Source organism: Streptomyces sp. NPDC002573, from assembly GCF_042889625.1.
In the GTDB taxonomy this organism is placed as follows: Bacteria; Actinomycetota; Actinomycetes; order Streptomycetales; family Streptomycetaceae; genus Streptomyces; species Streptomyces gibsoniae.
The window spans coordinates 225,431-281,638 of record NZ_JBIARC010000003.1 but is presented as its reverse complement, the minus strand read 5'-3'; the positions used below and the strand labels follow the sequence as shown (position 1 = coordinate 281,638).

Below are 56,208 nucleotides of genomic sequence, written 5' to 3'. Positions count from 1 at the left end.
CCGGGCTTTGAACGTGCGACCCCTTCGTCCCGGAAACAGAGGTCGTCAGCCGCGCCCCGTCTCCAGGGTCGGGGTCTGACCGAACCACCTGTCGCGGCTGGTACTCCGGCTGTAGATCGGGATCTTGCTTGTTGCGCTTGTCGCTTCGGCTGACCCGTCAGGCGCGCAAGGCATTGCCGCCCTCCTCAAGGCGCCCTCAATGCCTTCGGAGGGTCGGGCGGCACAGGGGGGCGGCCAGGGAGGGGCGGGCGCCGAACCGGGTGGTGAAGGCGATGCCGGCCGCGTACTTGGTGGGCAGGCACTGACCCTTGGCAGTGGGCGCCGCCGGTCGCACCGACCGGCCGACTTCACATCCTGTCGCACCGACTCTGCTTTCAGCAGGTCGGAGTCCGGCCTCTCATCCGTGAGAGGGATACTTTCCGTGCGTCCGCGGCTGCAGCAGCCGGGCCGCGAGCTCCCCCGGCAGGACATCCCGGTTTGCCGGAGTGAGCTGAACGACCTCGATGTCGGCGCGCCGCTTGAGGGCATCGGTGAACGGATCGCGGTGCGTGTGGACCGTGGCGACGACGTCGACCTCTGCGACGAACAGCGCGTCGACCGCGTGCCGAAACGCTGTGCACGCCAGTTCCATCCGCCCCAGCTCGTCGATGAGCACCAGCCGCCCTGTTGCCTCCTCGGTTGCCGCCGGCCGAAGCGACGGCAGCGCCAGTCGTTCCATGACGCCCGGGTCGACGCCGTATTTCCCCACCCGTGGCGGACCGGGCAGGTCGACATGGGCGAGCACTTCCCGTCGGCCTGCCAGGGTCTCCAGAGCGAAACCGACGCGGGCGCCGGATTGCCGGATCTCCTCCGTGGTGAAGCCGGTGGCCGCGTGGGTGGGCAGCAGCGCGGCCAGCCGGCGCAGGGCGGTCGTCTTGCCCGCGCCAGGGCGGCCCTCGAGCAGGATCCTTGTCGGCACACTGCCATCTTCACCCCGCTCCCGGAGGCGGCCCGGGTGGGCTCGGCCGAACGGGGGTTTTGGGGTGTGGACCGGTGCCGGTGCCGCTGTTGCGGGTATGGCGGCGCGCATGAGCGGAATTGAACTCAGCAGCACCGCGTTCGACGACAAAACGGTGATCCCCCGTCGGTACAGCGGGGAGGGTGAGAACGTCTCACCGCCCCTGACCTGGTCGGGGGTGCCCCACGAGGCCACGGAGCTGGTGCTCCTGTGCGAGGACCCGGACGCGCCGGGGACGACGTTCCTGCATTGGCTGGTGACCGGCATCGATCCGCGGACCACCGGGGCGGCGGAGGGCCAGAAGCCACAGGGGGGCCTGCCGTGGCCCAACGGCTTCGGCCGCGTGGGCTGGGGAGGGCCGATGCCTCCACCGGGGCACGGGCCGCACCGCTACTTCTTCCGCCTGTACGCCGTGTCCGAGCCGCTGCCGCTGCACGACCACCCGGGCGTCGAGGATGTGCACCGTGCCCTGAAGGGCAGGGAGCTGGCCTCCGGCACCCTGGTCGGGACCTATCAGCGCTGAGCGCGTCACCGCTGGTCGTAGCCGTGGGCGCCGTACAGCCGTACAGCCGTACAGCCGGACGAACCGGGCCGCGGTGACCGTCCTGCGGTGCACCAGGTTGTGGGCCCGCCGCTCGTGCAGTTCCACGCGCTCCTGCCCGCCCTGCCCGATCGGCTGGACGAGCCGGCCACCGTGCGGAGCTGATCCACGAGCGGCTCAGGCACTTGCGGGAAGGCCGCGCAGACGATTAAGGCGTCGTACGGGGCACGGTCGGTATCCCGAGGGTTTCGTCGCCGAGTACGACCTCAGCACTGCCGACGTCCTGCCCGGCCGGCCGCAGGCCGGCCTCGTCGACCAGGCCGGGCCGGCGCTCGACGCTGACGACTTACGCGACCAAGCGGGGCAGCAGCGAGGTCTGCCAGCCGTATCCGGTCCTGAGCTCCAGGACCTGTGTGTCTCCGGTGAGGCCGAGAGCGGAGACCATCATGGCGATCAGCGAGGGCTGGGTGTTCACGCCCGTGGGGGAGCGGAACGGGCGTGTCCTCGTACGCGGATGCCACCTCGTCCGCGGGGACGAACTCTGCCCGGCGGCCCAGTGTCGGCATGTTCCGCGCGCGGCGCGATCCGGGACGGTCGGGCGCAAGGGGCGACCCGTGATCCGGGAGGCGCAGCGCGTCGGCGTCAGGACGGGGTCCCCGGGTCGGTGTACCGCAGCAGGGCGCCCACGCCCTCGCACAGCCTCAGCTCGCTCTCCGGTACGAAGACCAGCTCGGCACCGGTGCCGACGAGGGCCCGGACGAGGGCCTCGTCGGCGCGTTCCTCGCGCGGGGCCCGCACGCCGAAGGACATCAGCTCCGCCTCGGTCAGGGCGAGCTGGGCGGGCTGGGAGCCCGCCCAGAGCCGCAGCGAAGATCCTGGCGGCCGGTTCAGTAGCACTGCCGCGACCTGGCCGCGCTGGAGGGCGGCGACGGTGGAGGCCAGCCCCTCCGTCATGGGTCCGTCCAGGGCACGCCGACCGATGAAGCTGTCCACGAGTTCCCGGTCGTGCGCGGACATGCGACCGCGGAAGACGCCGTCGAGCTGCGACTCCAACAGGGCGCGTCCGGTGTCGGTGGGGGTTTGGCCGCCCACGCGTACGACCTTGCCCCGCAGGGTGTGCGGCAGGCGGCGGATCAGTACGTTGCACGCCCACTCGTCCCCGCCCACGACGACGGCGTCGGCATGGGCGTGTCGCGCCCGTTCGTCCAGCCGGTGACCCAGCCGGAGGGAGGTGCGGTGCCAGGTCGCCACCGCGACCCTGCGGTGCAGCCTCTCACCCGGGGTGACGGTGGACACGGGCCAGGTGCCGGTTTCCGCCTCCAGAGTTACCCAGCCGTGGGTCTCGGCGGTCGGAAGGCCGCGGTAGTGGACGACTACGGCCATGTAGGGGATCTCCGGAACGTGCTGGGTGACCAGGGGCATCGCGTCCGGCAGGGTGCTGTAGCGCGCGGAGTCGTGCTCGGGCGGCCTGGGCAGCTCCCCGTCCAGGACGAGTGTGCCGTGGGCGGCGAAGATGGCCTGACCGTGCCTTCCCGGCACCTCTGTGTCGGCGCCGACCACTTCCTCCAGTACGTTCAGCAGCGCCCGGTCCGAGCCCTGACGGGACAGACTCTCGCGCAGCCGCCGCCAGCGCAGCGCGATCGCCTGCTCGGGATGCTCGACGTCTCGGGAGGTGTCCAGATACACGGAGGCGAACGGGCCCGGCTCCGCGTAGAGGGGTTCAAGGAACGACAACCTCATCGCCACTCCTCGTCGATAGTCTTCCCTCCCTTGATGATGCGCGCCCCGGGGGCGATGGAGCTCGACGAGCGCAAAGCGGTGCGGAACGCGGGGCGGTCAGGCGCCGGCCGGCAGCAGCCGCCCCATCGTGAGCATGGTGGCGGCGATCAGGCCGTCCAGCACCGCGGAGCCGCGGGCCAGCACAGCAGGCCGCTGAGCAGCTGGCTGCAACACCTCGGTTGACACTGCCCCAGGACCGCAGTCTCCCATCGGTGCCATGGATCACCCATCGGAGCTGCGGCAGGCCTATCGGTAGGGTCGGGGTTGCCTTGGCGGAGTTCGGCGGACACGAACAGGGACGATCCTCACCGCCAGGTGCGGCTGAGCCTCCTGGGCTGATGTTCGCCTGCGTTGTCACGCGGTTGGACACACACTCGGAACGCCAACCACCTGGAAGGCGCTGCGCGGGTTCGAGGGGGAGCCTGCTGCTTGTGCCAGATGGCAGTGCCATCAGTGCACGAGAAACCGTGCTGCTCACGGGCGGTCGTGGGCGTACCGTCCGCCTGAGCCATGGGGGTGGAGATCTGTGTTGTACGCACACGAGGTGATCCTGAACGAACTCGCACAGGGGCTCAGACCGGTGGCCGAGGGCGTCGAGTGGTTCGAGGGCCTCTCAGAGGATGACCAACGCAAGGTCCTGCACGCATTGGTGCTGTTCTGCGGGCAGGCCCGCGCCTGCGAAGGGGACGTGCCGGAGAGCATCGCGCGTTCCGGTATCCGCCCCACTCACACGCCGGCGGTGATGCTGACGAAGTGGCGCTTCGGAATGGGAGCACTTCCGGCCCACGAACTCACCAAGTCCTTCCGCCTGCTCGTCGCCCTCTTCAGCATCGCCGACACCCGTAGGCGGACGCTGTACTGCGCCGGGGGATGTGGTCACGCGTGGCACAACCTGCCGGATCCGCCACGTGACGCAACCTAAGGTGACTTCTTGCCCTGGGGCTTGTCGGCTCGGCGGACGGCGGGTCCCTTCCACGTGTGCGCCTGAACCTCAGTCAGCAACAGTTGGCCACGACGGCGAGCCGGTGAGCGGTAGTCATTGAACGGCCGTGAGTGCGGCTGAATGAGACGGAAACTGAGACGGCTCAACTGACCGCGAGGGGGCTCCGTAGCTCGCCATGGCGCTGCCGCTACATGGAAATATGTGGGCGTGAAGACCATGGCGGACATGCGAGTGTTGCTTGAGTCGTTGGCCAAGGAGGACGGCGTCTTCAGGCGGGTCGCGAGCGGGGATGCTGGCTCCGTCGAAGAGCACGTGTACGGCTTGGTCCTTGAAGCGCAGGAAGCCTGGGCGCACTACGCGGTCGAAGGTTCGCAGGGGCCGGCCTGCCCCGCTGACATCGCCGATGCCCTGACGGTCATCGACAGGGAAGAGGCGGGAACCGTCATGACCTACTTGTCTGCGGGTGGCCTGTCTTCCCCGGCCGGCTGCGTCGTGACCGTGAGCACGCCCTTCGAGCGGCAGAAGGAGTGGTGAAGCTGCTGGGATGTGACTCCACGTGGTGGACGAACATCGAGCCATCGGATGCGGGCCATGGGCGGAACCCCGTCTCTCGGTCGTGGCGAGAAGCGCCCCAGCCTGCCAGCCGCCCGCCCCTGGGCGGAATCCGGTACCCGAGCGACGTCACTCACGTCTCTGACTTGGGCTGGGATATCGCGCGACCTGTCGTCCGTGGTCGTCGTAGATCAACGCGGGGTGACCTCGCACGGCCCAGAGACGGCCCGATGGTCGCTGTTTCGTACACGTATTCGATAATGGCTTTCTTTGCCGCCTACGAAGAGAGATCACTCTCACGCCACCCCCGGGTGCCCGTCGCTACAGGCGCGACGTCATCTCCAGAGGCAGGCCACCGCCTATCGCACGGCAAGGGGCCCCCGACTCCCGGCGGAGGCGGCGGGCGGCTGGCAGTGAGGGCTCGGGCGGGTGAGGGGGCGACCTCGCCGCCCAGCCGGCCGTCTCCGCGAGAGCGAGGTCGCCGCTACAGGCGCCGGCACTCAGCGATCGTGTCACCGAACTGCCTCCGCCGAGTTCCTGCCGTCGTCACTCGACGCAGATGGTCAGACACCCCCTTCATTGAGACATCACAGCAAAATGCGCCAATATGGCTGAAGAGGCTGTTTTGGTATGCGCCAGGGAGCCGTAGATGGACGCCTTGGACGAACTTCATCGAAGCGCGTGCCCGTCGGCTCTTCTGACGCTGGACGGTGCCGTGCGTGACCTCAACGCTGCTATGGCCACCGCGCTGGGCAGGCCGGCGCCCCAGTGCCTGGGGCGTGACCTCGGTGATCTGTGGCCTGCCAGCCAGCGGATGTCGGCCGAAAATCTGGTGGCCCACGCCGCCAGGGCGGATGCGGTCGCGATGCGGGAGCTGGAGTTTCCCGGGCGAGACGGAGTACCCATCGCCTGTTTGCTCGAGGCGCGACAAGTGAAGGATCCCGCCGGTGACAAGCAGCTGATATGGGTGCGCGTCCTGGATGCACGAAACGACCTGACCAGCCTGCTGATACCGTTCCGGCTGGCCACCGCGGCCGCCGGCCTTGGCCTGTGGATGTATTCAGCCCAGAAGGACCAGCTGGAGTGGCTCGGTGGCCTACCCAGCCTGGTCGCGCTCATCCCGGATCCAACTGCGCCGATGTCCAGAGTGATCTCGGCAGTGCACCCCGACGACAGGGAGGCCTTCTGGCGGGTCCTTCGCTCGGCCTCCTGCCAGCAGTCCCCCTGGGTGAGGCTGCGGTACCACACCTCGCACGACGGCTGGCACCGGCTGGCCGTTCAAGTCCGTCGGCTCCAGCTGGGCTTTCACGGCCCCGAACGGATCTTCGTGGTGGTCCGCGACGACACCACGCAGGAGAAGCGCAAGCAGAAGGCGCAGGCCGCGTTGACTGCCGAGCGACAGCGCGCCAAGGACACCGCCGACTTCTCCTCCGCCTTGATCACCGCAGCCACGGAGCAGGAACTGCAGCAGGTCGTCCTGACCCGGCTCGCCGCGACCTTCGGCGCCAGCGGCGCCGTGCTCGCACTTGTCGACGACAGCCGCCTGTGCATCTCCACCGATGCGAGGATAGACATGCGCGAGGTCGAGGCCCTGCACGGCCTGCGGCTGGACCAGCCGACCCCGCTGTCCGAGGCGATCCTTACCGGCAAGCCCCAGTTCATCACCGACCGGGCGGACTTCACCCGCCGCTGGCCGCACGCCCCACTTCTGAGGTTCCTCCGGCTCGGCTCCGACTACGCCATCTCGATCACCCCCCTCAGCGAGCCCGGCGATCAGCCACTCGGAGCCTGGTCGATGCTCTACCGCCGCGGATACCTGTCGCCCCTGGATGAGCGGACCCTCGTGGGCACGCTGGCCGACCTGGCCGGCCAGGCCCTCAAGCGGATCAGGTTGCAGCAGGCACGCGTCGAGCTGGCCACGGCGCTGCAGCAGACCATGCTCCCCTCGCTGCCCGAGCACCTCCCGGGCCTGGAGGTCGCCGCCCGCTACCGCCCCAGCCGGGTCGGGCTGGACATCGGCGGAGACTGGTACGACGCCTTCATGATGCCCGACGGCGCGATCGCACTGGAGATCGGCGACGTACAGGGTCACGACGTCGACGCCGCCGCCTTCATGGGACAGGTCCGCTTGTCCATGCGCGCGATCGCCGCCCAGGAACCGGATCCGGGAACCGTGCTGACCCGCACCAACGAGCTGCTCGTCACGACCTCCCCCGCACGATTCGCCAGCTGCACCATGCTGCACATCGACCCGCACGATGGACAGGTCACCGGCACCAGCGCCGGCCATGTCCCGCTGCTGTGCGTACACAGAGACGGCAGCCACGAGGTCCGCGAGCTGCCGGGCGGGCCGGTCCTGGGCATCCTGCCCGGCACCGAATACCGCAAGGAGGTCTTCACCCTGGACGACGACAGCGCGCTGGTCATGGTCACCGACGGCGTGGTCGAAGGACCAGGCCTGACGCTGGATGCCGGACTGGAACGAGCCGGAACACTAGCCGCCCAAGCCGTCCACGACGGACTGAACGCCGAAGAGACCGCTGACCGCATCCTCGACGCCGCGATCGCGGTCGACCACCTCGACGACGTGGCCGTGCTGGTCATTCGACGCGCATAACGACGTCCCTGTCCAAGTCAAGGGTGGTCGTAACCCGCTCACGAGCGTGTACCTGCGAGACATCGTTCGACGGGTCGCGTATGGGCGGGCGGATCCTGCCGGCCCTGGCGTTGACGGTGTTCTGGTGGTCACGAACATGCCCCTCAAGCTCACGCCGACTCGGCGTGTGAGGGGCGTGAGCTCGATCAGGCCCACGACTGTCGTGCGTTGGGTGGATGCGTCCTTCTCTCGCTCGGGCAGGGAGGCGATGAGCGCGGTGAGATCCGTCTTGTGGTCCTGGTTGGTTCCTCCGGTCGCCGCCCTCGTCCTCGCTGGTCATCTCGAGCAGGACGTGGGTGGGGGTGGTCCAGGCGGTGACGCGCTCGGTCCACAGCACGCCCGTGTGGTGGGCGCGTCCTCACCGGCGGTGCCTTCTTCGAGGACAAGCTGCTCAGGGCGTTGCCTGGCCGATGCAGCTCCAGGCGAATGGTCTGGCTGAACTATCCAACTGCCGATCGGAGTTGACTGTGCGGCGTACAAAGGCCGGCTGCACGTTCCCACCAGGGTGCCCGTCAGGACTACAGGGCTGACCATCAGCCGTTGCGGCTCCGAGTCCGAGGCCGTTACCACCGTCGCATGGCCTGGCGATTCTGCCGCCCCGTATCCATCTGCCCGCCGTCGTCCCGGCTGATCTTGTCAGAGATGGCCGATACGTTGTTCCCGAGCTGATCAAAGATGCACACCGTTCGGGCCTCTCCGAGGCTGGGCCGGCGGGAGGGGTTGATGGACATGGCCGAGGTGGAGGTTTCGTACGCGGAGGGCTGGGATGCCGACCGTCGTTGCGAGTTCGGGACGCTGTCAGCCGATGAGGCGGAGGAGCGGGACAGGAGCGGGGAGCCGTATGTGGTGGTCCGTCGTGTGCCCGGGTGCGCGGCGCCGATGGAGGTGCACCTCGTGTCGTGGGGCGACCACTACGTCGGGGTGTGGGCCTACGACGAGCTGGGGCGGCGGATCCACGAGGTGGATCTGAGACTGCTCGAACCGGACCGCCTGTTCGCAAGGCAGTACCTGGAACGGAGGTATTCCCCTGACCAGTCCGACCGTGCGCGCGACGCCTGGTGTCTCACGGTGGAGCTCCTTCCCGGTGAGAGGGGAACGGTAGTGCTCGAGGAACGCGGTGAGAGCCGCGGATCGTTCCACACGCTCGCCGACGTGTCGGAGTCGCAGCGGTGGCATCCGCGGTCGGGGTTCGGCGTCCATGCGGCCGGAAGTCCGAACTTTTTCGGGGTGGCCGAGCAGGAACGGCCCAAGGTTCTGGACGCCGCCGCCCTGCCGTCTCCGGCAGTCGCCGGGAATGTCGACGTAGAAGTGGGGAAGCCTGAATCCCCATGGCGGCCTCCCCGGCCGGGGCAGCCAGGACTGATTCTGAACGAACTCTTCCGGTCGGGCACCCGGTTCATTTCGGAGGCCTGGGGCGAGATGACGGTCGCTGAGACCCGGCATATCGCCACTCTCCGAATCCCCAGCGGCCGACTGGTTGTCGCAGACGCCATGCGGCACAGCCCCAGGGAACTGATCGAGCGGATCCCACCCGGTGAGTATCCCCTGCAGGCCGCCGTACTCATTGGTGAGGGCGACTACGGCGGCGAACGGTTCCCGGTCACGGAGGAGCCTGTCGTACGGCTGCTGATCGCCGACGAACCGCCGGTCACCTGGGAGATGGGCCTCAGCGAGGGTGACGATCCCCGGCTGCTGCTGGACGGCCACGCCTACGGCTTTGGTACCGACGGCGCGGCCGGCAGCTTTGCGGACGCTTCCGGCTGGGAGACGCTGTCCGAGAAGTACCGGAGTTTCCTGATGGACAGCGACGGAAGCGCGGCCGACAACATCGCTGACGGCTGTATACATGCAACCGACGAGGAGACGGGCAGCGACCTGCTGTCCTTCTACACCGGCGGGGATGGAACCTATCCGGTCTGGCTGGGCCGCTCAGACTCAGGCGAGTTGGTCGCCGTCGCCGTGATCACATCATGGCCGGCGGATCTGCGGCCGGCATGATCCCGCACGATGCCGGCTGGTCCGACGAGAAGGCGAGAAGGGCCGTACCCCCGCGTCGTCATGGACGGAGCCCAGGACCAGCACGCCGGCCGTAAGCCAACAGGCAACGCTCGCCCCGCGCGAGCGCATGGCACGCTCGCCCAAGCCCTTCGAGCAGGGGTACCCCTAGAGCACGCAACGGACGCCGCTGCTTGACCGGTAAACGTTGCCTGCCGGGTCGCCAGGCGTGCGGCCGGGACATCTGCGGCGCCGACAGCTCACAGTCAGTGGTCCTTGCCAGGATGGTCGGCGTCTTCGACAGAACGGGAGCAGGAGCACATGGTTGAGCAGGCGGCCCGCCGTATGGCCGAACAGATCGTCACAAGCGCGCCGAACGGATGGACACGGGCGGTGCTCTCGGGTCGTGCAGGCCGGGGCGGAAGCGGAATGACCGGCGGCTACACCGTTTCCGGTACCCGCGCGCACCCGGGGCTGCCCGAGATGCACTCCCTGCTGATGGAACTTGCGGAGGGGATACGCAACGACCGTGGCTGGGAGCCCGTCAGCTGGGAGATGGACTGCCGGCCCTCCGGCGAGTACCGGCTCGTCACGTTCACGGAAGCTGTCGGCCGTGTGACCGGACGGGGCGGCGGGTACGAGGTCGTCTTGGACCCCGACTACCGTCTGCCGCAGCCAGGCCTGCGGCAGACGGCCGGCACCGCCGCCCCGGCCGGCGATCCGGAGCTGGCCGCGACGAGGTTTCGTACTTACCTCGAGCGGCGCGCCGCCATCCTCGGATCCCGGGAGGAACTGCCCCCGCCCGTCACCGCCGCCGCGCTCGACGACGCCGAACGCCGCATCGGGCGCCCGCTGCCCGCCGACCTGCGGGCGCTGTACCTGATCGCCGACGGGGACGGTATCGGGTACCGGAACCTCTGCCTGATCGAGAACAACGCATGGCTGTCCCTGAAGAGCCTGGTCGCCGAGTACACCGACTGGCGTGAGTGGCAGGAGCGTCCCTGGTTCGGCTGGGACCTGGAGTGGGACGCCGTGGTCTTCGACACCACCCCCGCCGACACCGTCCGCCGCTGCGGAGGCCATCCCGCATGGATCCGCTTCGCCACCAGCGAGGACGGCAACTACCTGGCCGTCGACATGGACCCCGCCCGCGACGGGCGACCCGGCCAGGTCATCGCCACAGGCCGCGACTACGACGACGGCCCTGTGTACGTCGCCGACTCCATCACCTCCCTGCTGGAGCAGCACCTGGAGCTGCTTGAGCAGGGCTCCTACGAGAAGTACGACGACCACATCTCCCTGTGCCGGCCTGCCTGCGGCGTCGGCACCCAGCAGATCATCGGCGGCATTCCCGAAGAGGTTCCGCCCACCCTCCAGGCCATCCACATAAACGACGCCACCGGCATCGTCGACCTCAGCCCGCTCACCGCGGCGCCCAGCCTCCGCAGACTGCACCTCAACCGCTCCACCACCGCCGATCTGACGCCCGTACGCGACCTGCCCGTCGAGTCCCTCCGCGTCGCCCTCGACGACGGCGACCTCACCCCGCTCGCAGGCCACCCCCACCTTGCCTCCCTCCGCCTGAACACCACCGCCCCGGCCGACCTAAACCCGCTGGCCACCGTCCCCAACCTGCATGGCCTCGACCTCTCCGGCGCCCACATCCCCGACTTGACCGTCCTCTCCGGCCTCTCGACCCTGCGCTACCTCGCCCTTGACCGGCAGCAGTGGGCCACGCTGCTCGACCACGGCAAGGTCCCGCCCGCCCTGGCCGCCGTCCGTCTGGCCGGGGACGACGTCACCTTCGACGACGCCCTCGCTCTGGCCTCCCGTATCGGCCTGGCCACCGAGGACGCGCTCCGCGTCGTCGGCAGCCTCTGAGCCGCGCGGAGGCAGACCGGGGACGCCGAGACAGCACTGCCGGCTTACGCGGTCGGCTCGGTGCCTCACCTGCTGCCGGGCGGGGCACCGCCCAACCTCCACGGCTGTAGGCCGCGCTGAGGAGCATGGCGGGGATCGCGGAGGCTGTTGCCCTGCTGTGGGAGGCCGCCGAAACGGGAGTCCCCATCCTGCGTTCGACCTCGCGTGGCTTCTCGCACGTCACGGCCGCCACGACGAGGCGGCGGAGGTGCTGCGCCCGCGGGGAGGAACGGCGGAGACGCCGATTGGATCACGAGTCTGCTCTGCCGCATCCTTGTCGACTCCGGACGAGCCGACAAAGCCCTGGCGTACGTTGACGACCAGTTCGCCCGCCACGGCGGCAACCGCCACGAACAGGCCCTTGCGCGAGCCGACGTCGCGAAGCGCTGCTGTCGCACGGTGGAGGCAGATGCGGAACTCGTCCCATTTGCCACACCAGTGGAGGTACTGGCCTACAGCGGAATGGTGGGTGTCGCCATTGCGGTGGCCGAACGCCTCGTCCGCCAAGGCGAGTCGGAGAAGGCCGTCAACCACCCGGTTGAAGCGCTCGGCCTTGCCGTTGCGAACGTCCTCGCGCACCGAGCCCGTCACCACAGCCTCGTAGTTCGGCTGAGCGAATGCTGAACTACGCGAGGAGTTCGAGGCCTGATGGCGGGATGAATTCGAACAGTTCGACGCCGAGGGGTTCCGGCCTGTTCTTTCGTGGAAATAAATCGGGATAATCCGAGCCGAGGTGTGTCATTGACTTTCCTCGGGTAGCTGGTCGCACCTTGTGTGATCTGGAAGTTCACCTTCCGTATGCATTCGCGGTGGCACCCGCCGGCGTGCTGGTCCGGTGCTCCCGCGAGGTCGCGGCCTCGCGTCACGGGTGCAACTAGTGCAGTTGTGCGTACCGTGCTAAACTTGCTGGCAGTTGCAGTTGTGGTTCCCGAAACTTCAAGTGCTTCGGCGACCGTATGTCGTCGGGCATTTTTGTATCTCCGGTGCTTATCCGGACGGGGTTCATTGTCGCAACGCAGGGGTTCACACGGTGTGGGCCCGCGGGCACTGCCCCCAAGGGGATTTGAAATGGCTACTGGCACCGTCAAGTGGTTCAACGCGGAAAAGGGCTTCGGCTTCATCGAGCAGGACGGCGGCGGCCCGGACGTCTTCGCCCACTACTCGAACATCGCCACCCAGGGCTACCGTGAGCTCCAGGAAGGCCAGAAGGTGAACTTCGACATCACGCAGGGCCAGAAGGGCCCGCAGGCGGAGAACATCACCCCCGCCTGACGTCGAAGCGTATGAAATATCTGGGACCCCGCCTTACGGTGGGGTCCCAGATATTTGTTTTTGTATTCCGGCGCAATTCTTTTGGTCTCACATTCGGCTCGTTCCTGCAATTCATCCGGCTCGTTCCTGTCGGGAATTCCTCGATGCGTGCCCAGTCGAGGAAGGTTCTCCATGAGCCGTTCAGCTCGCACGAACGACCGTTTCCGCCCACAGGGTCAGCGCCGCCCCGGCGCCGGGCCGGGCGACACCGGGCGCCGTCCCTCCGCACCACAGGGGGAGTTCGCGCTGCCGGTCACCCTCACCCCGGCCCTCCCCGCGGTCGCGACCTTCGGTGAACTGGACATGCCCGTCGAGTTGCTGAAGATGCTCACCAGCCTCGGACTGAACGAGCCGTTCCCGATCCAGGCCGCCACATTGCCGAACTCCCTCGCGGGGCGCGACGTCCTGGGCCGCGGGCGCACCGGATCGGGCAAGACTCTCGCCTTCGGCCTGGCACTGCTCGTGCGCACGAGCGGGCAGCGTGCCGAGGCGCGGAAGCCGCTGGCCCTGATCCTCGTCCCCACGCGCGAGCTGGCCCAGCAGGTCACCGATGCGCTCGCCCCGTACGCCCGGTTGCTGAAGCTGCGGCTGGCCACTGTGGTGGGCGGCATGTCGATCGGCCGGCAGGCCGGGGCACTGCGTGCCGGGGCCGAGGTGGTCGTCGCGACTCCCGGCCGCCTCGTGGATCTCATCGAGCGCAAGGACTGCCGCCTGGACCGAGTGAACATCACCGTCCTGGACGAGGCCGACCAGATGGCGGACATGGGCTTCATGCCGCAGGTCACCGAACTGCTGGACCAGGTGCGTCCCGACGGCCAGCGCATGCTGTTCTCGGCCACGCTGGACCGCAACATCGACCTCCTGGTCCGTCGTTACCTCCATGACCCGGTGGTCCATTCGGTCGACCCGTCGGCGGGCGCGGTCACCACGATGGAGCATCACGTGCTGCACGTGCACGGTGCCGACAAGTACGCCACCGCCACGGAAATCGCCGCCCGCGAGGGACGCGTGATCATGTTCCTGGACACCAAGCATGCTGTCGACCAGTTCACCAGGCACCTGCTGAACAGCGGCGTCAAGGCCGCGGCGCTGCATGGCGGCAAGTCGCAGCCCCAGCGCACTCGCACCCTGGCGCAGTTCAAGACCGGTGACGTCACGACGCTGGTGGCCACCAATGTCGCGGCTCGGGGCATTCACGTCGACGACCTCGATCTCGTCGTCAACGTCGATCCGCCCAGCGACCACAAGGACTACCTGCACCGCGGCGGCCGTACTGCCCGCGCCGGCGAGTCCGGCAGTGTCGTCACGCTCGTCCTCCCTGGTCAGCGCCGGGACATGGCCCGCCTCATGTCCGACGCAGGCATCAGGCCCCAGATCACGCAGGTCCGCTCCGGCGAGGCCGAGCTGAGCCGCATCACCGGCGCCCAGGCACCCTCCGGCGTTCCGGTCGATGGCAGCGGGCGCGTCGCGGAGCGCCCGAAGCGCGGCGGTGCCCCCTTCCGCGGCCTGGGCACCCGCCCGGGGCGGGCCGGCGGCGGTGGCGAATCCCGCCGGTCTGCTGAGGCCCGCCAGATCGCCGAGGCCCGCAAGGCCGCCCGGGTCCGTCGCGGCGCGTAGGTCGGCAACGGGGCCCTCGTACAACCGCGAGCCCTGAATCGCCACGTCGGCAGACGTCACCCGGAAGCCGACGGTCCAGCGGTGAAGCGGTGACTTCGGCGTCTCCGAGCGGCACCTCGGTTTCGGCACCACGATGACAAACAGCGCCGCCACCATGCGCTCGGACACTAGTGGCTCACCACGCGCACGCCGCGGTCCCGGAGCGGGACGCTCATGCGGCCATGCCTACGGCTTCGGCGGTGAGGGCTAGCAGCCCTGGCGGCATTGCGTCCCCCGGTAGCTCCCGCCAGGCGTTGTGGTGGTCGCGGGACCTCTTGTGGGGCACGGGGGAGCCCCTGTTTGACATCCGACCTCGGGCTTCCGCATCATGCTTCCACTAATCGACTAGCGGAATGGTGGTGTGGGGAACGTGGAGTTCCGCATCGACCGGCGGAGTGGCGTGGCCGCCTACCAGCAGATCGTCCAGCAGACCAAGCAGGCGCTGCGGCTGGGCCTGCTGGTGCCCGGGGATCGTCTGCCGACGGCCAAGGAGGTCGCGGAGAGCAGCGCGGTCAATCCCAACACGACGCTGAAGGCCTACCGCGAGCTGGAGCGGGAGGGGCTCGTCGAGCCCCGGCCGGGGCTGGGGACATTCGTCCGCCGGTCGCTGGCCCGTCCGCAGGCCGGACCGGACTCCCCGCTGCGTGGGGAACTGGACGCGTGGATGCTCCGGGCCCTCGCGGCCGGCCTGGAGCGGGACGACGTGATCGCCCTGGTCACGTCGGTACTGGAACAGCGGTACGCCAGTCCCCTGGCGTCCGCCGGGGGCACGGGAACGTGGGAAACAGGAAGCGCACATGAGTAAGGGCATGGATCTTCCGGGGCCGGTGGAGGAGTCCGCCGTCGAGGCCTACGGCATCGGCAGGAAGTACCGGCGCGGCTGGGCGCTGCGGGACTGCTCCTTCCGGCTGCCGGCCGGACGGGTCTGTGGTCTCGTGGGGCCGAACGGCGCGGGCAAGACGACGCTGATGAGCATCGCCGCCAACCTGCTGGCGCCGACGACCGGCACGCTACGGGTGTTCGGCGAGCCCCCGGAGTCGGCGGAGGCCGGCCGCCGGGTCGCCTTCCTCGCCCAGGAGAAGCCGCTGTACCGCCGCTTCACCGTGGCCGAGACGCTGCGCATGGGCCGCGAACTCAACCCCGGCTGGGACCAGCGGGCCGCCGAGCTCCGGCAATGTGCCGATGAACGCGCGGATCGGCACCCTGTCGGGCGGCCAGCGCACCCGCGTCGCCTTCGCCGTCGCCTTCGGCAAGCGCCCCGACCTGCTCCTGCTGGACGAGCCGCTGGCCGACCTCGACCCGCTGGTGCGCCACGAGTTGATGAGCATGCTGCTGGCCGAGGTCGCCGAGCACGGCACCACCGTCCTGCTGTCCTCGCACATGCTGGCCGAGCTGGAGGCCGTCTGCGACTACCTCATGGTCATCGCGGGCGGCGGGCTGCGCCTTGCCGGAGACGTGGACGAACTGCTCTCCGCCCACGTCCTGCTGACCGGCGCCGCCGACGGCGGGACCGGCCTGCCCGTGGACCTCGCGCACCACACCTTCGTGGAAACCCGGCTCAGCGGACGGCAGTTCACGTCCTTGATACGCCCTGACGGACCGATCGGCGCCCGGTGGGAGACCTACTCCCCGAACCTGGAGGAACTCCTGCTCGCCTACCTGCGCAACCCCGAGGCGCCCGCGCTGATCAGCCCCACGGCCCGGGTGGCGGTGGCGGCATGAGCACCCTGACCGGCCCCAAGACCTCCCTGGCGGCCCCCGCCCCTGCGGCTCGCCGCCGCCCGCATCTGAGCGGCATGACCTGGCTGGTCTGGCGGCAGCACCGGGCCTCGTACTGGACGCTGATCGCCCTCACCGCGGTGGGCGTCGCCGGGATCGCCTGGCAGCGGTCCACCATGGTCGACTACCTCTCCGGGTACGGCTGGCCCCACCTGAAGTCCGAGGACTGGCTCCAGGGCTTCAACAGCTACGGCCAGCGCCTGGCCCAGGCCGGTCTGGCCCTCAGCTTCGTCCCGGTCCTGCTCGGGGTCTTCGTCGGCGCCCCGCTGCTCGCCCCCGATCTGGAGAACGGCACCGCGAAGCTGGTCGCCACGCAGTCCGCCAGCCGGATGCGGTGGATCACCACGAAGTTCGCGGTCACGGGGCTCGTCCTGGCCGTCGGCACGGCGCTGCTCTCGGTGGCGTACAACTGGTGGTGGTCACCGGTCCGTACTCAGGGCAACGGGATGGGCTGGACCGACGGCGCCGCCTTCGACACCACCGGACCGATGCCGGTGGCACTCACGCTCTTCCTGGTCGCCGCGGGAGTGGTCATCGGCATGCTGCTGCGGCGCACGCTGACGGCGATGGTGGTGACCTTCGGTCTCGGGGTCTTTGTGAAGATGGTCTGGGGGCTGACCCGGCTGCACCTGGGCACCACGGTCACCCTCGCCACCCACCACGCCGCCGGCAGGCCGGGATCCTTCCCCACACTGCCGGACGGGGCCTACGAGCTCGACCGTTCCTACGTCACCGGCGCCGGCTGGCTCCTCGGCTGGAGCACCTGCGTCCATGAGCCGAACGACAAGGCCGTCGAGGCCTGCCTGCGCAAGGCGGACGTGGTCGGCTGGTCGGTCGACTACCTGCCCATCTCGCAGATGTCCTCGATGCAGTGGCTCGGCGTGGGCATCCTGCTCGCCCTGACCGCCGCCCTCGTCGCGTTCGTCTTCGTCTGGGGCCGTCGCCGTCTGGTCTGAGACCCGCCGCCGACACGGACAGGACCGTTGTCTCAGACGTCAGTGAGTCGCGAAGCTCCTGGTGGATGGGGTTGTCGACCAGGAACAACCTGTCCGCCCGGAGCTTCGCGTGCTTGTCCGGCCATCGGGGAGCGATCTGCCCGGCTCGGCCCCTCGCCTTCTGTCCGGCCTGTCGGCGCCGGGGCGGTCAGCCCGCCGTCAGTTCCTCCGCGATGGCGGCGGCGAACGCGTCCACGTCCTCCTCGGTCGTGTCGTACGACGTCATCCATCGCACCTCGCCGACCTGCTCGTCCCACACGTAGAAGCGGAAACGCTTGCGCAGGCGCTCGGTCACCGCGGCCGGGAGCACCGCGAAGATCTGGTTGGCCTGCACCGGACGCGGGATCGACAGACCGGGCAGGTCGCGTACCGCCGTGTACAGGCGCTGGGTCATGGCGTTGGCGTGGGCGGCGGAGCGCAGCCAGAGGTCGCCGCCGTACAGCGCCTCGAACTGGACCGACAGGAACCGCATCTTCGAGATCAGTTGCATGCTGGACTTGCGGATGTGCGCCATGCCCCGCACCGACTCCGGGTTGAGGACGACGACCGCTTCCCCGAACAGCATGCCGTTCTTGGTGCCGCCGAGGGACAGCACGTCGACGCCCGCTTCGATGGTCAGGGCCGCGAGCGACACGCCCAGGGTGGCGGCCGCATTGGCCAGCCGGGCTCCGTCCAGGTGGACCAGCAGACCGAGCCCATGGGCGTGGTCGCACAGGGCGCGGATCTCCTCGGGGGTGTAGCAGGTGCCCACCTCGGTGGACTGGGTGATGGACAGCACCCGGGGGCGGGCCCGGTGCTGGTCCTCGAAGCCCCACGCCTGCCGGTCGACCAGCTCGGGGGTGAGCTTGCCGTCCCAGGCCGGCACGGTGAGCAGCTTGAGCCCGCCGACCTTCTCCGGCGCGCCGCACTCGTCCACGTTGATGTGCGCCGACTCCGCGCAGACCACGGCGTCCCAGCGGCTCGTCATGGACTGCAGGGCGACGACGTTCGCGCCGGTGCCGTTGACGACGGGGTGGGCATGGGCGGTGGGGCCGAAGTGGTCCCGGAAGACCTCCTGGAGGCGCTCGGTGTAGACATCGTCGCCGTAGCTGGTCTGGTGGCCGCCGTTGGCCTCGGCGATGGCCTGGAGTATCTCGGGGTGCACACCGGCGTAGTTGTCGCTGGCGAAGCCCCGGGCCTCGGGGTCGTGCCGTCGTATCACGGTCATGATGCTGGTTCGTTCCCAACGTGTGGTGCGGTGGACCGGTGGAAAGCACCGGCCCGGAGAGCGGGTGGAGGGTTCAGGGTGTGGTCACCGGGGCGCGGTGGTCGCCGGAGCGTCCGCTGGCGCGGACGAGCGGCGGGGCCAGCAGGCCCAGAGCGACGAACAGGGCGGCCAGGACCAGCCAGCCGGTGCCGTGGGTACCGGCCACCAGCGAGGTCATCAGCCAGGGACCGGCGAACTGCTGCAGGCCGCGTCCGAGGGAGAACACCGCCTGGTACTCGCCCTGGCGGCCGGCCGGGGCCAGCCCGAAGGCCAGACCCCAGCCGGCGGCGGCCTGGTACAGCTCGCCCAGTATCAGTGCCGACGCACCGCCCAGCAGCACGGCCGAGTCCAGCACGGCGCCGCGGCCGGCGCTCAGCGGGAACACCAGGCAGGCGAGGGCGAGCCAGAGGCCGGCCCGGCGCAGCATCCGGGCGGCCGCGGCGGGTGTCTCGGCGTTCCGGCTGACGGCGACCTGGAAGAGCAGGACGAGGACGGTGTCCAGGATCAGGATGCCGGACACCATCGGCGTGGGCGCGTGGGTGGTGGTGACGATCCACAGCGGAAGGCCGACGGTGAGCAGCGGGTGGTACAGCTCCAGCGCACCGCACACGAGGGCGACGGCGACGTAACGGACGTCGCGCAGGGCCGAGTTGCGGGACAGGCGCGGGATCTCGTCGGCAGCCGGGGTCTCGTCGGCGGGCACGGACGGGTCCGCCGTCCGGGCGGGACGCGTCGACCACAGGACGGCCACCGAGACCAGTTGGAGCGCCGCGTTGGCGAGTACGGTGCCGTACAGCGCGGCCGGCGTGCCCACCGAGAGCGCGATCCCGGCCAGCGCGGCGCCGCCGAGGAACCCCAGGTTGAACAGGCTGCGCATCTGCGCGCTGACCCGCACCCGTTCGTCCCCGCCCATCAGGGCGTGCGTCAGCGAGGCCTGCAGGCCGCCCGCCGATGTCTCCAGCACGGCGACGACCGAGGCCAGGGCGATGAACTCGGCGAAGCCGCGGACCAGGCAGTAGGCGACGAAACAGGCCGAGGCCAGCAGGAAGTTCGCGATCAGCACGGGGCGTGGGCCGAGGCGGTCGGCCAGTCGGCCGATCGGTACGGTGCACAGGAGGCCGCACAGCCCGGCGACGGACAGGGCGAGGCCGACGCGCTGGGCGGGAATGCCGATCGTGCGGGTGAAGAACACGGCGCTGGCGGTGATGAAGACCCCGAGGCCGACGGACTGGATGAGGGTGAGCAGCCCGAGCCGACGGGCGGCCCCCGGGGCCGGTACCGTCTGCCGGATCCAGTCGCGCAGGACGCCCGAGGGGTGCGGGTCAGCCATCGTGCCGCCCGGGCGTGGCCGCCGGGTGGCCCTGAGGCTCCGTTCGTACCTGGTACTCACCCAGCACCGTCCGCACGGCCCGATGGACCGACGCTGCGTCCGCGCCGCGGAAGCGGAAGATGCCGGTTCCCTCGTCGTAGCTGCCGGGAGTGGTGAACACCTTGCCGACGGCGGGGAGTTCATAGTGATACAGCTCGGCGACGCCGTCAGGCGCGTCGGAACGGTCGCTGATCCGGGCGGGAATCCGGTCGGGTGCCGGGTAGATCAGCCAGCCCCCTGCGGCGGGCTCGTGGGAGCCGTGCCACAGCGGGGGCAGGCCGATGGCGGCGCGGAAGGCCTCGGCGAACAGGTCGATGCCATGCAGGTCGGCATGCAGGAAAGGCACTTGGGCGCCACCGGGGCGCAACCCGACTTCCAGGAAGACGAGTTCGCCGTCGTGGCGCCGGATGACCTCCAGGTGGAAGGCTCCGTCGGCCAGGCCGAGGGCACGCAGGCAGTCGTCCGCGAAGGCGGTGACCCGATCGCGCTCCGGGCCGTCGTCCAGCAGGACCGAACCGAGCGGCAGCCCACGGGTGTAGTCCAGGCAGGTGTTGACGTACTGGGAGGCGGTGGCGAAGTGGCGGGCGCCCGCGCGGTATACGCCGTCCACGTGCAGGACGTCACCGTCGACGTATTCCTCGCACTCGTAGTCGCGCGGGTCCAGGCCGTCGAGTGCCGCCGCCAGTTCCGCTCGCGTGCGGACCACCTGGACGCCCTGCGAACCGGCCGCCGAGCGGGGCTTGAGGACCAGCGGGAACTCCTCGCCGAGGTCGGCGAGGAGAGTATCGGCGTCGGGGGCGTCGTCCAGGTCGCGGAAGCGGGGCGCCCGTACGCCCGCCTCGGCGACGGCCTGCTTCATGGTGGGCTTGTCCTTGAACCGGCCAACCAGGTCGAGGCCGTAACCGCCGGTGACACCGAGGTCGGCGGTCAGCCGGGCCGCGGTGAGGATGTCGTACTCGGACTGCCCGAAGACCGCGGCGGGCCGTCCGTGCCGGTCCACGACGGCCCGGACGAGGGGCAGCAGGTCGTCGTGGGCGAGGCTGTCCAGGACATGGAGCTCGGTTGCGCCGTCCTGGTCGAGCGCGGGTAGACCGCCGGGCGTGGTCAGGTAGACCATCCGGGCGGGCGCGCCGTCGAGGAAACGGTGGTACTCGCCGAACTCGTCGCCGGAGCGGTTCAGGACGACGTACAGGGGGGCGTCGGTCACGTTCGGTTCTCCGGGCGCAGGGTCGCGGGCAGGCAGGCGGCGAGGTCCGCCGCCTCGGGCCGCGACAGGGTCGGGATCTGGGTCTGGACGCCGGGCAGGGGCCGGGTGGCGGCGTGGAAGGTGCGGGCGCGCGGCTCGCCCGTACCGCCCAGCAGGTGCCATATCCGCGCGGCCAGGCGGGGCATGACGGGGAAGCCGAGGAGGGCGAGGCCCTTCAGCCACCAATAGGCGCCCACCTCGCCGGCGGCGGTGTCGGCGGCCCAGGCGTCGAAGGCGTCGACAGCGCGGCGGGTGGAGATCCGGGTGCCGTCCAGAGCGACGGACTGCTCTGTCAGGAGGGCGTCCAGACGGGCCGTCAGGGCGGTGGACGGTGTGGCGGGAGCGGTCGGCGCCAGGGTCCGGAAGGCCTCTGCGATCCGCTTGCCGAGGTCGGCGGCGAGTGTGCCGCGGGCGGTGGCCAGGAAGTCCTCCGGGTCGAAACTGGCCGGACCGGCCTCCAGGTCCGCCCGGGCCAGGTGGTAGCGGACGGCGTCCACGTCCAGCGCCGGCGCCGCGGCCACATCGGCGGCCCAGATCGCGTGCCGGGCGCTGGTGGAGAACTTGCGGCCGGCGAGCTGGTAGAAGTGGTTGATCAGGCAGCGGTCGTACGGCTTCATGCCTCCGTGCAGGAGGCTGGTGCCGACAATGCCGACCAGGGTGGGGATGACGTTGTCGATGCCCAGGGTGGTGATGGTGGTGACGCCCGAGTCCGGGTCGAACGCGTTGACGCCGGTGCCGGACAGTTGTCCGTGCACGGCGCCGGCCAGCCGGGCGAACATCAGGATGCCGGCGTACGGGAACAGGGCGTGCGGCACACCGGGTTGGGGCGCGGACAGGGCCAGGCCCCACTCCTGGGGCGCGGTGAGCCGGATGGTGAGGCCGTCCCGGTCCAGGAAGCGGGCCACGGTGTCGCGGTAGCCGCAGGCGATGCCCCGCTCGGCCAGGACACCGTCCAGGACGCCGGTGGCGGGCACCGTGAGAAAGCGGCTGGTGATCTCCCGCCAGGTCAGCGGGCCCTCGTCGAGCAGCGGACGGGGGTCGAGGACGGCTTCGGGGAGGAAGTGCGCGCTGCACTCCTCGCAGAAGTAGCTGGCCACGCCGGCCCCGCACTCGGGGCAGCGGCCCTGGAGCCAGCCGCCCACGATCCAGCGGCCGGAGTCGGCGCAGTAGGGGACGCGTTCGGTGCGGGTGAGTACGGCGCCGCGCTCGTCCAGGCGGGCGAGGCAGGCGGTGACCTCGGCCTCGAACTGCTCCTTCCACGGCTCCTGATCAGGGGTGATGAACGCGTCGATGCCGATGTCCATGGCCGCGAGGTCGTCCTGGATGCGCCGCCCGTAGCGGGCGGCGACCTCGGCCGGTGTGGAGTCCTCCGCGTGGGCGCGCAGGGTGACGTACGACTCGTAGACGTCGCTGCCGGTGATCACCAGGGGCAGATCGCCCCGGACCCGCAGATGGCGGGCGATCATGTCGGACCACAGGAACGGGCCGCCGATGTGGCCGAGGTGGAGCGGGCCGTTGGGGGTGGCCTCGGGCGGGACGAGCAGATAGTGCCGGGGGGTGTGGGTCCCGGTCGTCAGCAGGGCGCTCATGGGGCGGTGGTTCTCCCGTACAGCAAGGTGAGGGCGTGCTCGGCCAGGGCGGGGGCGAGCCGGTAGCCGGAGCCCGAGCCGCCGATCGCCATGACGACGTCGGGGTCGCCGGCGGTTTCCACGACGGGCAGATGGCCGGGCGTGAAGCAGTCACTGAAGACACGGCCCCCGGTCAGGTGGGGCACGAATCCCGGCACGTGACGTTCGAGGAGGGCCAGGGCGAGGGCGCGGTCGTGCGGGCCGATGGCCGACGGGCCGTCGGGGCCTCGGTCCCAGTCCGGCGAGGTGATGCTGAGAATCCAGCGGCCGCCCGGCTCGTCCGGCAGCAGAAACGCGTCGTCGTCCTCGAACACGAGGGCAGGGGCCCCGGGCGGGGGAGGGGTGAGGACATGGAACGCCACCACCTTCTTCACCCGGGCGCCGCGGGCTCGGGCCGCGTCGGCGACGGGTCCGTCCAGTGCCCAGGGGCCGGGGGCGACGACGGCCCGGCGTGTGGTGAGGACGGAGCCGTCGGCGGCGGTGAGTTCCAGCCGACAGCCGTCGCGGCGGATCCCGGTGACCCGGAAGCCCTCGGCGAGCATGCTGCCAGGGCGGCCGAGAACGTGGTCGAGGAGCCGGTCGGCGAGGGCCCGGGGAGCGCCGACCGCCATGGGGGCGGAGGACAGCAGGACCTGGTCGCCGCCGACCCGCAGGCCGGGGAAGACCTGGCCCAGCGCCTGGCGGTCTCCCTCGGCGACGGGCGTGGTGCGGCTGCCGTCGGCGAGGGTGGCGTCGAGGGCGGCCGCACCCGTGCGGTCGACGACCCAGTGCACGGCCAGGCGCCGGCGTGGCAGTCCGGGCAGTTCCCCGGCCAGCTTGTCGAACAACCTGGTGCTGCGCAGGGCCAGTTCGCGCTGCTCTGCGTCGCGCCCGGTCAGCGTGTCGAAGCCTGCCGACAGGGCGGTCGCGCCGTGTGCGCGGGAGCCGTGGGACACCAGCAGGATGCGCAGACCGGGCTCGCGAAGGCAGGCGTAGTAGGCGGTGAGGGCGCCGATGACGCCGGTGCCGACGACGGCGAGGTCGTGGGGGCCGGTCGATGAGGTGTCACGCATCGGGCGCGTCCCACCACAGCGAGAGGATGTCGAGGTCCTCGCCCTGGTCGGCGAAGGCCTCGTGCACGGCGTGCGAGGGGAAGCCGACGACCGATCCGGCGCGCAGCACGGTGTGCGTCCCGTCGACGACCAGGGTGCCGATGCCCGCCTGGACGACCCAGATCTCCTGGACCGCGTGCACGTCGGGCGAACTGGTTCCCCCGGCGGGCACGGTGAACCTGGCCATCTTGAACGGTGCCCGCGGAATGGCGGAGTTGGCCAGGTCCGCGTCGGCGACCGTGACCCCGTCCTCCTCGACCTCGGCCGGGAGAAAGGGGATGTGCGGGGTGGGAGCCGTGGTCATACCGGGTACCTCGTTTCGCCCAGGATGCTGTTGAGGATGACCGCGCTGCGCCAGGCGATGAGGCTCAGGTTGGGGTCGGCGACGCCCCAGGCATGCCGGGCGCCGTTCTGGAGGTAGATGCGATGCCCGTCGGGCCCGTCCCAGGCGACGGAGAAGTCCTCCTGGACGTCCAGGAGTTGGCCGGTCCGGTGCAGCCGGGGCAGCAGCGGAGCCATGAAGTCGGGGATCCGGTAGCCGTATCCGGTGCACAGCACCACGATGTCCGCGCCGACCACGGCCGGTGTGTCACCCCCGCGCCCGTTCAGGGTCAGCTTCCATTCGCCGTCCGTGCCGTCGAACGCGGTGACGTCGGTGTCCGGCAGGAAGCGGAGTCGGCCGGGGGTGCCGTCGAGGAAGTCCGCCCGGTAGCTCAGCTGGTGGATGTCGCGCAGGATGGGCAGATCGACGCCGTCGCTGGTGAGCGTCTGCAGTTCCAGCAGCCGGGCCTTCTCGTCGTCGGGCAGGGCGTGGAAGCGGCGTACGTAGTCGGGGGTGTAGAGGTCGTTTGCGAACGGTGAGTCGTCCATGGGCTGGAACGACGGGCGCCGGCTGATCCAGGTGATCGTGGCGGGAGCGGCCGGGGCGGCGGCGAGGTGGCGCACCACCTCGGCGCCGCTCTGGCCACCGCCCACCACCGCGACCCGCAGGCCGGTGACGTCGGGCAGCCGCGGCAGGAACTCGCCGGAGTGGAAGACCGTCTTGCCGAGGTGTTCCCGGAACTGCACGGGGACGTTCGGGGTCGGGCCGGTGCCGAGCACGAGATGCCGGGCGGCCGACTCGCCGTGGGCCGTGCGCACCCGGAAGGCGCCTGAGTGGAAATCGACCTCCCGCACCTCGGCGCCGAAGACGAGGGCGGGCAGTCGTCCGGCGACCCATTGGAGGTACTGGTTGAACTCGGCGCGCAGGACGGCGGGGAACTGGGCGGCGAGGAACCGGTAGAGGCGGCCGTGCGCGGCGAGGAAGGACAGGAAGGAGAAAGGGCTGGTCGGATCGACGAGCGTGACCAGGTCCTTCAGCGGGGACACCTGGAGGGTGGCCTCGGGCAGCAGAAGGCCGGGATGCCAGGAGAAACTCTCCCGGCGTTCCAGGTGCAGGGTGCGCAGGCCGTCGATCGGATGGGCCAGGGCGGCCAGGCTCATGTTCGCCGGACCGACGCCAACCGCGACGTAGTCGAGTATGTGTGTGTCTGTGTGATCGTTCATGGGTCAGCTCGGCGTGACGGTGTCGCCGAGGTCCCGCCAGCGGGACAGCGCCTGGGCCGGGGAGTCGGCAGTGAACAGGGCGTGGCCGAGCCGGGAGCGGCAGTCCCGGGCGACCGGGATCTCGTCGCCCGGCGCGAAGTAGAGTGCGGACTCGGTGACTTCGGGCAGCGCGGTGACCTGCTGCCAGCCGGTCAGCTCCTGGAAGGTGGCGAGTTTCTCGGCGGCGAAGAACCGGATGCCGGCGGCCGCGGTTTCCGCCTCGGCGAACGCGTCCATGTCGGTGGGGTCCACGCCGAGCGCGTCGGCCAGCGCCACCTTGGGCAGGCTGACCCCGCTCACCAGACGGACCAGCTCCACGATGCGGTCACCGGGCAGCCGGCCGCCGATCTCGATGAGGACGGGCCCGTCGGCGGCCAGCCGGAGTTCGCAGTGGAAGGGACCTGAGGTGAGGTTCACTGCGGTCACCACGTCGGCCACGTAGGACTCGACCGTCTTCAGGGTGGCGTCATCGACGTCGGCCGGGGTGAGGTGGCCCATCTCGACGAAGTCGGGCTCGGGGCCGAGCAGGGTACGGGTGAGTGCCACCACGGTGGTGACGCCGTGCCGCACATATCCGTCGGCGCTGAACTCAGGTCCCTCGACGTACTCCTCGATCAGGACCCGGTGTTCGTGGAGCTTACCCATGTCGGGCACCGGGTCGGTGACCAACCGTCGGAAGGCGGCGAACAGCTCGGCCGATGTGTCGGCACGGCTGACGTGGATGCTGCCGGAACAGGCGACGGGCTTCAGCACACACGGGAAGCCGACCTGCTCGGCCGCGGCGCGCAGTTCGTCCTCGTTGGTCGCCTCGGCGAAGCGCGGGGTGCGCAGTCCGGCGGTGGCCACAGCGGCCCGCATGACGCTCTTGTCGCGGACGCGCTCGACAGTGTCCACCGGCAGTCCGCGCAGACCGAGAGTGTGGGCCACGCGAGCGGTCACCGCGACATAGATGTCCGAACCGGCCAGCACGGCGTCGAACGGCTCCCGCTCGTGCTCCTCCCGTACGGCCGCCTCCAGCGCCGCCTGGTCGTTGGTCTCCACGGTCAACACCCGCTCTGCGGCGGTACGTACGGCGTCGGAGAGGGCGCGGTCACCCGCGTCCGCGCTGGCGACGACGACACGCAGTCCCGACTCGGCGGCGACGCCGATCAGGGTGGTGCCGCCCGAGGAGGCCGGTTCGACCACGAGGACGCGAGGGGCCTGTGACAGGGAAGCTGAGGACAAGACGGCATCTCCGGGTCACGGAAGAAGGGGCTGGATTGGTGCGGGGGTGCACCGATTTGTATCCGTGCCGTTGTGAACGCGTCAATGCCTGACCGTAGAAATGACGGTGATCACACTCATCTGACCAGCAATTGGTGGCCGTTGAGGTGAACGGAAGGACATCTTCCGTCGTTGGACCGCCCGTTCGGCTTCATCGTCTCGGGCATTGCGCGGGCGCAGCCCCCGGCCTGCGCATGCCGGTGGTGCGCCGAACGGGGCCGTGGTCGCAGGCCGGCCCCGGCCGCCGTCCCGGACCGCGGAACCTCGCCGCTCGGTCAGCGTCGAACGATGATTGACTGGCTCCGCAACCGCAACACCCACCCGGCAGGAGAACCCCGCAGTCATGAGCCAGCCCTACACGTACGAGTACAAGGTCGTCACCTTCCGAGAGTCGCTGATCGGCGATGCCCTGGACGCCGACAAGCTGGAGAAAGTCCTCAACAAGCATGCTGAGGACGGCTGGGGGCTGAAGGCGATAACGGCGGCAGACGTCAAGGGCCGCATCGGGCCCGGCGCGGTCGAGGGCCTGCTGCTCACCTTCGAGCGGCCCCGCCAGTAGCAGCTGCGGTCTTCGGTCGTCCCGAAGGACGGCCGCCACCGCTGGAAGGCTGATCTTCCGGAGGAGAGGCTGACCTCCGTCAGCACGTGGGGGCAGCGGGAAACCTCGACAGGTTGCCCGCTGCCCCCGGCGCGAGAGGACTTGTTGATCGAATCGCTGCCACTCGATCAGGGCGGCGGGCATACTCGGTTTTCGGGTGTGAAGGGGTCCGCGCGACTGTGTGTGGGCGAGTCCGCGGTGGGGTGGCCATGTCGTTTCGTTACTACCTCTACATCAGTGACAGCAAGGTGGACATGCTGCTGTCACAGATCGACCCAGGCTTCGCGGCGAGGCGCACGACCGAGTTAGGTGTGAACCTGCAAATGGTCGCGGCCAAGCGGACCGTCGAGCCGTCGGCGGCCGACCGTTTCTCGCGCCTTGAACGGGTCGTCCGCCACCTGAAGGATCACGGCGATCTCGGGTCGGTCGACGAACCGGGCCGCTTCTTCGCGGGTGTGCTGCCGATGAGGTGGGGAGCGATGCCCGGCGACGCGGATCCCTCGTTGGTGTTTCTCGGTGGCTGGGACGACCGTAACGTGGTGGGGCTCGGAGGCTCCGCCCGGCACCTGCTGGGCGCGGTCCCGGGCGTAGCGGAGTCCCGTGCCTCGTCGTCCTTGATGCCGACCATGCTCAGCCAGTTGGGCACGGCGTCCGAGTTGGAGGACGAACTGGTCGTCGACGCGGTCAATGACGGCTTCGCCCGCGCCGATCGTACGGCGCTCACCACCGTGCACCGGGCGGTCCGGCGCCTCGACGCCCCCGCGCAGAAGGTCGAGTTCATCGCCAAGCGGCTGCTGCACGGGACCAGCCCCGGCGGGGACTTCGATCCACGTGAGGGCATGTCCGTACTGCTCGGCTCGCCCATCTACGTGGCTCAGGCCGACCAGGCACGCTCACACATCACGGAGGCCGACATGGGTGTGCCGCAGGAGCACGCTGGGACGCTGTCCACGTGGAGGGTCGGTGACGTGGTCGACGGCCTCTATGAGGTGGCCGACGTGATCGGGCGTGGTGGGATGGGGGTGGTCTATCGGGTGCGGCACCTTATGTGGGGTGTCGCAAAGGGTGACTTCGCGGTCTCGGGCGGCTTCCGGACCTCGCCCGTCGTCTGGGATGTCACCACGGGGCGTCGCCTATGTGCGCTGGACGGCCATGAGACCGGCGTCACCTGCCTGGCGATGACACCCGACGGCCGCTTCGTGCTCTCGGGAAGCGTCGCCGGAAGCATACGTGTGTGGGAGCTCGACTGGGAGTTGGCGGTTCACGAGACGGCCGACTGAGACCACGACGGCGGCGACCCTTCCGCTCGGGCGGGGCCCGGGCGAAGGCCGGGCGGACCTCGGTCGTGGGGTTCCCGGAGAGGCGCGGCACCTGTTCGCTGGAGGTGTACGGCGATACGGGGGTGAGGGCGATGGACGTCGATGGTGCGGGTGCGCCGATCGTGGCGGTCGTCGGAGTGGTCGGGACCTTGCTGTCGGCCCTGCTCACCCAGCGTGCGGCCGAGCGCAGCCGACGGCGCGAGCAGGAGCGGGGCCGAGCGCGCACAGACGCGGGCAAGGGAGGCCGAGGAGCGGCGTGCCTGTTACGTCGCCCTCAACACCGCCTCCCGGCAGTGTCTGACCGCCCTCACCGATCAGTTGCACGCCCTGAGCCGCACGGAGGAGTCGACCGCCAACCAGCGGGTGCTGAACGAGGTCCTGGAGATCACGGTCACACCCGCCCCACCCAGAAGGCGCTGCCCCGGGCCCACTCGCTCGTGTTCGGCAGCGGCCGCGCGGAGCGCCTCGTGCACATTTTCGACACGGCCGGCGAGGGTTTCGTCAACCGGGAGGAGACCGACGCGCTGCGCTATGTCCGGGAGGCTCGTACCTTCCTCTTCGTTCTCGACCCGATGGCCGTGGACGCGTTCTGGACCCGCCTCGATCCGACGAGTCCGAAGGTGGACCGCACGCTGGCCTCGACTTCGACCCGGAGGACGTGTTCTCGCGCTCGGTGCAGACCGTACGCACCATGGGCACCCGCCTCGACAGAGCCCGGCTCGCCGTCGCCGTAAGCAAGAGGGACCTGTTGGCCGGGCAGCCCGCCCTGCTGCCCGACAGTCCGGACGACAGCGATACGGCTCGGGAGTGGCTGTGCGAGCGACTCGGGTTGCGGAACCTGGTGAAGACGATGGACCTGGAGTTCGGTGAGGTCCGGTATTTCTGTACGGCGGCGGTGGCGGACGAGGCGGGGCGGGTGGACCCCAGCATCGGGGCTTTCGTCGAGTGGTGTCTGCGGGAGTGAGAGTGCCGTGAGGACTCAGACCGGCTTGCGCCACACGGAGATGTGTTTCCTGGAGTCCTGGGCGAACGGTGTCCCGTCCCAGTCCGCCACGCGGCGTTCCAGCTCGAGCCCCGCGATCCGGGCCATCAGGTCGAGCTCCGCGGGCCAGGCGTACCGGTGCTGGGAGCTGCCGCGGCGGTAGCGGCCGGCCTCGCCGTCGCGGGTGAGGTGGTGCGAGACCAGAATCTGCTGGACGAGGTCGAAGGTGTCGAAGCCGAGGTGCCGTTCGGAGACGTCGAACGGCACCGCCACCTGGCCGGGCGGGAGGAACCGCAGCGGCGGCACGCCCAGCTCGATGACGAACCGGCCGCCGGGCGCCAGATGACGTGCGGCGTTGCGGAAGCACTCGACCTGCTCGTCCTGTGTGAGCAGGTTCGAGATGGTGTTGTAGACGAGATAGACCAAGGTGAACTCGCCCGGGACGACCGTCGTGGCCATGTCCCCGATGGCGACCGGCAGAGTGTTCTCGTCGAGCTTGCGCCGCAGTACCGCCGCCATGTGCTCGGACAGCTCGATGCCCACCACCGGCACGCCGCGCTCCCGGAGGGGGACGCCCACGCGTCCGGTTCCGATGGCGAACTCCAGTGCCCGGCCGTCTCCGGCGAGTTCGGTGAGGAAGTCGAGAGTCGGTCCGAGAACGGCGGCCGAGGACATCTCGGTCTCCTCGGCGTCATAGCGGTCGGCGGTCGCACGGGTCCACAGCTCACTGCTCGTCACGAGCGACCACTGTGAGGGGCGCGACGGAGCGCTGTCCACGCAATTACCGCGCCGTCGGAAACGGGCGCGGTGGCTCTCACCGACCCGGTGCGCCCGTGCGCAGGCCGTCCATGACCAGGTCCAGGAGCCGGGCGGCCCGCGGTTGCCAGTCGCCGCGGGGGTCGATCTGCCAGAGGCCGGCGATGGCCAGGAGGAAGTCGTCCGCGGTGACGCCGGGGCGGATCGTGCCCGCCTCCTCGTTGGCGCGGAGCAGGAGTTCGGCGGCGGAGGCCACCGGGGCGTGGCCCGGCTTCGCCTGGCTGCCCGGGGCGCTGGTGGCCAGGCGGATCGCGTCCGCCAGTCCGGCCTTGGCCATGGCGAACTCGGCGAGGCGGTCCATCCACTCACGCAGTGCCCGCTCGGGTTCCCGGCTGCAGAGCAACTGGGCCGCGCTGTCGGCGACCTGTTGCATCTCGTAGCGGTAGATCTCGAGGACGAGCGCCTCACGGTTGGGGAAGTTGCGGTAGAACGTGCCCTGCCCGACACCCGCCTTCTTGGCGATCACGCTCAGCGGGGCGTCCGCGCAGCGCGTCAGCTCGACCAGTGCCACTTCCAGGATGCGCTCGCGATTGCGCTGTGCGTCCGAGCGCTGGGGTGCGTCCTTCTTGTGCTGCACTCGTCCTCCTTCCAGGCCCCTGGCCGAAACCCGGTCTTGCTAAGCGGACAGCTGTCCGTTAAGTTCTTGCAATAGCGGACAGCCGTCCGGTTAGCTCCACCATAGCGGCGGACGCCGTCGATGCGAACGGCGGGGTCCGTGACGGTCGGCACTCCTGCCGCGTATCACCTATGTCTCCGAAGTGCCTCGCCCTCAAAAGGGCCGAATCATCGTCTCCTGAAGCGTCTGACTGCCGGACCCCCCACCTCGAACGCCTTCCGATCCCGGATATGCGAAAGAAGGCTGATCATGGCCCCAGCCCCCTCGTCGACGTACAGCGCCATCACTTTGAACATCAACGGCGAGAAGCACCAGCTGACCGCCGACCACCGCACCACCCTGCTCGACGCCCTGCGTGAGCGACTCGATCTGACCGGTACGAAAAAGGGCTGTGACCAGGGGCAATGCGGTGCGTGCACGGTTCTGATCGACGGGCGCCGGGCGGTCTCCTGTCTGCAACTGGCGGTGGCCGCCGAGGGCCGTGAGATCACCACCATCGAAGGGGTGGCCGAGGGTGAGCGGCTGCATCCGGTGCAGCAGGCGTTCCTCGACTTCGACGGCTACCAGTGCGGCTACTGCACCCCGGGCCAGATCTGCTCGGCCGTCGCGGTGATCGAGGAACACGCGGCGGGCTGGCCCAGCGCCGTCACCGACGACGTACGCCCCGAAGCGGGCCCACCGCCGCTGACGGCCGACGAGATCCGGGAGCGGATGAGCGGCAACCTGTGCCGCTGCGGCGCGTATGTGTCGATCGTCCAGGCCGTCGCTCGGGCGGCCGCCGTCCAGGCCGAGACCGACGAGGTCACGGAGGCGGTGGCATGAGGGAGTTCGGCTATCAGAGGGCGTCCGACGTCGCCGGCGCGGTCGCGCTGCTCGGGGCCGACCCGGAGGCGCGCTTCCTCGCGGGCGGCACCAATCTCGTCGATCTGATGAAGATCGGGATCGAGCGGCCCGCCCGGCTCATCGACGTACGCGAACTCCCCCTGGACCGGGTTGAGTCGACACCGGAGGGCGGACTGCGCATCGGCGCGACCGTCACCAACAGCGACCTCGCGGTCCACCCCGAAGTCCGCAGGCGCTACCCGGCGTTGACGCAGGCCGTGCTGGCCGGTGCCTCCGGGCAACTGCGCAACATGGCCACCGTCGGCGGCAATCTGCTCCAGCGCACCCGCTGCGGCTACTTCACCGATGTGTCCCGCCCCTGCAACAAGCGCCGTCCCGGCAGCGGTTGCCCCGCCGTCGAGGGCGAGCATCACAATCACGCCATCCTGGGTGCTTCCGACCACTGTGTAGCCGTCCACCCCTCGGACATGGGCGTGGCGCTGACCGCCTTCGACGCCGCGGTCTCGTACGAAACCGCCGACGGGCCGGGCGAGTTGCCGCTCGGCGAGTTCTATCTGCCCGTCGGCGACACCCCGCATCGGGAGACCGCGCTGCCGGCGGGCGCGCTGATCACCGGTGTCACGCTGCCGCCCGCCCCGGTCGCCGCCCGCTCCCGCTATCGCAAGGTGCGCGAACGCGCCTCCTACGCGTTCGCGATCGGCTCGATCGCCGCCGCGCTCGACGTGCGCGACGACCTGGTGCACGAGGCGCGCCTGGCCTTCGGCGCGGTCGCGTCCCGGCCCTGGCGGGCCCACGCGGCCGAGCGGGTGCTGACCGGAGCACCGGCCGACGCCGAGACGTTCGCCGCCGCGGCGGACGCCGAACTGGCGGCGGCGAAGCCGCTGCCCCACAACGGATACAAGGTCACGCTCATGCGCAATCTCGTGGTGGCCGTGCTGACCGAACTCGCCGAGGAGGCCGACCGATGACCACCGCCACGACCGGCACCCCGACGACGCGGGGCTCCGTCGGCACGCCGCACACCCGTGTGGAGGGCAGGGACAAGGTCACCGGCGCGGCCCGCTACGCGGGCGAGATCCCCTTCGCCGGGCTCGCCCACGGCTGGCTGGTCCTGTCCACCGTCGCCCGCGGCCGCGTCCGCGCGATCGAGACCGCCCCCGTCCTCGCCATGCCCGGCGTCCTCACCGTGCTGCACCACGAGAACGCGCCACGCGTCGACAGCGACTTCGTCGGCATGCTCGGATCCCGGCCGGACCCGAGCCTGGCCCTGTTCCAGAACGACCGGGTGCCGCACCTGGGCTGGCCCGTCGCGCTGGTCGTCGCCGAGACGCCCGAGCAGGCCAGGGAGGCCGCCGAGGCACTCGTGGTGCACTACGAGCAGGAGCCGCACGACGTCGCCTTCTTCGCCGGACACCCGGACGCGTACCCGGTGGAGGGCCACACGCCGGGGGTGGCGGAGAAGGGCGACCTCACGGCCGAGCTCGCCGCCTCCGCCGTCGTCGTGGACGCCGAGTACACCACCCCGGAAGAGCACCACAACCCGATGGAGCCGCACGCCGCGGCGGCCCGCTGGGACGGTGGCCGGCTGGAGGTCGTCGACTCCAACCAGGGCACCACCTGGGTCGCGGGCGAACTCGCGAAGCTGTTCTCGCTCGATCCGGACTCGGTGCGGGTGCGGTCCGAGCACATCGGCGGAGGCTTCGGCAGCAAGGGCGTCCGCGCCCACCAGGTGGGTGCCGTGATGGCCGCGACCGTCCTCCAGCGCCCGGTCCGCGTCGTCATGACCCGCCGTCAGATGTTCACCCTGGCCGGTTACCGCAGTCCCACGACACAGCGGCTCAGGCTCGGCGCCGACGCCGACGGGCGGCTGCGCGCGCTGGAACACAGCTGCCTGAACCTCACCTCCACCGTGCACGAGTTCGTCGAGCCGGGCGCCGCACCGGCCCGGGTGATGTACGACGCCGACGCCCATCACACGGCCAACCGGGTCGTACGGCTCGACGTGCCGACCCCGACCTGGATGCGGGCGCCGGGCGAGGCACCCGGGTCGTTCGCGCTGGAGGCCGCGCTCGACGAACTCGCCGAGAAGTGCGGGATCGACCCGATCGAGCTGCGCGTACGCAACGAGCCCGAGCGGGGACCCCTGTCCGGACTGCCGTTCAGCAGCCGCAATCTGCTCGCCTGTTTCCGCGAGGGCGCCCGGCGGTTCGGCTGGCCGGACCGGGATCCGCGGCCCGGCCTGCGCCGCGACGGGCGCTGGCTGCTCGGCACCGGCACCGCGGCCGCCTCCTTCCCGTCGGGAGCCGGACCGTCCACGGCGGCCCTCACGGCGGAGCCGGACGGCACCTTCACCGTGCGGATCGCCGCCTCGGACATCGGAACGGGCGCGCGGACCGCGCTCACCCTGATCGCCGCCGACGCGCTCGACGTGGCGCCGGAGCGGGTCCGGGTGCGGATCGGGGACAGCGACTTCGGTCCGGCGATGATCGCCGGCGGCTCGATGGGCACCCGGTCCTGGGCCTGGGCCGTCCAGATCGCGGTCGGTGAGCTGCGGGAACGGCTCGCTCTCGGGTCGAGCGTCCCCCCGGAGGGGATCACGGTGCGGTCCGACACCTCCGCGGCCATCGGGGCCCTCGCGAGGAAGGAACGGCACTCCTTCGGGGCGCAGTTCGCCGAGGTCGCGGTGGACGTCACCACCGGCGAGGTACGGGTGCGGCGCATGCTCGGCGTCTTCGCGGCGGGCCGGGTGGTCAACCCGCTCACCGCGCGCAGCCAGTTCGTCGGAGGCATGATCTGGGGCATCTCCATGGCGCTGCACGAGGAGGCGGTACGGGACGGGGCCACGGGCGGCCACGTCGGAGCCGACCTCGCCGGCTATCACGTCGCCACGCACGCGGACGTGCCGCTCATCGAGGCGGACTGGATCGACGACCCGGACCCGGACGACCCGGTCGGGATCAAGGGCGTCGGCGAGATCGGCATCGTGGGCGCCGCGGCGGCGATCGCCAACGCGGTCTGGCACGCGACCGGCGTCCGTCACCGGAACCTGCCCATCCGGCCCGACCGCGTGCTGTCGGCCGCCGACGGAGCGACGCATGCTTGACATCGCCGAGGAGCTGAACCGCTGGAGTGATGAGGGCCGGTCCTTCGCCGTGGCGACCGTCGTCGGCGTCGGCGGCAGCGCACCGCGCGATCCCGGCGCCGCGCTCGCCGTCGACAGCGACGGAACGATCATCGGCTCGGTCTCCGGCGGCTGTGTCGAGGGGGCGGTGTACGAGCTGTGCCGCCAGGCGCTGAGCGACGGCGAGAGCGTTCTCGAACGGTTCGGCTACAGCGACGAGGACGCCTTCGCCGTCGGCCTGACCTGCGGCGGCGTCATCGACGTCCTGGTCACCCCGGTCGAGGCGCAGGCGCCCGCCGCGGGGGTGTTCCGCGCGGCGCTGGCGGCGGCCGTGCAGGGTGAGCCGGTGGCGCTCGCGCGGATCGTCCGGGGCCCGGCCGAACTTCTCGGCGGGGCCCTGCTGGTCCGCTCCGACGGATCCGGCGAGGGCGGCCTCGGAGGCCATCCCGAGCTGGACCGGACGGCGGCGGCCGAGGCCCGGGCGCTGCTGGACACCGGCCGCACCGGCACGGTCGACCTCCCCGAGGACGGATCGCACTGCCCCGGCGGTCTCACCCTGTTCGTCGAGTCGCGAGTGCCACAGCCCCGCCTGATCGTCTTCGGCGCGATCGACTTCGCGGCGGCGCTCGTGCGGGTGGGCAAGTTCCTCGGCTATCACGTGACCGTGTGCGACGCCCGCCCCGTCTTCGCCACGCGAGCCCGCTTCCCCGAGGCCGACGACATCGTGGTGGACTGGCCGCACCGCTATCTCCAGCGCACGGCGACCGACGAACGCACGGTCCTGTGCGTGCTCACCCACGACGCCAAGTTCGACGTGCCGGTGCTGAAGGCCGCCCTGCGGATGCCGGTCGCCTACGTCGGCGCCATGGGCTCGCGCCGCACGCACGAGGACCGCACCCGGCGACTGCGCGAAGTGGGCCTGAGCGGGCGGGAGCTGGCCCGGCTGCGGTCCCCGATCGGCCTCGATCTCGGCGCGCGTACGCCCGAGGAGACCGCACTGTCCATCGCGGCGGAGATCGTGGCGGCCCGGCGAGGCGGCACCGGCGTCCCGCTGACCGGCTCGGGGACGCCGATCCACCGTGACAGCGGTACGCGCGGCAGCGCCGTGGCCGCCTGAGGGGCCGGGGCGCTGCCGCGCGAACGTCGAGGGCGAGGAGAGCGAAGGGACTGGCATCAAAGGGAATTGAGAAGGAAGCCCCCTCATGGCCTCGCCGTGATCAACGGTAGCAGTCAGTCCGGGACCAGGTCGCGCAGATTTCCCGGGGTGATGATCCGGGAGCCGGGAGGCAGTCCCTCGGGCTGCTCCAGGCCGATATAGGTGACGGGACCGTCCGGGACCGTTGCGCCGTCCCAGACCGTCACCCGCGTGGCACCCTCGGCCATCAGGTCGGTGAGGTACCGGACCGTCAGGGGAGCACGCTCCATGATGCCTTGCAGCAGCGTCGCGACCGACACCCGGTGCTCCTCGACCCGGTTGGCCGACGGCTCGCCCTTGAGGTAGAGGTGCAGCCACCTGGCGTGCCACCGGCCGTCGCGGTCGCGGTGGAACGCCAGCGGCAGCGCGACCCGGCCGGGGCCGCGCAGTTCGGACTTCATGCGCACGGTGCGCGGCTCGAACGGCCGGCCCTGCTGTTCGGCGTCGCGCAGCATGAAGCCGAAGAACGACTCCTCCGTCTCGTCGAAGCCCTCGCCGGCGAAGATGTGGACCTGTGGGACGATGAAGGTGCCGCGCACGGCGCCCAGCCGCAGGTTGATGAACTCCGAGGCGCCGTCGGGGGCGTCGGTGATGTCGCCCGAGTGCTCGCCGTCGACGGCGGTGAGATGCGTGTAGGACAGCCAGGAGCGGGTCGAGTAGTCGGAGTTCAGGGTCAGTGCCGACAGGTCGTAGTCGGTGCGGTGGGCCGTCTGCTTCCAGTAGACGAAGAAGCGCAGCAGTTCGCCGTCGACGGGAGACTCGGAACCCCGGGGCAGCACGCCGAGGCCGGACGTGGTCGCCCGGCCGCTGAGCGGGAGCGCGACGTCCAGGACATCGGGGTCGACCACGAGGTGGCCGGTGGCCGGGAGGCGCCGGCCTATCTCGGCGTCGAGAGCGGCGATCAGACGAGTGCGTTCCGGGGCCCGCACCGCCGACCGGGTGTCGGGGACGACCCGGGCGCGGCCGAGACGGTTGACGAAGACGCGCCGCTTGCCGGACTGCGCGGCGCGGTTGTGGAGGTGCTCACGGACCGACAGCACCACGCGGCCGGAGACCAGGGGAGCGACCTGCTCCGCGGCGGCCACGACCGCGTCGCGCTCGGCCTGGGTGCCGGCCGTGCGCAGCAGGCGGTCCAGGGCGCGGAACAGCTTGCCCGGCGCGGACTTGAGCAACTCCGTCGCCGCGAGGACGTCGTACCGGGCGAGCAGTTCCTCGACCCGGCTGTCGAAGGACCGCACGATCCTGTCACCCCGGGCGACGGCGAACACCTCGGCGGCATGCGGCCGGTCCGGGTACTCGTGCGGGTGGAGGCGTTCGCCGAGGCGCTTCCACGCCTCGCGGTGCGCCACCACGTCGGCGAGCTTGGCCGGGGAGGCGGCGACGACGGCGTCGAGTCCGGCGAGCAGGGTGCGGCGGACCGGGCGGGGCAGTGTGCGGAACCGGCTCGGTTCCCGCAGGGTCACATCACCGTCCGAGAGCGCACAGGCCAGCCGGAGCACATCGGTGACGGTGTCGAGCAGGAGGTCCGCGCCCACCTGGAGCCGGGCCCGGTTGACGACAGCGCGGATCTCCCGGACCGGTATCGCCTCCGGCTGGGGACCCTCGGCGCAGTGCCCGGCGAGGATGCGCAGGTCCTCCAGCTCGTCGTCGCCGAGCGGGGTGGGGCTGCCGGCCAGCGACAGATACAGGGCGGTGACCTCGTCCGCGAGACCCTTGCCGAGCCGCAGCACCGTCATACGGTCGCCCGCCGCTGCGATCAGCTCGTCATGGGCGGCGAGCATCTCGGCATAGGTGTGGCGGTAGTTGCCGTAGGACGGAAGGGTGAGCAGGTCCAGCACACCGCTCTCCAGCTGGGCCTGTGTGCGCTCGCGCGTGGTGTCGTCGTCGAGCGCCTCGGCGATGCAGCCCATCCAGAAGTCGAAGGTGTCGGGCACGTTGGCCGGGAAGTCGATGAAGTAGACGTTGTGGCGCACATGGTCCCCGACCATCTCCCGGACGGTGGCCAGGGTGCGTACGGCGGTGTCGACGACCGCGCCCTCGGACAGCGCCGACAGATGCTCCAGCAGGCCCGCCGAGAGTTTGAAGCCCACGGACATCAGCGCGGCGTCGAACTGCCGCGCTGCGATGTCGCCCTTCCCCGAGGGTCCCGTGGGGGAGGGCAGGCGGTGGGTGTGCCGGACGACCAGCGGTTCGAGACGGTGGATCACCGTCGCATGATTCCACGGTCGCGCGAGGCGGTGCATTCGGGTTTTTCGCCCCGGCCGCCCACACGCCCTCGGGAGTTGACTGTTCGTCAGACCTCCGTCCCGCGTGCTCAGGATGTCGCCCGTGTGTCAGGGCGTGCCGGACGCGCGCCGAGGCGCTCGGCGATGTGGTCGCCGACGCGCAGCGCGTTGGCGATCGCGGTCAGGGACGGGTTCACGGCTCCGATACTGGGGAAGAAGCTCGTGTCCACGACATAGAGGTTGTCGAGGTTGTGGGCCTTGCAGTGGAGGTCCAGGGCCGAACTGCGCGGATCGTCGCCGAAGCGGACGGTGCCGGCCTGATGGGCGGTGGCGCCGATGGGCATGCCCTTGTGCAGATAGAGGCTGTGGGGCAGCAGATGGTTACGGTGCATGCCCAGACTGCTGAGCATCCCCTGCAGCTTGTGCCGCAGCCGGGTGACTCCGGCGATGTTGTTCCGCTCGTCCAGGGCCAGATGGATACCGCCCTCGTGGTCCAGGGTCACCCGGTTGTCGGGCCGGGGCAGGTCCTCTCCGCAGAGCCAGAAGTCGACCGCATGGTGGGCCAGCGTCTCGAAGGGCAGGTCCGGCGCGGCGAGAGCGGCCCATGCGGAGCCTCGGCGCGGATCTGCTCGGCGTCCGACTTGCCGAGCATCTGGATGCCGCCGAGCGGATGGTCCCAGTCGTCGGCGCCCAGGTACCAGTCGTTCAGCGCCAGGGTCTTCTGGAAGCGGGTGTCGTTGGGGTCGAGCGACACCGCCATCAGCGCCAGGTTGTTGTGGCGCAGGTAGTGGCGGCCGACGACACCCGAGCTGTTGGCCAGTCCGTCCGGATGCCGGTCGTCGGCGGAACGCAGCAGCAGGGCTGCGGAGTTCACCGCCCCGCAGGCGACCACCACGATGTCCCCCCGGTAGTGCACGGGTCCCTGGCCGGCGAGTTCGGTGACGACGCCGGTGACGGTCCGTCCGCTGTCGTCGGTCTCCAGGCGTCGCACGGTGGCGCCCGTGACGAGGGTGACGTTGTCGTACCGCAGCGCGGGGTCGACACAGATGACCTGTGCGTCGGACTTGGCCAGCAGCAGACACGGAAAGCCGTCCACGCGGTCACAGCGGATGCACGGTGCGGCCATCGACACGGTGCGTCCGGTGCGGACTTCGCCCGCCGCGCGCCGAACCAGCTCCGGCGTGATCCGGTCCAGCGCCCCTCTGGGCGTGGGACCGGTGTCGGCCGCGCCGCGCAGGCGCCGGTACAGCGCCTCGAAGTCGTCCGGGCCGAGTGCGAGGGGATCGGTCATACCGGGGCGATGCGCCATGGCGGTGCCTTCTCGTCGTCCGACGGGAGGTAGGACCGGTCGGCGGCCTCGTCGAGGGCGTCATCGAGCGAGGAGGCGGCCATGATGAGCGAGAGATGCGTGAAGGCCTGGGGGAAGTTGCCCAACTGCTCGCCGCCGGGGCCGATCTCCTCGGCGAACAGTCCGACGTGGTTGGCGTAGGTCTGCATCTTCTCGAACGTGTAGCGCGCCTTGGCCAGTTGGCCCGAGCGGGCCAGGGCGTCGACGTAGAGGAACGTACAGAGGCTGAAGGTGCCTTCCGAGCCGCGCAGTCCGTCGGGGGAGGCGGCCGGGTCGTAGCGGTAGACCAGGCTGTCGGAGACCAGTTTGCGGTCGATGGCGTCCAGTGTGTTCAGCCAGCCCGGGCTCAAGGGGGCGAGGAAACCCAGCCGGGGGAGCAGGAGCAGCGACGCGTCCAGGACGTTGCTGTCGTAGTGCTGGACCAGTGCCTGTTGCTCCTTGCTCCAGCCGCGCTCCATGACCTGGTCGAGGATGGCGTCGCGGGCGCCGGTCCAGAGCGCGGTGTCCGCCGGCCGGCGCCACTCCTCGGCCAGCCGCAGACCGCAGTCGAACGCCACCCAGCACATCACCCGGCTGTAGGTGAAGTCCTTGCGGCCGCCGCGGGTCTCCCAGATGCCCTCGTCGGGCCGGTCCCAGTGGCCGGCGAGCCAGTCCAGGGTCCGGCTGAGTCCCTTCCAGCCGTGGTAGCCCACATGTGTGCCGATCTTGCGGCTCTCGGAGAGCGCGAACAGGGCCTCGCCGTAGATGTCCAGCTGGAGCTGGTCGGTCGCGGCGTTGCCGGCCCGGACCGGTGCGGAGCCCTGATAGCCCTCCAGGTGCGGCAGGATCTCCTCGGGCAGATGAGGGTCCCCGTCCACCCGGTACATGATCTGCAGCGGTTCTCCGTCGGGCCCCGCCTGGTCGTGCAGCCGGTCGCCCAGCCAGCCGACGAAGGCGTTCGCCTCCTCGACGAAGCCGAGGTCGAGCAGGGCGCGCACGGACAGCGAACCGTCCCGGATCCAGGTGTAGCGGTAGTCCCAGTTGCGTTCCCCGCCGATCTGTTCCGGCAGGCCCATGGTGGCGGCGGCGATCGGGGCTCCGGTGGGGGCGTAGGTGAGCAGTTTCAGGGTGATGGCGGAGCGGTGCACCATGTCCGGCCACCGCCCCCGGTAGCGGCAGGTGCGGACCCATCGCTGCCAGAAGCCGACGGTCGCCCAGATCTCCCCGGACAGCTGCTCCTCGGTGGGCGGCGGGGGCGCGGCCCCGCCCGGCTCGCAGACGATGAAGACCGTGGCGGCGACCTGGCCTTCCCGCAGGGTCACCTCGCCGATGACGTCCTGGCCGTCGTGCCGCAGCGGAAAGGTGCTCTGCAGATGGGCGGTGAGGCCCGGAGAGTGGAAGGACGCGGTGTCCTCCCGCAGTTCAAGGGTGTGTGCGGCGCGCGCGTAGTCGAACCGGGGACGGCACTCCAGGGCGAAGCGGACCGTGCCGCGCACGGTCCGCACGGCCCGGACCAGGGTGTGCCGGTCGGTGGCCCGGTGGGGGCGGTCGACGGGCATGCAGTCGATCACTTCGCCCACGCCGTCGGCCGACATGAACCGGGTCACCAGCACGGCGCTGTCCGGGTAGTAGAGCTGCCGCCAGGTTCCGCCGTCCCCGCCCACCGGTGCCAGCCGGAAGTAGCCTCCGCGGTCGTGGTCGAGCAGGGATGCGAAGACACTGGGCGAGTCGAACCGCGGCGCGGCGAACCAGTCCACGACACCCTGAGCGGAGACCAGGGCGGCGGTCTGCAGATCACCCACCAGTCCGTGATCGGCGATCGGCGGATAGCGAACCATGGTCCCAATGTGGCCCATGAGGTGAGCGTGCGCGCGGCGAGTACGGGCGGTCGCGAGCCCGGACGGCCGCCCGCTCCACCGCCCTGTCGGACGGCTTCCTTCCGCAACGCCCGAGGAGTGAACGCCGAGGCGGAGACCTCGAAGCAGCGGACGCCGAAGGAGTGAAGGCGCGCCCGAGTCGGGTTTCGCGGCGCGCGGAGGGCGGCCCGAGGTGGTGTGGTCATGGATGGTCGAGTGGTGCGGTCGGGGGCGACCGGCCGGAGAACCGAGGTGGTCCCGGCCGTGTTCCGGGGCGGTACCGACTGGAGGCGAGCGTGGGCACCAGCGTGGACGAGGCTCAGCGGATCGGCAGCATTCCGCTTCTGAAGGGGCAGAAGGCGTTGGTCACCGGCGCCAACTCCGGGATCGGCAAGGCCACCGCCGTCGGTCTGGGCCGGATGGGCGCCGACGTCGTCGTCAACTTCGTCTCCGACGCCGACTCCGCGGATCAGGTGGTGCGGGAGATCGAGGCCGTCGGGGTGCGCGCCTACGCCCACCAGGCGGACGTCTCCCAGGAGGACCAGGTCGTCGGCATGGTGTCCCGCATGGTGGAGGAGCTGGGCACGGTCGACATCCTGGTCGCCAACGCCGGTCTGCAGCGGGACGCCCGCCTCACGGACATGACCCTCGCACAGTGGCAGAAGGTCCTGGACGTCAATCTCACCGGGCAGTTCCTGTGCGCGCGGGAGGTGACCAAGGAGTTCCTGCGCAGGGGAGTGGTCCCTGAGGTGTCGTCGTCCGCCGGGAAGATCATCTGCATGAGCTCGGTGCACCAGGTGATCCCCTGGGCCGGTCATGTGAACTACGCGGCCTCCAAGGGCGGCGTCCAGATGCTGATGGAGACCATGGCCCAGGAACTGGCACCGCAGCGGATCCGGGTCAACGCAGTCGCGCCCGGAGCGATCCGCACCCCCATCAACCGCAGCGCCTGGGACACCCCCCAGGCCGAGACGAGCCTGCTGGAGCTGATCCCGTACGGCAGGGTGGGCGAGCCGGAGGACATCGCGCGGGTGGTCGGCGTGCTGGCCTCCGACCTGCTCGACTACGTCGTCGGCGCCACCCTCTATGTCGACGGCGGTATGACCCTCTTCCCGGGCTTCGCCACGGGAGGCTGAACCCGCCGGTGACCGGATCCTCCTCCGGCGCCCTGTGCCGATCGGACACGCACGTGTCGATCAGACACAGCTGGGGACTCGGGGCTGCGTGTCGTCCAGGGAGACACGGAGGAACCGATGACCGTCGAAACCCGCTGCCCGACCCCGCGGTCTCCCGCGTGGGTCCCACCGGGGGTGTACGAGCCCCAGGACGACACCCGGCTGCTCACCCGGGCCCTGTGCCGGGAGCGGCTCGCCCCGGAGGCGGAGGTCCTGGACCTGGGCACCGGTACCGGGGCTCTCGCGCTGACGGCCGCACGGCTCGGTGCGCAGGTCACCGCGGTCGACATCTCCTGGCGGGCGGTGTTCGCGACCCGGGTGAACGCGTTGCTCAGCCGGCAGAACATCAGCGTGCGCCATGGTGACCTCACCTCGGCGGTGCCCGGACGGAGCTTCGACCTCGTGGTCAGCAACCCGCCGTACGTCCCGTCCCCCTGCCGTGCGGCTCCCCGGGGTGCCGCGCGTGCCTGGGACGCCGGATGGGACGGCCGCATGGTGCTCGACCGCATCTGCGACGCCGCGACCACGCTGCTGCGCCCGCAGGGTGCCCTGCTCATGGTGCAGTCCGCGCTGTGCGGGGTCGAGGACACGGTCGCCCGGCTGACCGGGGCGGGACTGAGCGCCACCGTCACGGACCGTATGAGGGTGCCCTACGGGCGGGTCTTGCTCTCCCGGCTGACCTGGCTGCGCCGGCGCGGTCTGACGGCCGACGACATGGTGGAAGAGCTGGTGGTCATCCGTGCCGTACGAACATGACGCCGTGCCGGGCGAGCGCGAGGCCGTGCCGGGCGGGCGGGAGCGGGTCTGCCGTATCCGCGCCGATCGGGACGGTCCGCTGCTGGTCGAGGGGCCGGTGGAGATCATCGGCCCGGACGGGCGGCAAGCGGTGAGCAGGCGGTTCCTGGTGGCCGTCTGTACCTGCCGGCGCAGCCGTACCTATCCCTGGTGCGACACCAGCCACCGCCGCCGGGGCAGGCCCGCGGACGAGCCCGGACTCGCGGGAGACGATCCCGGCTGCGCAGGAGGGGAGACGCAGGAGTGACGATCACCCGGTCCGAACCACGCCGGTGCAGCCCGTCCCTGCCGCAGGCCAGGGGTCCGCTCTCGCACGCGGTGGCGACCGCCCTGCGCGAGGGGAGTGCCCCTGCCGCCCCGCCGGAGGGCGGCGATCCCTACGGGGAGGATCTCCAGCTCGCGCTCTATGTGCTGTACGAACTGCACTACCAGGGCTTCGACGGCGTCGACGACGACCGTGAATGGGATCCCGCGCTGCTCGCCTTCCGCCGCGCCCTCGAAGAGCGGTTCCACACCGCTCTGCGGGTCGATGTCCCCGTCGTCGGCATCGGCTCCCGGCAGGCCCTCGACGACCTCCAGGTCGAGCCGGTCGGAGACGACGCCACCGGCGTCTCCCACTTCCTCAGGAACGAGGGCCGGCTGGAGCACCTCCGGGAGTACGCGACGCTGCGGTCGCTGTACCACCTCAAGGAGGCCGATCCACACGCCTGGGTGATCCCCCGGCTGCACGGCCGGGCCAAGGCGGGCATGGCGGCCGTGGAATTCGACGAGTTCGGGGCGGGACGGGCCGAGGAGATCCACGCGGGACTCTACGCGGACCTGATGCAGGACCTGAGGCTCAGCACGGACTACGGGTACTACCTGGAGGCCGCCCCCGCCGAGCTGCTCGCCACGGTCAACCTGATGTCGCTGTTCGGTCTGCACCGCAGTCTCAGGGGCGCCCTGACCGGCCATTTCGCGGTCGTGGAAGTGACCTCGTCCCCGGGGTCGCGCCGACTGGCCGAGGCCCTGCGCCGGGTCGGCGCGGGGGCGGCGGCCAGACGCTTCTACGAGGAGCACGTGGTGGCGGACGCGGTCCATGAGCAGGTCGTGCGCCACGATGTGGTCGGCGGGCTGCTGGAGAGCGAGCCCGGCCTGGAGACGGACGTCGTGTTCGGCATCCGGGCCACCGGCTTCCTCGAGGACCGCCTCGCCGCCTACCTGCTCACCGCGTGGCGCGGTGGGGGCTCCGCCCTGCGGACGGGACCCCTGCCGCCGCTACGGGAGGCCCCCCGGGACAGCGGCGGGGAAACGGGCCTCAGCACGATCTGACCTGCGGGACCGGGGGCGCGGTCCCGCGACGGTCGCAGCGCTAGCGGTCCTGCTCGGCGCGCTCGGCGTCCCGCTTCTTGATCCGGGCGGCTTCCTTGCGGACCTCGGCCTGGGTGGCGCGTTCCTTCTCCAGCCACTCGGGCCGGTCCTCCTTGAGCGCGTCGATCTGCTCGGTGGTGAGGGCTTCCGTGACCCCGCCACGCGCCAGACCCGCGATGGACACGCCCAGCTTCGCCGCCACCACCGGGCGGGGGTGCGGTCCGTTCAGCCGCAGCTCCCGCAGCCACTCCGGCGGATTCGCCTGGAGCTCGTTCAGCTCGGTGCGCGAGACGACACCCTCCTGGAACTCGGCGGGGGTGGCGGGGAGGTACACACCCAGCTTCTTCGCCGCGGTCGCGGGCTTCATCGTCTGGGCGGTCTGGTGCGACTTCATGGTGTCCAGACTATCCGCCGGGTAAGGGCCCGCCGACCACGCCCGGTAACCTGGCGGGGTGACAGGCTCGGAAGTACCCCCCTCGTTCCGGCTCGCGTACGTCCCCGGGGTGACACCCGCCAAGTGGGTGCGGATCTGGAACGAACGCCTGCCAGACGTCCCGCTGACGCTGCTCCAGGTGCCGGCGACCCAGGCCCCTGAGGCGCTGCGCGACCGTGAGGCCGACGCGGCACTCCTGCGGCTGCCGGTGGACCGCACCTTCTTCAGCGCGATCCCCCTCTACACCGAGACGACGGTCGTCGTCGTCCCCAAGGACCACCTGGTGAGCGCCGTGGAAGAGGTGTCCCTGGCGGACCTCGCCGAGGAGGTCGTGTTCCACCCCCTCGACGACGTCCTGGACTGGGAGCAGCCGCCGGGGCTGCCCGCGTTCGAGCGGCCCGCCACGACGGAGGACGCGATCGAGCTGGTGGCGGCGGGGGTGGGGCTTCTCGTCGTCCCGCAGTCGCTGGCGCGGCTGTACCACCGCCGCGACCTCACCTACCGGACGGTCGTGGACGCCCCCCAGTCGGGCGTCGCCCTGTCCTGGCCCGAGGACGCGACCACGGACCTGGTCGAGGACTTCATCGGGATCGTGCGCGGACGGACGGTGAACAGCACGCGGGGGCGCAGCACGGCTCAGACCGCCGCGCAGCCGAAGCAGACACGCTCCGACGGTGCGGGCGCCCGGCGCCAGCCTGCGGGCGGAAAGACGGCGGGGAAGACGGGACGGGCGGGCAAGCCCACGGGCACCACGGGCAGGAGTGCGCGGAGCGGTTCGGGCGGATCCCAGGGCAACCGGCGCGGCAAGCCCCGCCGCCGGTCGTAGACGTACGACACCGACTCCGGCGGACGCGACACCGACCCCGGCGCCACGAGGCGCCCGATGATGCCCGGCCGCCGCGCGCCGGCGCCGCGCCCCGCCTCACCACGTGTCCACGAAACCGCGCCCCCGTTCGTCCTCCCGTCCCTCCCATCCCTCCAGCGCCGCGCGGATCCACTCCCGTGACCTGGCCGGATCGATCACCGCGTCGATCTCCAGCGCTGCTGCCGCATTGACGGCCTTGCCGCGCTCGTACAGCTCCGCGACCCGCGCCTCGAACACCCGGGCCCGCTCCTCCGGGTCCTCGACGGCGGCCAGTTCCCTGCGGTAGCCGAGGCGGACCGCGCCCTCCAGGCCCATGCCGCCGAACTCGCCCGTGGGCCAGGCCGCGGTGGCCAGCGGCGCGTGGGTGGAACCGCCCATCATCGCCATCGCGCCCAGGCCGTACGCCTTGCGCAGGACCAGGCTCACCAGCGGCACCCGCAGGTTCGCGCCGGTGACGAAGAGCCGGGCGAAGTGGCGTACCGTCGCCGTCCGTTCGGCGTCCGGACCCACCATGAAGCCCGGCGTGTCGCACAGCGAGACGACCGGCAGCCCGAACGCGTCACAGAGCTGGAGGAAGCGGGCGGCCTTGTCGGCGGCGTCACGGTCGACGGCCCCGCCGAGATGCGCCGGATTGTTCGCGATCAAGCCCAACGGGTGGCCCTCGATCCGGACCAGACAGGTCAGGACGCCTACCCCGAAGGCGCGCCGCAGCTCCAGCACCGTACCGGTGTCCGCGAGCGCCTCGATCACCGTACGCACGTCGTACGCCCGGCGGCGGTTCTCCGGGACGGCGTGCCGCAGCAACCGGGCGTCGGACGCCTCCCAACTCGCCTGGGGCCCCCGGAAGTACGAGAGGTACCGCCGGGCCACATCGACCGCCTCCGCCTCGTCGGCGGCCTCGACGTCCACGACCCCGCCCGCGGCCTGGACCGCGCGCGGCCCCACCTCCTCGGGGCGGTACACGCCGAGCCCACCGCCCTCGATCATCGCCGGTCCGCCCATGCCGATCGTGGCGTCGGGCGTGGCGATCACGACGTCGCAGCAGCCGAGGAGGGCCGCGTTGCCCGCGAAGCAGCGCCCCGAGGCGATGCCGATCAACGGGACACTTCCGCTGAGGCGGCCCATCCGCTGGAACGTGGTCACGTCCAGGCCCGCCACGGCGGTGGTGTCCGTGTCCCCGGGCCGTCCCCCGCCGCCCTCCGCGAACAGCACCACGGGCAGCCCGCGTTCCCCGGCGATCTGGAGCATCCGGTCGGTCTTGCGGTGGTTCTGCAGTCCCTGGGTGCCCGCGAGGACCGTGTAGTCGTACGACATCACCACGCACGCAGCGCCGTCGACCCGCCCGGTGCCGGTGACCATGCCGTCCGCGGGCGTCGAGCGAATGAGGTCCTCCAGCGAACGCCGGCTCCGCTGCGCGGCGATCGCGAGCGCGCCGAACTCGGTGAACGACCCCTCGTCGCACAGGTCGGCGATGTTCTCGCGCGCCGTACGACGGCCGAGCGCATGGCGCTGCGCCACGGCCTCCGGCCGGTTCTCGTCCAGGCCGAACGCATGCCGCCGGACGGCCTCGGCGAGATCGGGCCGCACGGCGTCCGGGTCCAGAAGCTGCGCACCGTCGTCCTCATGGGGCCCGTCGTCCGTGACGTCCAGCTCCAGCAGGGGGCGGCCCTCGCCGACGATTTCGCCCACGCGCGCGTGCAGGGCGCGTACAACTCCCGAGCCCGGAGCACGCACGACGTGCTCCATCTTCATCGCCTCCAGCACCAGCAGCTGCCCGCCCGCGCGCACCGTCTCGCCCGGCGCGACGTCGACGGAGACCACCGTGCCGCTCAGCGGTGCGATCACGGTGCCGCCCGTCGCCTCGCCGTCGGCCGGGGCCGGCTCGCCGGGCACCAACTCGGGCAGACGCTGCTCGACGAAGCCCGTGTGCGCCCAGAAGTCCGGCCGCTCCAGCACCGCCCGCAGCAGCGGGATCGACGTCCGCACGCCGTCGACCGCGAACTCGCCGAGCGCCCGTCGCGCCCGGGCACAGGCCGCCTCCCAGCCGCCCTGCGGAACGAGCGCCACCACCTTCGCGAGCAACGAGTCGTAGCGCACGCCCACCTCGGCGCCCGTCCGCAGCGCCGTGTCGACGCGCACCCCCGGTCCCGTCGGTACCTCGAAGCGGGTCAGCCGCCCGGCCGAGGGCCGGACGGCGCCGTCGGCCGAGGTCACCTCGGCGTTGACCCGGGCCTGCACCGCGAACCCGCGCGGCGGCGGGGGAGGGCCCGCGAGGCCCAGCGCCGCGAGCGGCTCGCCCGCCGCCAGGCGCAGTTGCACGGTCACCAGATCGACGCCGGTCACCTCCTCGGTGACCGTGTGCTCCACCTGGAGCCGCGGGTTGGCCTCGATGAAGTGGAACTCCTCGTCCCGCACCAGGAATTCGAAGGTGCCGAGCCCTGTGTAGCCGGTGGCGCGGGCCAGGCGCAGCGCGGCCGCCAGGAGCTTCTCGCGCACGGAGACGGGGAGTTCGGGCGCCGGTGCGATCTCGATGAGCTTCTGGTGGCGGCGCTGTGCGCTGCAGTCCCGCTCCCACAGATGGGTGACGGCGCCGCTCGTGTCGCCGACGATCTGCACCTCGATGTGCCGGGCGCCTTCCAGCAGTCGCTCGACGTACAGCGTGTCGCGACCGAACCCGGTCCGCGCCTCGGAGCGGCAGCGCTCCCAGGCCTCGTCCAGCTCACCGGCCGTGCGCACCACCCGCATCCCGCGTCCGCCGCCCCCGCCGACCGCCTTGATCATCAGGGGTCCGCCGCGCAGGAACTCCCGGGCCTCCGCCAAGGTCGTGCCGCCGCCCGGCAGTACGGGCACGCCGCAGTCCGCGGCGAGCGCACGCGCGCGTGCCTTGTCGCCGAAGAGCGCCAGGACGTCCGGTGCGGGGCCGACGAAGGCGATGTCCTCGGCGGCGCAGAGCCGGGCCAGCTGAGGATCCTCGCTGAGGAATCCGTAGCCAGGGTGCAGAAAGCCGCAGTCGGCCGAGCGCGCGGCCGCCACCAGCGCCTGCGCGTCCAGATAGTCGCCGACCGGCACGGCCTCGTCGGCGTGCCGGATGTGCGGATCGTCGCCGTCCGCGTACACCGCCACCGTCCGCAGGCCCAGTTCGGCGGCGGCGCGCAGCACCCGGACGGCGATCTCACCCCGGTTCGCGACGAGTACGGCGGCAGAGCCCATGAATCCCTCCCCGATCAAGTTCTCGACAGTCAGCTCACGGCCGTGCGGCCGATCGACTCCACCAGCGGCAGCAGCCGGTGCGGCACACGCTCGCGCAGTGCCACCTCCGTGCGGGTGCGTACGACCCCCGGCAGGCTGATCAGAGCCTGGATGACGTCCTCCAGGTGTGCGTTGTCCCGTGCCACGACCCGGGTCATCAGATCACCGCCCCCGGTGATCGAGAACGCCTCGACGATCTCCGGCACGGCCGCGAGCGCGTCGCCCACATCGTCCAGGTGCCCCTGGGTGACCTCGATGTGCACGAACGCGAGCACCGGATGGCCGAGCGCGGCGGGGGACAGGAAGGGGCCCGTGCCGGTGATCACCCCGTCGCGCTCCAGGCGGTCCAGCCGGGCCTGCAGCGTGCCGCGGGCGATGCCCAGGATCCGCGCGTACTCCCGCACGCTGGTGCGCGGCTGCTGGATGAGCAGCCGCAGGATGCGGGTGTCGAGTTCGTCCACGGCCATGGTCCGTTGGCCTCCCTGGTGCCGGACGGGATCACGCATGACTGTACCAATGGCTCAGTGGACGAGCAGCCGCTTGAGCCAGTGCCTTACTGATGCTTTCCTGATGCGTATCAATGGCGCCGCGCAGCGCAGGACCGGTGACGAAGCCGGAAACCGTGCCCGCGGCGCCATTCCCATGTCCGGGCGGCACACAGACATGCAGGGGCGGGTCTCCCACGGTGAAGAAGATGTTCATGGCTCCGGATCCGGGGCTGTGCAGGCTGCGGGTCTCGCTGCGTGCGGTGCTCGGCATCGGCTTGGGCGTGGCGGTGTGCGAGGGGGCCGGGCTGTCCCTGACCGCGTCGATCACCGGTGGGCTCGCCGCGCTCCTCGCGCTGTTCACGGTCGCGGACTCCACGGTGCGCGGCCAGGCGGTCACCACCGCGCTGCTGCCCGTCGTCGGACTGCCCGTCCTCACGCTCGCGACCGCCCTGCACGGGGCGCCGGCGATGCGGGACGCGGCGTGGCTCGCGGTGGTCTTCGCCGGCGTGTACGCCCGCCGCTGGGGGCCGCGCGGCAACGCGCTCGGCATCTTCGCCTTCATGACGTTCTTCGTCGCGCAGTTCCTGCACGCCGTCCCGGATCTGCTGCCGGAGCTGTTCGCGGCCGTGGCGCTGTCGCTGGCCGCCGCGGCGGCGGTCCGGTTCGGCCTGTGGTGTGTCGAACGCCGTAGGCCGCTGCCCGCCGTGCCCGTGCCGCTGGGCGGGCGGGGACTGGCCCGGCCCGCCACCCGGCAGGCCTTCCAGGCGACGGCCGCATGCGCCTTCGCGATCGCCGCGGGCCAGATGCTGTCGCACGACCGCTGGTACTGGGCCGTCGGCGCCACCTGGTGGATCTTCGTGAACACCGCCTCGCGCGGCGAGACGCTGATCCGTGGCTTCCGGCGCGTCGTCGGCACGGTGACCGGCATCGTCGTCGGGCTGCTGGTCGCCGTACCGCTGCACGGCGCCCCCGCCCCCACGGCCGTGCTCATCGCCGCCTGTGTGTTCGGGATCTTCTACACGGCTGCGTTGTCCTACAGCTGGATGATGTTCTTCGTCACCGTCATGGCCGGCCTGCTGTACGGCCTGCTCGGCGTCCTGCACCCCGGTCTGCTCGGTCTGCGCCTCGCGGAGACGGGCGTCGGGGCGCTCGGTGCCGCGCTCGCCGTCGCGTTCGTCCTGCCGATCACCACCCACGAGGTCACCGACCGATGGGTGCGCCGGGCCGTGCACGCCGTGCACGGCTGCACCGCCGAGGCGGCGCGCCGGCTCGCGGGCGACACGGAGGCGGACCCCGTGTCCCGCGCCGCCGAGCTGGAAGCGCTGCTCGCGCGGGTGCGGGGGGCGCTCGCGCCGCTGGTGCACCCGCTGAATCCGCTGCGGGCCCGCAAGGCGCGGGCCCTGCGGGTGCTCGCCCTGCTCGACGTGTGCGCCCGGGAGACGCGCGGCCTGGTGGCCGTGGCCGCCGACCCCGACGCTTCGCACGACGCCCGCCTCACCGCCGCGTGCCGACGGGTCGAGGCGGCGGTGGAGGCACTGTTCGGCGCGGTGCCCGAGCGCGTCCTCGCGGCACATGCGGGTGTCCCCGGCCACCACCCGGGCGCCGAGCAGGCCCTCGGCCACCTCCATGACCTGGAACGCGCCCTGCTCGCGCTGGCCGCACCGCTGAGCGGCTCGTCGCCCGGCCGGGCCTGACTTCCCCGCCTCCCGCCCTTTGGTCTAGACCTGCTGCTACCGTCGTCCCGGCGCAGCGTCGACGAGAGGGGACGGCATGGCGGGCGGCGGCGGACGGCGGGCGTACATCGGCTCGTTCACGACGGCGGGAGGGCGCGGCATCCTCACGGCCGCCGTCGATCCGGACGGCGGAGCGCTGACCGTCCTCGGTGCGCACGACGGGCTGCCCGACCCGTCCTGGCTGGCTGTGTCGGGGGACATGCTGTACGCGGTCAGCGAGCGGCCCGACGGCGCGGTCGCCGCGTACCGCCGTGACGGTGACCGGCTCGAACCCGCCGGTCCGCCGGTCCCCGTCGGCGACGGACCGACGCATCTGAGCCTGCACGCAGGCCACCTCCTGACCGCCGACTACGGCTCCGGCAGCGTCACCGCCGTCCCCCTGCGCGCCGAGGGCGCCCCGGCGGAGAACGCCTCCGACGTGCTCCGGCATCGGGGCTCCGGGCCCGATCCGGAGCGGCAGGAGGGTCCCCACGCTCATCAGGTGCAGCCCGACCCCAGCGGCCGCTGGGTCGTCAGCGTCGACCTGGGCACGGACTCCGTCCGCGTCTGCGCAGTTCAGGACGGCAGCGTGCGGCTGCATCGGGAGACGCCGCTGTCCGCCGGGTCAGGACCGCGCCATCTGGCCTTCCACCCGGACGGCGACCGCGCCTACGTCCTGAACGAACTGACGCCGACCGTCACCGTCTGCCGCTGGAACGCCGGGGCCGGGATCCTCGAACCGGTCACCGAGACACCGGTGCTGCCTCAGGCGCCCACGGGCGACGCCTACCCGTCGGGGATCGTCGCCTCACCCGACGGGCGCTTCGTGTGGACCGCGACCCGGGGACACGACCTGCTGTCCGTGCTGGCCGTCGAGGGCGACGGACTGCGGTTGACGGCTACGGTGCCATGCGGGGGCGTCTGGCCGCGTGCGATCGCCCTGTCGGAGGGCTTTCTCTACGTCGCCAACGAGCGGTCCGGGGACGTGACCTGGTTCGCGCTGGACCAGGAGACCGGCCTGCCGCGGCGCGGCGGCTCGGTGGAGGCCCCGGCGGCCTCCTGCGTCGTCTTCGGCTGATCCGGCCCCGCCTCCGACCCTGTCCGTCCTCATGTGCCACCGGCAGCCGTGCTGAGGGCCTGGTCAGGCAAAAGGGCCCGCTCCCGGGAGGGAAGCGGGCCCTGGTCGTACAGGTGCTCTTGTGCGGGGCTCAGCGGGTCGGCGCGCCCTGCGGCTGCTGCGGGGCGATACCGAGCGCCGTCGTGTACTTGGCGAGCGCCAGCTTGCCGATCGCCGGGTACGCGCCCAGGGCCTCGGCGGCGGGGCAGCCCGCCTCCTCGGCGGCCGCGTTCAGCAGGCCGGCCTCCAGCTCCGGGCCGATCAGGTACGGCGCCAGCGCGAGCTGCTGCGAGCCCGAGGAACGCAGCTGCTCCGCGATCGCCGCGATCGAGCCCTCCTGGTCCAGCGCGGCCGCCATCACCGGCACGGCGAGCCGTGCGGCCAGCAGCATGCCCGTGATCCCGGCCGCCTGCACGGCCTCGTCGCCACCCACGGACGCGAGGATGATGCCGTCCGCGGCCGTCGCCACCGTGAACAGACGGGCCCGGTCGGCGCGGGCGAGGCCGGCCTCCGACAGGCGCACGTGCAGTGCCTCGGCGAGCAGCGGGTGCGGGCCGAGGGCGTCGGTGAGGTCGGCCGCGACACGGCTGTCCATCACGGCCTGACGGACCCGGCGCAGCAGCGCGCTGTCCGGACCGGCCAGCAGGGGCACCACGACGGCGACGGGGCCCTCGGGAGCCATGGCCTCCGCGCCGGCCGCGATCGCCTGCTCGTAGCGGGCGGTGCGCTCCTCGGCGGTGCGGCTGAGGACGGACTGCAGCGTGGGGAACTCGGACTCGTCCCCGTCCACGTAACCGATCCGCGCGTCGAGACCGGGCAGCTCGGAACGCGCGATGCTCACAACCTCCTCGGCGAGGCTGCGCGTGGCGGCGCTGGGCGTGCCCGGCACCGCGAGGACGAGCGCGGGCGCGCCCTCGGGAGCCGCCAGCGGTTCGGGCCGGCGGTGCCGTCCGGGCTGGCGGGGTCGCGGCATTCGTACAGGCAGGCCGGATGCTGGCCCAGTGGGGGAGCTCATGGCGCCGCATGCTACTAACTTTGTGGGCTCCCCTGTTCGGGGAGGGTGCAGGTGAGCGGTATCCGTCCTGTTTTGTCTGATGAGTTACGTACGGATGAGAAGTGATCGATACCGTGTGACTCACCCGTCACGCATCCGGAACATCGGTCCACTCCCGGCAAGAGGGACCACTCGCCCTTTTCGGTCGCGAGGTGCAGCGGTCGTTCGCCGTACGGCAGTTTGAGCACGTCGTCCGCCGGTGCGCGTACGATCCGCGCGGCGCCGTACGGCGAGTCGCCCTGGGCGGGGACCCGCCGAGCGCGCGGAGGCCGGGGTGCCAACTCCTCCCCGGGCGGCGTGAGGAGCGCTTCCTTCATACGGAACGGGTCGCCGTTCAGGGCGACTCCGAGCCGCCGGAGGAAGGACCGGTGCGGCCGCCGATCACGGCCGCCCGCAAGCCCCCAGGCGTTACGGCAGGCGCCAGTCCACCGGCTGTGCGCCCTGCCTGAGCAGCAGGTCGTTGGCGCGGCTGAACGGGCGCGAGCCGAAGAAGCCGCGGTCCGCCGACATCGGGGACGGGTGCGCCGACTCGACCGACGGCAACTCGCCGAGCAGGGGCCGCAAATTGCGGGCGTCGCGGCCCCACAGGATGGACACCAGCGGCTTTCCGCGTGCCGCCAGCGCCCGGATCGCCTGCTCGGTGACCTCTTCCCAGCCCTTGCCCCGGTGTGCCGCGGGACTGCGCGGGGCCGTGGTCAGCGCCCTGTTGAGCAGCAGCACGCCCTGCTGGGTCCACGGTGTGAGATCGCCGTTGGACGGCTGGGGCAGGCCCAGATCCGTGTTCAGCTCCCGGAAGATGTTGATCAGGCTCCCCGGCAGCGGACGGACGTCCGGGGCGACCGAGAACGACAGCCCCACCGCGTGTCCCGGGGTCGGATACGGATCCTGTCCGACGATCAGGACGCGGACGTCGTCGAAGGGCTGCTGGAAGGCCCGTAGGACGTTCGGCCCCGCGGGGAGGTAGGTACGCCCCGCGCCGATCTCCGCGCGCAGGAAGTCGCCCATCTCGGCGATCCTTCCGGCCACGGGTTCCAGGGCCTTCGCCCAGCCGGGTTCGACGATCTCATGCAACGGTCGTGGTGCCACGGGCGTCACCCTACTGCCGGGCGCACGCCGACGATCAACCGGTGGCCCAAGGGCGACCGAGAATGTTCGCGAGAGTCGCGAACGGGGCACGGGACGGGCGTATGTGACCGAGCGCAAGTCCTTCCTCTCAGCGGTGGATTGGGCGGCTGTCTCCGGCCCCGCGGTCCTGCCTGTGCCGGATCAGGCGATCACCGCCGCCCGTACGCACAGCACGTCCGGCAGATGGGACGCGAGCTGCTGCCAGCTGTCCCCGTCGTCCGCCGACGCGTACAACTCGCCGTTGCGGTTGCCGAAGTACACGCCCGCGGGGTCGTCGTCGTCCGTGCACAGGGCGTCGCGCAGCACCGTGCCGTAGTGGTCCTCGTCGGGCAGGCCGGCCGTGAGCGGTTCCCAGCTCCTGCCCGCGTCCGCCGTCCGGAAGACACGGCAGCGGTGGCCCGCCGGGACCCGGTCGGCGTCCGCGTTGATCGGGAAGACGTACGCCGTGTCCCCACGATGCGGGTGGGAGGCCACGGCGAAGCCGAACGTGGAGGGCAGGCCGCCGCCGATGTCCGTCCAGTGCGCGCCGCCGTCGTCGCTTCTGTAGACCCCCCAGTGGTTCTGCAGATACAGCCGGTCCGGGACCGCCGCGTCCTGTGCGATCTTGTGGACGCACTGGCCGAACTCCGGGTTCGGGTCGGGCAGGAAGGCCGCGGACACACCCGAGTTGGACGGCTCCCAGCTCACGCCGCTGTCCCGGGTCCGGAACACCCCGGCAGTCGACACGGCGACCGTCACGGACTTGGGGTCCCGCTTGTCGGTCACCACCGTGTGCAGACCCTCGCCCCCGCCGCCCGGTACCCATCTGCCGCGCGTCGGGTGCTCCCACAGAGGGCGCACCAGCTCGAAGCTCTCGCCGCGGTCCTCCGAGCGGTACAGCGCGGCCGGTTCCGTGCCCGCGTACACGACGTCCGGCTCCGCGGCCGCCGGGTGCAACTGCCACACACGCTCCAGTGAAGTACCGGTGTCCTGGGGGAACTTGACGGCGGGCCGGGCCGGCTCGGCCCAGGTGCGGCCCAGGTCGTCGGAGTGGAAGACGGACGGTCCCCAGTGCGAGCTGTCGCCTCCTGCCAGCAGGCGCGGGGTCGGACCACGGGTGTCGATGGCGACCGAGTAGATCGCCTGCGCGTTGAAGTACGGACTGTCGTCGAACTCCCATGCGCCGCCACGTCGCCGCGCGATGAACAGTCCCTTGCGTGTGCCCACGGTGAGCAGTACCTCGGCCATGCCGGCCACCTCCGAAACGTCGTTGTTCCAGACACGGGCCAGTCTGCACCCAGGCACTGACAGTCACCCCGAGACGTCTTGTTCGCGCAGGTCATATGCCGTGTTGCCGAACGACGGAGCGGGTTCCGCCCGGGGGTTGGCCCGGGGCGCGGCGGACATCACGTGAGCA

General features: G+C 71.1%; 47 protein-coding genes and 3 pseudogenes. 26 read left to right on the top strand and 24 right to left on the bottom strand.

Going from position 1 to position 56,208, the window contains the following annotated elements:
• Positions 1 to 397: 397 nt before the first annotated feature.
• On the bottom strand, positions 398 to 958 hold the full coding sequence (locus ACFYX0_RS04985; protein ID WP_355910818.1) for a nucleoside-triphosphatase: 561 nt from the start codon (positions 956 to 958) through the stop codon (positions 398 to 400).
• Positions 959 to 1,067: 109 nt separating this feature from the next.
• Here ACFYX0_RS04985 and ACFYX0_RS04980 point away from each other — a divergent pair, with 109 nt between their 5' ends.
• Complete coding sequence (locus ACFYX0_RS04980; RefSeq protein WP_355910821.1) at positions 1,068 to 1,520, top strand: YbhB/YbcL family Raf kinase inhibitor-like protein; 453 nt, start codon at positions 1,068 to 1,070, stop codon at positions 1,518 to 1,520.
• A 364-nt stretch (positions 1,521 to 1,884) separates the two neighbouring features.
• Here the strand turns inward: ACFYX0_RS04980 and ACFYX0_RS04975 are convergent, their stop codons facing one another.
• Positions 1,885 to 2,013: a hypothetical protein gene (locus ACFYX0_RS04975; protein ID WP_388966398.1), complete on the bottom strand. Its 129-nt coding sequence runs from the start codon at positions 2,011 to 2,013 to the stop codon at positions 1,885 to 1,887.
• A 167-nt stretch (positions 2,014 to 2,180) separates the two neighbouring features.
• Positions 2,181 to 3,278, bottom strand: coding sequence for a hypothetical protein (locus tag ACFYX0_RS04970; protein ID WP_388966395.1), 1,098 nt, complete (start codon positions 3,276 to 3,278; stop codon positions 2,181 to 2,183).
• A gap of 583 nt (positions 3,279 to 3,861) precedes the next feature.
• Here ACFYX0_RS04970 and ACFYX0_RS04965 point away from each other — a divergent pair.
• From ACFYX0_RS04965 to ACFYX0_RS04945, 5 genes are all read left to right on the top strand, one after another.
• A complete protein-coding gene (locus ACFYX0_RS04965) occupies positions 3,862 to 4,239 on the top strand; it encodes a DUF5958 family protein (RefSeq protein WP_388966392.1) in 378 nt (125 codons plus the stop codon).
• A 228-nt stretch (positions 4,240 to 4,467) separates the two neighbouring features.
• A complete protein-coding gene (locus tag ACFYX0_RS04960) occupies positions 4,468 to 4,794 on the top strand; it encodes a hypothetical protein (protein WP_388966389.1) in 327 nt (108 codons plus the stop codon).
• Positions 4,795 to 5,461: 667 nt separating this feature from the next.
• Positions 5,462 to 7,429, top strand: a complete 1,968-nt coding sequence (locus tag ACFYX0_RS04955; protein WP_388966387.1) for a SpoIIE family protein phosphatase — start codon at positions 5,462 to 5,464, stop codon at positions 7,427 to 7,429.
• Positions 7,430 to 8,191: 762 nt separating this feature from the next.
• Positions 8,192 to 9,466 (top strand): DUF4241 domain-containing protein, encoded by a 1,275-nt coding sequence (locus ACFYX0_RS04950; RefSeq protein WP_388966386.1) that lies wholly within the window; start codon positions 8,192 to 8,194, stop codon positions 9,464 to 9,466.
• A gap of 318 nt (positions 9,467 to 9,784) precedes the next feature.
• A complete protein-coding gene (locus tag ACFYX0_RS04945; RefSeq protein WP_388966383.1) occupies positions 9,785 to 11,344 on the top strand; it encodes an SMI1/KNR4 family protein in 1,560 nt (519 codons plus the stop codon).
• A gap of 219 nt (positions 11,345 to 11,563) precedes the next feature.
• Here ACFYX0_RS04945 and ACFYX0_RS04940 read toward each other — a convergent pair whose 3' ends face one another.
• Positions 11,564 to 11,974 carry a hypothetical protein gene (locus ACFYX0_RS04940; protein ID WP_388966380.1) on the bottom strand — a complete coding sequence of 137 codons (411 nt, stop codon included), beginning with the start codon at positions 11,972 to 11,974 and terminating at the stop codon, positions 11,564 to 11,566.
• Positions 11,975 to 12,451: 477 nt separating this feature from the next.
• Here ACFYX0_RS04940 and ACFYX0_RS04935 point away from each other — a divergent pair, with 477 nt between their 5' ends.
• The 5 genes and pseudogenes from ACFYX0_RS04935 (at position 12,452) to ACFYX0_RS04915 (ending at position 17,085) form a co-directional block, all read left to right on the top strand.
• Positions 12,452 to 12,655 (top strand): cold-shock protein, encoded by a 204-nt coding sequence (locus tag ACFYX0_RS04935; RefSeq protein ID WP_311699250.1) that lies wholly within the window; start codon positions 12,452 to 12,454, stop codon positions 12,653 to 12,655.
• A 171-nt stretch (positions 12,656 to 12,826) separates the two neighbouring features.
• A complete protein-coding gene (locus ACFYX0_RS04930) occupies positions 12,827 to 14,311 on the top strand; it encodes a DEAD/DEAH box helicase (protein ID WP_388966377.1) in 1,485 nt (494 codons plus the stop codon).
• 409 nt (positions 14,312 to 14,720) lie between these two features.
• Entirely contained in the window at positions 14,721 to 15,155 is a 435-nt protein-coding gene (locus tag ACFYX0_RS04925) for a GntR family transcriptional regulator (RefSeq protein ID WP_388966374.1), read from the top strand.
• Positions 15,148 to 16,072 (top strand): annotated as a pseudogene (locus ACFYX0_RS04920) (ATP-binding cassette domain-containing protein). The gene ACFYX0_RS04925 and the pseudogene ACFYX0_RS04920 overlap by 8 nt, the downstream one beginning before the upstream one ends.
• Positions 16,069 to 17,085 carry an ABC transporter gene (locus tag ACFYX0_RS04915; RefSeq protein WP_388966372.1) on the top strand — a complete coding sequence of 339 codons (1,017 nt, stop codon included), beginning with the start codon at positions 16,069 to 16,071 and terminating at the stop codon, positions 17,083 to 17,085. The pseudogene ACFYX0_RS04920 and the gene ACFYX0_RS04915 overlap by 4 nt, the downstream one beginning before the upstream one ends.
• Positions 17,086 to 17,272: 187 nt before the next feature.
• Here ACFYX0_RS04915 and ACFYX0_RS04910 read toward each other — a convergent pair whose 3' ends face one another.
• From ACFYX0_RS04910 to ACFYX0_RS04875, 8 genes are all read right to left on the bottom strand, one after another.
• Positions 17,273 to 18,331, bottom strand: coding sequence for a threonine aldolase family protein (locus ACFYX0_RS04910; protein ID WP_388966371.1), 1,059 nt, complete (start codon positions 18,329 to 18,331; stop codon positions 17,273 to 17,275).
• 73 nt (positions 18,332 to 18,404) lie between these two features.
• On the bottom strand, positions 18,405 to 19,700 hold the full coding sequence (locus tag ACFYX0_RS04905) for an MFS transporter (protein WP_388966368.1): 1,296 nt from the start codon (positions 19,698 to 19,700) through the stop codon (positions 18,405 to 18,407).
• Complete coding sequence (locus ACFYX0_RS04900; protein WP_388966365.1) at positions 19,693 to 20,946, bottom strand: acetyl-CoA carboxylase biotin carboxylase subunit family protein; 1,254 nt, start codon at positions 20,944 to 20,946, stop codon at positions 19,693 to 19,695. Before ACFYX0_RS04900 ends, ACFYX0_RS04905 begins: the two co-directional genes overlap by 8 nt.
• Complete coding sequence (locus ACFYX0_RS04895; RefSeq protein ID WP_388966363.1) at positions 20,943 to 22,574, bottom strand: class I tRNA ligase family protein; 1,632 nt, start codon at positions 22,572 to 22,574, stop codon at positions 20,943 to 20,945. The genes ACFYX0_RS04900 and ACFYX0_RS04895 overlap by 4 nt, the downstream gene beginning before the upstream one ends.
• Complete coding sequence (locus tag ACFYX0_RS04890) at positions 22,571 to 23,665, bottom strand: NAD(P)/FAD-dependent oxidoreductase (RefSeq protein WP_388966360.1); 1,095 nt, start codon at positions 23,663 to 23,665, stop codon at positions 22,571 to 22,573. The genes ACFYX0_RS04895 and ACFYX0_RS04890 overlap by 4 nt, the downstream gene beginning before the upstream one ends.
• Positions 23,658 to 24,008 carry a cupin domain-containing protein gene (locus ACFYX0_RS04885; protein WP_388966357.1) on the bottom strand — a complete coding sequence of 117 codons (351 nt, stop codon included), beginning with the start codon at positions 24,006 to 24,008 and terminating at the stop codon, positions 23,658 to 23,660. The genes ACFYX0_RS04890 and ACFYX0_RS04885 overlap by 8 nt, the downstream gene beginning before the upstream one ends.
• Positions 24,005 to 25,249: a lysine N(6)-hydroxylase/L-ornithine N(5)-oxygenase family protein gene (locus ACFYX0_RS04880; RefSeq protein ID WP_388966354.1), complete on the bottom strand. Its 1,245-nt coding sequence runs from the start codon at positions 25,247 to 25,249 to the stop codon at positions 24,005 to 24,007. The genes ACFYX0_RS04885 and ACFYX0_RS04880 overlap by 4 nt, the downstream gene beginning before the upstream one ends.
• 3 nt (positions 25,250 to 25,252) lie before the next feature.
• Entirely contained in the window at positions 25,253 to 26,512 is a 1,260-nt protein-coding gene (locus ACFYX0_RS04875; protein WP_388966351.1) for an ATP-grasp domain-containing protein, read from the bottom strand.
• 382 nt (positions 26,513 to 26,894) lie between these two features.
• Between ACFYX0_RS04875 and ACFYX0_RS04870 the strand changes: the two genes are divergently transcribed.
• The 4 genes and pseudogenes from ACFYX0_RS04870 to ACFYX0_RS04855 all read left to right on the top strand — a co-directional run bounded on the left by ACFYX0_RS04870 (position 26,895) and on the right by ACFYX0_RS04855 (position 29,432).
• Positions 26,895 to 27,110 (top strand): DUF4177 domain-containing protein, encoded by a 216-nt coding sequence (locus ACFYX0_RS04870; protein ID WP_311699237.1) that lies wholly within the window; start codon positions 26,895 to 26,897, stop codon positions 27,108 to 27,110.
• A gap of 248 nt (positions 27,111 to 27,358) precedes the next feature.
• Positions 27,359 to 28,429 carry a DUF7019 family protein gene (locus ACFYX0_RS04865; protein ID WP_388966348.1) on the top strand — a complete coding sequence of 357 codons (1,071 nt, stop codon included), beginning with the start codon at positions 27,359 to 27,361 and terminating at the stop codon, positions 28,427 to 28,429.
• Positions 28,430 to 28,560: 131 nt separating this feature from the next.
• Positions 28,561 to 28,843: pseudogene (locus ACFYX0_RS04860) on the top strand (hypothetical protein); the annotation flags it as partial.
• Between the two features lie 283 nt (positions 28,844 to 29,126).
• Positions 29,127 to 29,432, top strand: a complete 306-nt coding sequence (locus tag ACFYX0_RS04855; protein ID WP_388966516.1) for a hypothetical protein — start codon at positions 29,127 to 29,129, stop codon at positions 29,430 to 29,432.
• Between the two features lie 15 nt (positions 29,433 to 29,447).
• Here the strand turns inward: ACFYX0_RS04855 and ACFYX0_RS04850 are convergent, their stop codons facing one another.
• Both ACFYX0_RS04850 and ACFYX0_RS04845 read right to left on the bottom strand, forming a co-directional pair.
• Positions 29,448 to 30,188, bottom strand: coding sequence for a class I SAM-dependent DNA methyltransferase (locus tag ACFYX0_RS04850; RefSeq protein ID WP_388966345.1), 741 nt, complete (start codon positions 30,186 to 30,188; stop codon positions 29,448 to 29,450).
• A 76-nt stretch (positions 30,189 to 30,264) separates the two neighbouring features.
• Positions 30,265 to 30,843, bottom strand: coding sequence for a TetR/AcrR family transcriptional regulator (locus ACFYX0_RS04845; RefSeq protein WP_388966343.1), 579 nt, complete (start codon positions 30,841 to 30,843; stop codon positions 30,265 to 30,267).
• A gap of 288 nt (positions 30,844 to 31,131) precedes the next feature.
• Here ACFYX0_RS04845 and ACFYX0_RS04840 point away from each other — a divergent pair, with 288 nt between their 5' ends.
• From ACFYX0_RS04840 to ACFYX0_RS04825, 4 genes are read left to right on the top strand one after another with little or no spacing between them, the layout of a single operon-like run.
• Positions 31,132 to 31,704 (top strand): 2Fe-2S iron-sulfur cluster-binding protein, encoded by a 573-nt coding sequence (locus ACFYX0_RS04840; RefSeq protein WP_355905739.1) that lies wholly within the window; start codon positions 31,132 to 31,134, stop codon positions 31,702 to 31,704.
• Entirely contained in the window at positions 31,701 to 32,693 is a 993-nt protein-coding gene (locus ACFYX0_RS04835) for an FAD binding domain-containing protein (protein ID WP_388966340.1), read from the top strand. Before ACFYX0_RS04840 ends, ACFYX0_RS04835 begins: the two co-directional genes overlap by 4 nt.
• On the top strand, positions 32,690 to 34,828 hold the full coding sequence (locus ACFYX0_RS04830) for a xanthine dehydrogenase family protein molybdopterin-binding subunit (protein WP_388966338.1): 2,139 nt from the start codon (positions 32,690 to 32,692) through the stop codon (positions 34,826 to 34,828). Before ACFYX0_RS04835 ends, ACFYX0_RS04830 begins: the two co-directional genes overlap by 4 nt.
• Positions 34,821 to 35,963: an XdhC family protein gene (locus ACFYX0_RS04825; protein ID WP_388966335.1), complete on the top strand. Its 1,143-nt coding sequence runs from the start codon at positions 34,821 to 34,823 to the stop codon at positions 35,961 to 35,963. Before ACFYX0_RS04830 ends, ACFYX0_RS04825 begins: the two co-directional genes overlap by 8 nt.
• A gap of 113 nt (positions 35,964 to 36,076) precedes the next feature.
• On the opposite strand, the gene ACFYX0_RS04820 is transcribed toward ACFYX0_RS04825, so the two are convergent.
• The 3 genes and pseudogenes from ACFYX0_RS04820 to ACFYX0_RS04810 all read right to left on the bottom strand — a co-directional run bounded on the left by ACFYX0_RS04820 (position 36,077) and on the right by ACFYX0_RS04810 (position 41,431).
• Positions 36,077 to 38,248, bottom strand: coding sequence for a hypothetical protein (locus ACFYX0_RS04820; RefSeq protein WP_388966332.1), 2,172 nt, complete (start codon positions 38,246 to 38,248; stop codon positions 36,077 to 36,079).
• A 107-nt stretch (positions 38,249 to 38,355) separates the two neighbouring features.
• A pseudogene (locus ACFYX0_RS04815) lies at positions 38,356 to 39,380 on the bottom strand (GMC oxidoreductase); the annotation flags it as partial.
• Between the two features lie 173 nt (positions 39,381 to 39,553).
• Entirely contained in the window at positions 39,554 to 41,431 is a 1,878-nt protein-coding gene (locus ACFYX0_RS04810) for a glycoside hydrolase family 15 protein (protein WP_388966511.1), read from the bottom strand.
• A gap of 314 nt (positions 41,432 to 41,745) precedes the next feature.
• On the opposite strand from ACFYX0_RS04810, the gene ACFYX0_RS04805 reads away from it, so the two are divergent.
• The 4 genes from ACFYX0_RS04805 to ACFYX0_RS04790 all read left to right on the top strand — a co-directional run bounded on the left by ACFYX0_RS04805 (position 41,746) and on the right by ACFYX0_RS04790 (position 44,730).
• Positions 41,746 to 42,585 carry an SDR family oxidoreductase gene (locus tag ACFYX0_RS04805; RefSeq protein WP_388966329.1) on the top strand — a complete coding sequence of 280 codons (840 nt, stop codon included), beginning with the start codon at positions 41,746 to 41,748 and terminating at the stop codon, positions 42,583 to 42,585.
• Positions 42,586 to 42,702: 117 nt separating this feature from the next.
• On the top strand, positions 42,703 to 43,380 hold the full coding sequence (locus ACFYX0_RS04800; RefSeq protein ID WP_388966326.1) for a HemK2/MTQ2 family protein methyltransferase: 678 nt from the start codon (positions 42,703 to 42,705) through the stop codon (positions 43,378 to 43,380).
• Entirely contained in the window at positions 43,364 to 43,666 is a 303-nt protein-coding gene (locus ACFYX0_RS04795) for a CDGSH iron-sulfur domain-containing protein (protein WP_388966323.1), read from the top strand. Before ACFYX0_RS04800 ends, ACFYX0_RS04795 begins: the two co-directional genes overlap by 17 nt.
• Positions 43,663 to 44,730: an iron-containing redox enzyme family protein gene (locus ACFYX0_RS04790; protein ID WP_388966320.1), complete on the top strand. Its 1,068-nt coding sequence runs from the start codon at positions 43,663 to 43,665 to the stop codon at positions 44,728 to 44,730. Before ACFYX0_RS04795 ends, ACFYX0_RS04790 begins: the two co-directional genes overlap by 4 nt.
• A gap of 40 nt (positions 44,731 to 44,770) precedes the next feature.
• Here the strand turns inward: ACFYX0_RS04790 and ACFYX0_RS04785 are convergent, their stop codons facing one another.
• The gene (locus ACFYX0_RS04785) at positions 44,771 to 45,163 is read right to left on the bottom strand and encodes a DUF5997 family protein (protein WP_311699310.1); all 393 of its coding nucleotides are present in this window, start codon (positions 45,161 to 45,163) and stop codon (positions 44,771 to 44,773) included.
• Positions 45,164 to 45,221: 58 nt separating this feature from the next.
• Between ACFYX0_RS04785 and ACFYX0_RS04780 the strand changes: the two genes are divergently transcribed.
• Positions 45,222 to 46,028 (top strand): LysR family substrate-binding domain-containing protein, encoded by an 807-nt coding sequence (locus tag ACFYX0_RS04780; RefSeq protein ID WP_355905713.1) that lies wholly within the window; start codon positions 45,222 to 45,224, stop codon positions 46,026 to 46,028.
• Positions 46,029 to 46,124: 96 nt separating this feature from the next.
• Here the strand turns inward: ACFYX0_RS04780 and ACFYX0_RS04775 are convergent, their stop codons facing one another.
• The 3 genes from ACFYX0_RS04775 to ACFYX0_RS04765 are packed head-to-tail and all read right to left on the bottom strand — an operon-like array spanning position 46,125 to position 50,018.
• Positions 46,125 to 49,277 (bottom strand): carboxyl transferase domain-containing protein, encoded by a 3,153-nt coding sequence (locus tag ACFYX0_RS04775; protein ID WP_388966317.1) that lies wholly within the window; start codon positions 49,275 to 49,277, stop codon positions 46,125 to 46,127.
• 29 nt (positions 49,278 to 49,306) lie between these two features.
• The gene (locus tag ACFYX0_RS04770; protein WP_311699307.1) at positions 49,307 to 49,783 is read right to left on the bottom strand and encodes an Lrp/AsnC family transcriptional regulator; all 477 of its coding nucleotides are present in this window, start codon (positions 49,781 to 49,783) and stop codon (positions 49,307 to 49,309) included.
• A gap of 31 nt (positions 49,784 to 49,814) precedes the next feature.
• A complete protein-coding gene (locus ACFYX0_RS04765) occupies positions 49,815 to 50,018 on the bottom strand; it encodes a hypothetical protein (protein WP_355905707.1) in 204 nt (67 codons plus the stop codon).
• On the opposite strand from ACFYX0_RS04765, the gene ACFYX0_RS04760 reads away from it, so the two are divergent.
• Positions 50,011 to 51,498 carry an FUSC family protein gene (locus ACFYX0_RS04760; RefSeq protein WP_388966314.1) on the top strand — a complete coding sequence of 496 codons (1,488 nt, stop codon included), beginning with the start codon at positions 50,011 to 50,013 and terminating at the stop codon, positions 51,496 to 51,498. The two genes, ACFYX0_RS04765 and ACFYX0_RS04760, sit on opposite strands and share 8 nt — an antisense overlap.
• A 76-nt stretch (positions 51,499 to 51,574) precedes the next feature.
• Positions 51,575 to 52,594, top strand: a complete 1,020-nt coding sequence (locus ACFYX0_RS04755; protein ID WP_388966311.1) for a lactonase family protein — start codon at positions 51,575 to 51,577, stop codon at positions 52,592 to 52,594.
• Between the two features lie 130 nt (positions 52,595 to 52,724).
• On the opposite strand, the gene ACFYX0_RS04750 is transcribed toward ACFYX0_RS04755, so the two are convergent.
• The 3 genes from ACFYX0_RS04750 to ACFYX0_RS04740 all read right to left on the bottom strand — a co-directional run bounded on the left by ACFYX0_RS04750 (position 52,725) and on the right by ACFYX0_RS04740 (position 56,096).
• Positions 52,725 to 53,648 (bottom strand): sirohydrochlorin chelatase, encoded by a 924-nt coding sequence (locus ACFYX0_RS04750; protein ID WP_388966308.1) that lies wholly within the window; start codon positions 53,646 to 53,648, stop codon positions 52,725 to 52,727.
• A 447-nt stretch (positions 53,649 to 54,095) separates the two neighbouring features.
• Positions 54,096 to 54,773 (bottom strand): uracil-DNA glycosylase, encoded by a 678-nt coding sequence (locus tag ACFYX0_RS04745; RefSeq protein WP_355905697.1) that lies wholly within the window; start codon positions 54,771 to 54,773, stop codon positions 54,096 to 54,098.
• Between the two features lie 180 nt (positions 54,774 to 54,953).
• Positions 54,954 to 56,096: a WD40/YVTN/BNR-like repeat-containing protein gene (locus ACFYX0_RS04740; protein ID WP_388966306.1), complete on the bottom strand. Its 1,143-nt coding sequence runs from the start codon at positions 56,094 to 56,096 to the stop codon at positions 54,954 to 54,956.
• Positions 56,097 to 56,208 lie beyond the last annotated feature (112 nt).

Excerpts from the sequence above, each read along its gene's own strand:
- ACFYX0_RS04980 (WP_355910821.1), top strand. The coding sequence starts at position 1,068 with ATGAGCGGAATTGAACTCAGCAGCACCGCGTTCGACGACAAAACGGTG.
- ACFYX0_RS04970 (WP_388966395.1), bottom strand. The coding sequence starts at position 3,278 with ATGAGGTTGTCGTTCCTTGAACCCCTCTACGCGGAGCCGGGCCCGTTC.
- ACFYX0_RS04955 (WP_388966387.1), top strand. The coding sequence starts at position 5,462 with ATGGACGCCTTGGACGAACTTCATCGAAGCGCGTGCCCGTCGGCTCTT.
- ACFYX0_RS04950 (WP_388966386.1), top strand. The coding sequence starts at position 8,192 with ATGGACATGGCCGAGGTGGAGGTTTCGTACGCGGAGGGCTGGGATGCC.
- ACFYX0_RS04945 (WP_388966383.1), top strand. The coding sequence starts at position 9,785 with ATGGTTGAGCAGGCGGCCCGCCGTATGGCCGAACAGATCGTCACAAGC.
- ACFYX0_RS04935 (WP_311699250.1), top strand. The coding sequence starts at position 12,452 with ATGGCTACTGGCACCGTCAAGTGGTTCAACGCGGAAAAGGGCTTCGGC.
- ACFYX0_RS04930 (WP_388966377.1), top strand. The coding sequence starts at position 12,827 with ATGAGCCGTTCAGCTCGCACGAACGACCGTTTCCGCCCACAGGGTCAG.
- ACFYX0_RS04915 (WP_388966372.1), top strand. The coding sequence starts at position 16,069 with ATGAGCACCCTGACCGGCCCCAAGACCTCCCTGGCGGCCCCCGCCCCT.
- ACFYX0_RS04910 (WP_388966371.1), bottom strand. The coding sequence starts at position 18,331 with ATGACCGTGATACGACGGCACGACCCCGAGGCCCGGGGCTTCGCCAGC.
- ACFYX0_RS04905 (WP_388966368.1), bottom strand. The coding sequence starts at position 19,700 with ATGGCTGACCCGCACCCCTCGGGCGTCCTGCGCGACTGGATCCGGCAG.
- ACFYX0_RS04895 (WP_388966363.1), bottom strand. The coding sequence starts at position 22,574 with ATGAGCGCCCTGCTGACGACCGGGACCCACACCCCCCGGCACTATCTG.
- ACFYX0_RS04890 (WP_388966360.1), bottom strand. The coding sequence starts at position 23,665 with ATGCGTGACACCTCATCGACCGGCCCCCACGACCTCGCCGTCGTCGGC.
- ACFYX0_RS04885 (WP_388966357.1), bottom strand. The coding sequence starts at position 24,008 with ATGACCACGGCTCCCACCCCGCACATCCCCTTTCTCCCGGCCGAGGTC.
- ACFYX0_RS04880 (WP_388966354.1), bottom strand. The coding sequence starts at position 25,249 with ATGAACGATCACACAGACACACACATACTCGACTACGTCGCGGTTGGC.
- ACFYX0_RS04870 (WP_311699237.1), top strand. The coding sequence starts at position 26,895 with ATGAGCCAGCCCTACACGTACGAGTACAAGGTCGTCACCTTCCGAGAG.
- ACFYX0_RS04865 (WP_388966348.1), top strand. The coding sequence starts at position 27,359 with ATGTCGTTTCGTTACTACCTCTACATCAGTGACAGCAAGGTGGACATG.
- ACFYX0_RS04840 (WP_355905739.1), top strand. The coding sequence starts at position 31,132 with ATGGCCCCAGCCCCCTCGTCGACGTACAGCGCCATCACTTTGAACATC.
- ACFYX0_RS04835 (WP_388966340.1), top strand. The coding sequence starts at position 31,701 with ATGAGGGAGTTCGGCTATCAGAGGGCGTCCGACGTCGCCGGCGCGGTC.
- ACFYX0_RS04830 (WP_388966338.1), top strand. The coding sequence starts at position 32,690 with ATGACCACCGCCACGACCGGCACCCCGACGACGCGGGGCTCCGTCGGC.
- ACFYX0_RS04825 (WP_388966335.1), top strand. The coding sequence starts at position 34,821 with ATGCTTGACATCGCCGAGGAGCTGAACCGCTGGAGTGATGAGGGCCGG.
- ACFYX0_RS04810 (WP_388966511.1), bottom strand. The coding sequence starts at position 41,431 with ATGGTTCGCTATCCGCCGATCGCCGATCACGGACTGGTGGGTGATCTG.
- ACFYX0_RS04800 (WP_388966326.1), top strand. The coding sequence starts at position 42,703 with ATGACCGTCGAAACCCGCTGCCCGACCCCGCGGTCTCCCGCGTGGGTC.
- ACFYX0_RS04785 (WP_311699310.1), bottom strand. The coding sequence starts at position 45,163 with ATGAAGTCGCACCAGACCGCCCAGACGATGAAGCCCGCGACCGCGGCG.
- ACFYX0_RS04775 (WP_388966317.1), bottom strand. The coding sequence starts at position 49,277 with ATGGGCTCTGCCGCCGTACTCGTCGCGAACCGGGGTGAGATCGCCGTC.
- ACFYX0_RS04770 (WP_311699307.1), bottom strand. The coding sequence starts at position 49,783 with ATGGCCGTGGACGAACTCGACACCCGCATCCTGCGGCTGCTCATCCAG.
- ACFYX0_RS04760 (WP_388966314.1), top strand. The coding sequence starts at position 50,011 with ATGTTCATGGCTCCGGATCCGGGGCTGTGCAGGCTGCGGGTCTCGCTG.
- ACFYX0_RS04765 (WP_355905707.1), bottom strand. The coding sequence starts at position 50,018 with ATGAACATCTTCTTCACCGTGGGAGACCCGCCCCTGCATGTCTGTGTG.
- ACFYX0_RS04755 (WP_388966311.1), top strand. The coding sequence starts at position 51,575 with ATGGCGGGCGGCGGCGGACGGCGGGCGTACATCGGCTCGTTCACGACG.
- ACFYX0_RS04750 (WP_388966308.1), bottom strand. The coding sequence starts at position 53,648 with ATGAGCTCCCCCACTGGGCCAGCATCCGGCCTGCCTGTACGAATGCCG.